The organism is Microcoleus sp. MON2_D5, from assembly GCF_036701905.1.
GTDB lineage: Bacteria > Cyanobacteriota > Cyanobacteriia > Cyanobacteriales > Microcoleaceae > Microcoleus.
Window position 1 is genome coordinate 1 of the sequence record NZ_JAUBRM010000012.1, and the last position, 57,671, is coordinate 57,671.

Genomic DNA, 57,671 nt, shown 5'->3' on the forward strand with positions numbered 1-57,671 from the left:
ACTTTACCTGCCAAAGGAATTCCGTAATTTTAGCACTTGCTTCATATTTGGGCAGATTTGTCAATGCGTAAGTCCTAGATATGTCCACAACCCGAACAAGTCTTGGTGGATGGATACCACTGATCCACAAATACCAATTGCTTGCCTTTCTTCTTGGCAACCCATTCTAGGATTTGCAAAAACTCGCCCAAGGCTAAATCTGATATCTTCCTCCCCCAAAGTCGTTGCATCCCTTTGAGGTTCAAAGTCTCAAAACAGAGAATATTAAACTTGTCTGTTAACTCATGAGCTAACTTCCAAAACCAATCACGCCGACGATTAGAAATATCCTCATACTTGCGTACCAAGTTTTTCCTTGCTCGTTCGCGGTTGGATGAGCCTTTTAACTTCTTAGAATGCTGCCTACTCGCCTTTTTTATCGCGTTAAGTGACTGTTTAAAAAATTGGGGAGATTCGATTTGGTCACCGTCTGAGCAGGTGAGGAATGTCTTCAATCCAAAATCAAAGCCAGCAATTTTACCTGTCTTAACTTCGATTTCTGGATTACTATCGTCATCAACAACCACAACCATAAACAATTCACCCAATGGTGTGCGTTTTATGGTTAGTGTTTTGACCGTCCCCTCTATCTCTCTGGATTTCCAAAATGGATAAACTCGACTCCCTATTTTTACCCTATTTCCACCCAAAAACTTGTACCCTGCACGGGCTTTTAGGGTAAATGATTTGTACTTTTTGACCTTTTTAAATCCTGGTGGTCTAACTTTTTTTTTGTTGTACTTAAAAAACAATTGGTAGGCTTTCTCAATGCGTTGGCAGATATCTTGTACCGCTTGAGAACCTACAGATTGCCACAATGGATTACGCTTTCTTAGTTTGGCAACATGAGACTGAAGTTTTGCACAGTTTAAATGCTTGCCCCACATCCGGTAATACCGCTTGTGGAGAGCAATGCAATGGTTATAGATTGCTCCAGCAGCGTTGATTGTGCGCTTGAGGTATCTATTCCGCTTGTGTTTGTAGAACTTAAACTTCAGGGTTTTCATGGTTCCCATGATAGCAGAAATGGGTAGCCATTGGATAGCAATATGAAAGAGAGATTGAGTGTACGAGTCGATTCTGAAAGACTTGAAAAACTCAGAAGGGTTGCCAAACAAAAGCGCAAGACCATGACTCAATTGATTGAAGACTGGATCGATAGGTTGCAGGAAGAAAATTCGCCCGCTTATGGGCGAGGCTTTAAACCCATTTTTTCGGTAAAAAACGTTTTTACGACCTGCGAGCGTCCCGCACAGCACAATACAGCAAGCGGGAAGCTCGCACTCCCATGTAAATGCTTGCAGGCTTGATGCTCCTGATTCTCACCTGGATTCCCAATCTAAAATCTAATACGAATTTCACTGATGTCCTGCTCAACATAACCATTTTAGATTGGAGGACAAATTTCAAATCTCACATCTCAAATCTCACATCTCAAATCAAATTAGGGGCCGGAGAAAACGGCAGCTTCAATGTCCTGACGCGAGAGGGAGTATTTGAAGGCTCGGTGAATATCTTGGCCGTCGGCTCCAGCATCGATGTAACGGATGGTGAGTTGGTCAATATCGAGGGAGAGTTCTGCTTTCCAGGTAGGTCGATCGATCTGCCAGCAGTGGAGTTCTCGCCGGTCTTGCTGGCAGCCGCGGCTTTTTAGCCACTGCTCGATTTCCGGCAGCGGATGGTTGTACAAAGGAGTGTCAGCGGAAGGAAGAGTCATGCGATTTTAGATTTTAGATTTTAGATTGGGGATGGGGGATTGGGGATTTTAGACTTGGGATTGGGGATTGGGGATTTGGGATTTCGGATTTGGGATTTAAGGCTTTAATTGCCACGAATTAAGCCGATCGCGATCGCGAGTACCAAACATCCGATTAAGCTAGCTCCCATGATAAACAGAGCGAACATTTCTCCGGGGGAAAGAGGTCGATCCGTGGGATCTAGGTAAGCGGAGTTGTAAGTTTTTTTGTCAGATCCCGAAACCGGAGTAGTGAAGCCTGGGGGTTGCCCAATCACGTTCTGGCGAGAATAGCCTATTTTGATGTCGTAGGCGAGGCGACGTTCTGGGTTGCTGAGGGTGGCGTAGGCGTTGTTGAGCTGCTGAAATTTGGCGGTGGCGACTGCGGGCGGCAGCTCGGTGGTATCGGGATGGTAGAGTTTGCTCAGTTCCCGGTACGATCGCCGAATTTCGATCGCTGAGGCTGAAGGATGCAGCCCTAACAAGCCGTAATGAGTGGAACCCAAGGGGGTTTTTCCGGGTATTTTTTGACTTTTGTTTTTTGCAGTTGCCTCGTTTCCTGCCACCGAAGCCCCTCTCTGCCTATTGTTAATAATATTTGGTTATTTTAGCTGAAATCTGAAGGAAGAGGAATTAACCGCAGAGGGCGCAGAGAACGCAGAGGGAAGAGGGAAGAATTCTAAATTCTCCCGTTCTTCGTCTGTTTCTGCTATCACGCGGTTTTTTATTCTTTATTGGGGTTGACTTTTTCCGACGAGTGTGAGTTGACGAGGGCTAACACTGGGGCGTCGGTGGCTTCTGGTCGATCGATACTGTGTTCGCCGTCGATCGGAAGTTGGCAAGAAATCAGTTCTGTGACGATGCGATCGCCCAGAACATCTTCCCAATCCTGCAACTGTTCTCTGGCTTTGATCGGTGTATTGAGAGCCACGTCTACGCCCATTTGCTGAAGGTTGAGGCTGTGGGCTGTCGATCGGCGGTTGACCCACTCCACCAGCCAAACGCTCAATCCGACTGCTGCCATCAAAGGTAAGACAATGCGGTAATCGCGGGTTAATTCAAACATCAACAGGATGGCTGTCAGCGGCGCTCTGGCGCTGCCGGCGAGGACGGCGGCCATTCCCACCATGGCGTAGGCGGGAGGACCGGCGACTCGATCGGTCATTGCCGGCAGCATTTCCAAAAAGAGGCCGTAAGCCGAACCGAGGGAAGCTCCCAAAAACATCGCCGGAGCGAAGATGCCGCCCACTAAACCGCTGCCGAGGCTGATTGCTGTCATCGCCAGTTTGACAAACAGCAGCAGCAGGAGCAAAGGCAAGGAAAATTTAACATCTTGGAGCATTGCTTGGACTGTTTCGTAGCCGACACCCAAAATTTGAGGAAATTGCAGGGCGACTAAGCCGACGCAGGCCCCGCCGACGATCGGGTGAAGCGGCCGGGGCAGTCGTCCGAGCCAAGCAAATCCTCGGATTTTTCCTTGAAAACAGCGATCGGCCAATTGAATTGCTTCTGTGTAGGCTAGAGACACTCCGCTGGCCAAAAGTCCCAATCCCATGTACAGAGGCAGTTCTAGGGGGCTGCGGACATCGTAAACCGGCAAAGAAAAGGCCGGCTGAGCTCCCAAGCAGATTTGAGCGATGAGCGCGGAAACTACGGCGGAGAGCAAGACAACGCTGACTGAGGAAGTGGCGAAGGTGCTGCCGAGCACGACTTCTAAGGCAAAGAACACTCCGGCGATAGGAGAGTTAAACCCGGCAGATAAACCTGCTGCAGCTCCGGCGCCCAGGAGCAAGCGCTGCCGTTCTGGGGAGAGCTGTAAGACTTGAGCCAGCAGCATTCCGAAGTTGGCGCCGATTTCCACGCTGGGGGCTTCCGGGCCGAGGGAGGCGCCGGTGCCGAGGGAAACTGAGGCTGCCACCATTTTGGTGATGGGTTTGAGGGGGGAGAGTTCTTGTAGGCCGCGAGTGGCTGCAATTAAGGAAGACATATTCGGGCCAAAATCCCGAAATCGCCACCGCATCAGCCCGATGATGACTCCGCCGAGGGTGGGAATGCAGGCTAGCGTCCAAGAGCCTTTCGACGCGATCGCACCCATGAAGTCTTCCAGCATCAGGCTGTGGATGAAGTGGATGAGGTAGTGAAATGTGACGACGCCTGCACCCGTAACTCCCCCGATGACTAGGGAGAGGATGAGCAGGAGGGTTTCTGGGCTGGGGTGCAGGCGGTTGAATAGCGGGCTGAGGCTGGAGGCTTGGGGAGTTGCTGCGGTTGGCCCGGGTGGCGGCAGATCCACAGGAGGGGTGGGTCTCATTTAGCGGTTAATTCTTTGGTGAGAAGTTATATAAATATTACAATTTATTTCTTATTTTCATTTTGAGTTATTTTACGGGAATTGACAACTTAATTAAGTCGTATTTTAGGGTAAATTTTTGGGGCTGCGGCTGGGGTGGAATGACCAATTCTGAGGAGCGGCGGATTTGGCCGGATTGTATGCTAAGTTACATTCAAACTTAGATATACTTTGGCGATAATGCTAATTAACTATATTTAGCGTGTTGGCATTTAGGGAGATCGCCTCAGTGAACTACCAATATCATATAACTCAGTAAAAAACAACTTTCAAATTAAAGAATGGGCGATTTGAGATTTTACCTTACAACCACAAATCTCAAATCTCCAATTTTAAATCCCTCGCTGGCGCATACTATCACATCGGTTGTTGAGTGGGCGGAATTTTTGGTCTAGGTTTGGCGAGCGACATTAGGGGATCGCCGATGGTGGCGACTTTCCACGGAGGGGATTCTAGCTGGCGTGCTGCGATTAAAAAGGGTGAGCCTCGCTTAAGGCGATCGACCATTAATTTAGGTGGAATAAATGCAGATAAAAGAGGTTCGTTGACGCTGCCGACATAGGCGTAAGCACCATTTACTAACCAGCGTCCGGCAACGGTGTTTGTGTCATCTGGGACGGCTGCTGACCAACTGTGAATCATGTGGATTGCTGCCGGAAATTGGAGTTTTGGTATGTCCTCAACTGAAGCGTCGCCGTTGCCGACTTGGAATGATTTTGGATAGCCTTTGGAATTCATTAATATTAAGTCAAATGTCCACGGTTTTGAGGCTAAACTCCGCCACTTTTCCAAGCTAGATTCGGGTTTCTGCACTACTTCGACATTCAAACCTATGGTTTTTAGTCCGCTAGCTGCTTCCTCCATTTCATATTTTCCCCAATTTCCTTCCTTGGGGTAACTGTCATAAAGCATGGCGGTTTCGGTATCTAGAAATAAGGCGCACATGACTTGATAGATCGATCGCACCTCGGAACCGTAAATCCAGCCGACCGCCGCCCAGCGTTCGCCGTTGGGGTGTCTTCCCAAACCGTCTGTAACGGCTAGTTGTTCGTCTGGTTTTTCAGGAGATTGATATTTGACTGCTAGTTGGCGTACAATGGTTATTGTGTCGATCGGGTCTGCGAGTTGAGAGTAAAAATATCCGGTTGATTCGACAGCTTTTGTAACTGCTAGTTGCAGACTTTTCCACTGTGTATTATTGAGGGTATCGTTGGGTTTTCCGAAGTTGCCTTCTAGAAAGACTAAAGGTTGACCGTGAGCGGCTGCTAAGGCAACTGCGGCAGAACGTGCCGGGTCGTTTTCTGATGTGATTACTACTCCTGGGGGTTCCCAGCCGAGTTGCTTCCATTGTGCTTTTAAGGTTGGAGTATCGGTGGCTTTCCAAGCTGCTGCTGAGGCGTTCAGCATTAATTGTTGGAGTTTTTGATTTTTGGGCAGTTGCTGTTTGATGCTTGGCAAACGGACTATTTCTTCGGGTTGAAAGCGCTGCAAAAACATGGGCGCATATTTTTTGTCTTCGATGAGAATAGGCCAGTTTCCTTTGAGATTCCATTTTTGGATTGCTGCTAAGAATGTGGCTTCGTCTGGTACTAAAACTACGCGGTTGACTATTGGTATGTTGTCACGGAGGATGGCTGCTCGGAGGCCTGTTTGAATTGGCCAGGGTTCTTGTTTGGCTGAGGCGGGAAGTTGAAATGGTTTTTTGAAAAGGCGATCGCATCCGACACCGATTATTGCTAAGCTTACAATAAGTGCGATCGTCAGGAATTTAAATCTTAACTGTTTTTTCATAAGGCAAAGGGAAGGGGAAGGGCAGGGAAGCAAAACACTGGATTATAAATATGAGCAATTCTGTAAATATTTTTAGGGGCTGCGAGCGGATTTTCCGAGAAATACAACAGAGAAAACTTGTAAGTGCGCTCAAACTGACAACTTTTAGCATTATCGCCTTAACAGGTACAGGTTTGATAACTTTTGCAGCCAACATTTCCTCTGTTAAGCATCAAGTCCGACATTTGCTTATAGCGAGAGAATGCCGGAACTGCTATCTCTCAGGCGCTAATTTGAGTGCGGTTTTTCTCGAAGGCGTTAATTTAGAAAATGCTAACCTCAAAGATGCCAATTTGTGGAGTGCCAATTTGGTCAATGCTAATTTGAACAAAGCAAATTTGCGCGGGGTATACCTGATAAGCAGCAATTTGGCTGGGGCGAATTTGGAGGATAGCAATCTAGAAAATGCTTTTCTAGAGGATGCTTATTTGGCAGCTAATAACTTGAAAAATGCCAATTTAAAAGGTGCTTTCCTGAAAGGGACTTTTCTGGTCAATGCTAACTTGGAGGGCGCGAACTTGGAAGGGGCAAATCTGTGGATGGCAAACCTGGAAGAGGCTAATTTAAAGGGTGCTAATTTGAGGAATGCTTTGCTGCTTAGTACCAATTTGGCAGGAGCGAATTTAAAGGGGGCGATTATGCCTGACGGAACAAAGCATGAATAATTTTCTGGTTGATTCCTGTTAATAGATTCCGGGAATTAGTTTTTTAACTCGCTGGCGGTATTCTGAATAGGCTGGATATTTTTTGGTTAACCAGGCTTCTTCTCGGTTGGCTTTGATCTCGAAAAGTATTATTAATAGTGCGCTGGCTATTAAGTGGGATATGCTCATTTGAAAAAGTGTCCAGCCGAGGGCTGCTAAAATTAAGCCGCTGTATAATGGATGCCGCACTATTCCGTAAATGCCTGTTTGGACTAATTCTCCGTTTTCTATGGGATACGGTAAAGGTGTGAGGTTTTTTCCTAAGTCTATCAATGCTTTGATGATGAAAATTAATCCGGTTAAGCCGAGAATACTGGCTATAAACCAGATAATATAAAGTAAGTGGGTTGATTGAATTTTTAATCCGGGCAGTTGATAAACTGGTAAAATTACAAATCCTGTGAGCAATCCTCCTTGAAGCAAAACTAAATATTCGCCGCGGCTGTTTTTGCGCCAGCCTTCGCGAGTGAAACCCCAGTCAGTTAAGATTTTCATAGTAAGACAAAGGAAGAAGGAAGAAGGAAGAAGGAAGAGGGAAGAGGGAAGAGGGAAATGAACTGTAGGTTGGGTAGAACTTGGGTTTCATTCTACGGGCCCAACCTACAGGATATTTACACTCAACATTCAACAGTGAACTGTGAACAATTAACAAATTTATTCTACCCAGGGACGAGTCATTAGTTCTAGTTGGTTGACTTCATCTTGGCTTAAAGTCCAGCCTAATGCGCCGGCGTTTTCTTGGGCTTGTTTTGCGGTTTTGGCACCGGGAATGGGGATGACTCCGTTTTGGCATATCAACCAGTTTAGGGCTACTTGGGCGGGCGTGCGATCGCGCTTTCTGCCCATTTTTCGCAGGGTGGACATGACTAATTCGATTTTTTCGATGCCGCTTTTACTGAAGCGGGAGTCCATTTTGCGGGCTCCTGTAGGTTGTTCTTGGGCTGTGTATTTGCCGGTAAGCAATCCTTGGGCTAAGGGGCTGTACGCTAAAATTGTGACTCCCAATTCGCGGGCTGCACTCACAATTCCTTGTTTTTCTACTTGCCGCGACAGCAAGGAGTAACGCACTTGATTTGTTGCTAGGGGAACGCCTCTTGCTGCTAGTACTTTGTGGGCTTGCCGCATCTGTTCTACTGAATAGTTGCTGACTCCTACTGCTTGAATTCTGCCTTGTTTTACTTCATCCGCTAAGGCGTTCATCAGGGTTTCTTGACTCAGTAAAAAAGTGAATGGCCAGTGCACTTGGTAGAGGGCTATTTGTTCTACTTGCAAGCGTTTTAAGCTGGAACTCAAAGCGTCGGAAACTGATTTTCCTGTAATCCGCCAAGGTACGGGGCCGAATTTGGTGGCTATTTGCACGGGTTGGGTGGTTTTTTTGAGAAACTGCCCCAGTAATTCTTCTGACAAGCCGTTACCGTAGACTTCGGCTGTGTCGAAAAAGTTGACTCCGCTGTCTAGGGATGTTTTGAATGCTGCTTCGACTTCGGCGGCGCCGTAGTTGCTGCCGTAGTTCCAAAATAGTTTGTCGCCCCAAGCCCAAGTTCCGACGCACAGGGGAATGACGGCTGGGCCATTTTGTCCTAGGGTAATGGTTGTCACGGTTGGTAAATCCACAATTCTTTATTGTCTATTATTTTTCTATAAATAGTCGCGATCGAGCTTCTAGCCGGGGGAGGAAACACGGCTGGTGGCGAGTATGTCAGTTACTATAAATGCTGATGCTGTGTTTATTTGAATAGCTATGTCGATCGACCGTTTGCCAGATTCAAGATTAACAGATTCCGCGACTCCTGCCATCAAAAGAGTTTCCCTCCTGACTATGTTCCGGTTGGGTTTGTTTCAGATGGGATTGGGCATGATGTCGATTTTGACGCTGGGGGTGCTCAATCGCATCATGATTAAGGAGTTGGCGATTCCGGCTACTGTGGTGGCTGGTACGCTGGCCATGCACCAGTTTGTCGCGCCGGCTAGGGTGTGGTTCGGGCAAATGTCTGATGCTAAGCCTTTGTTTGGCCATCACCGCACGGGTTATGTGTGGGTAGGAAGCATTTTGTTTGTGATTTCCGCTTTTTTGGCGGTACAAGTGATGTGGCGTTTGGGCGCCAGTTTGGAGGCTGTGGGGTGGACGACTCCTACTTACGGTTGGGTGGGTTTATTGGGTTTGATTTTTGCGCTTTACGGTATTGCTATTTGTTCGAGTTCGACTCCTTTTGCTGCTTTGTTAGTGGATGTTTCCGATGAGGAAGATCGATCGAAGTTGGTGGGTGTGGTGTGGTCGATGCTGATGGTTGGTATTATTATCGGGGCGATTATTAGCAGCGGTTTGCTGAAGCAAATTGATGGGGATGTGCCACGGGAAGTTTTACAGGCTTCGATTAATGGTTTGTTTGTGAAGGTGCCGGCGCTTGTTTTGCTGTTGGTGGGGATTGCGACTTTTGGCGTTGAGAAAAAGTATTCGCGGTACAAAGTGCGATCGTCCGCCGTGAATCGAGAAGATAAAATTACTCTGGGAAGTGCGCTGCGGATTTTGACTGCTAGTCGCCAAACCGGTTTGTTTTTTACTTTCCTGCTGGTTATGACAATTTGCTTGTTTATGCAGGATGCGGTTTTGGAACCTTACGGCGGGGAAATTTTTAAGATGGCGATTTCGGAAACTACTCGGTTGAATGCTATTTACGGTACTGGTACTCTGATCGGTTTGGCTACAACTGGTTTTTTTATTGTACCGCGCCTCGGCAAGCAAAATACGATTAGGTTGGGCTGTTTGTCGGTGGCGGCTTGTTTTGGTTTAATTATTTTATCGGGATTTACTGGTAATCCAATTGTGTTTAAGTCGGCTTTAATGTTGTTTGGTTTAGCTTCGGGAATTACGACGACGGGTGCGCTGAGTTTGATGTTGGATTTGACTGCTGCAGAAACTGCGGGGACTTTTATTGGTGCTTGGGGTTTGTCGCAGGCGATGGCGCGGGGGGTGGCGACGGTTAGCGGCGGTGCTATTTTGGATTTTGGCAGGAGTTTGTTTGGGGTGCCGATGCTGGCCTATGGGTTGGTGTTTGCGGTGCCGGCGGTGGGTATGATTCTGGCTGTTTGGCTGTTGGGTAGGGTGGATGTTGAGGAGTTTCAGGATAATGCTAAAAGTGCGATCGCCACTATTCTTGAAAATGACTTAGACTGATGTTTTGTCAGTTGCCAGTTGGCAGTTGGCAGTTGTCAGTTAATAGTTCCAATAACTAATAACCAATAACTAATAAGTCATGAAAGATTTTTGGGATTCTATTTTAAGTTTTGCACGGGTTACTGTCGATCGAGTGGGGCAGCAGTTGTTGCAAGATTTCGGTTCTGCACAAGCGGATGAGAAGGATGATGGGAGTTTGGTTACGCAGTCTGACAATTGGGCGGATGCAGAAATTAGAAGTGCGATCGCATCTGCTTTTCCCACTCACGGGATTTTAAGTGAGGAAGGAGAACAGGTTTTCCCCGATACTGAATGGTGCTGGATTGTCGATCCTTTGGATGGTACAACTAATTTTGCTAGGGGAATTCCGATTTGGGGTATTTCTTTGGGTTTGTTGTATCGCGGAACTCCGGTTTTTGGCTGCGTGCATTTGCCGCCAATTAATCAGTCTTTTCACGGTTTTTTTGCACCTGATTTGGCGGGCGGCGTGTTTGACAATATGCCTCAAGGTGCGTTTTTAAACGGGCAGCACATTCGGCCGAGTGCTGATAAAATGAGCGGCAATCATTTTTTTAATTTGTGTTCGCGGAGTGTGGGAATCGCGCCTCATCTTCCGAGTAAAGTTCGGATGTTGGGTATGGCTAGTTACAATTTTTTGACGGTGGCTTCGGGTGCGGTGTTGGGAGGGGTGGAAGCGACGCCGAAAATTTGGGATATTGCCGGGAGTTGGGTAATTGTGAAGGCTGCTGGTGCGGTTTGGTTGCCGCTGGAATCCCAGGGTATTTTTCCGCTGGAAGTGGGGAAGAATTACGGGAGGATTTCTTATCCGACTTTGGTGATGAACCGGCAGGAGTTGGTGTCGGTGTTTTTGCCGTTTGTGGAGGCTTGGAAGAAGAAAAAAATGGGGTGATTTGTGCGAAGGGAAGCTATGCCGTAGGAAATCGAACAATTATTAAATAAAACGGCAGGGCAGGCGTGACGGAGGAGTCTCCCACGCCTGCCGTGCTGTTTGGAAGAAATATACCGACCGATGACCGATGGTTCAAGTATGCCTACTCTCGTCTATTTCTGCCAATCTGCGATCGGGTGGTTTTGTTTTACGTCGATCGGGTGATGCGGTTTCGTACAATTTGTGGTAAGTTTTGAACTCGCTATTATATCTGAGAAATAAAATTCTACCCGTTTTCAAGTAGAGGTACAAGGGTAAATAGATTTACTGCGGTGTTGGAAAAAGTAGATGAGTGGTATGGCTAGGTCGAAGAGTTAGCCTGTGGGAAGATACAAGAATAAACCTTGGAAGAAACTCAGAAAATTATGCGGTTTGCGATCGCACTAATCTCGATAGCACAATTCTCGCATCCGATTTGCTGACAGCGGCAGTCCCAATTCTACCAGCGTTTGTAGATACTCGTCAGGCGTTTTTGGCGGATTCTTGAGCCTGATTCTTTGTTTCTCGGCTGCTTTGCATACACCTTCAAAATTCAAGTTGAGAAAGCGCAGGATTAACTGATCAGGGTGCAGCGGTTGAATGTTATATTGTTTAAGATTCTCAGCAGGAAAATCCCTGAGATTGAAAGTAACGATAAAATCCGCGCGAGAATGAATTGCTGCTGCTAGAACGTGCCGATCGCCCGGATCTGGAAGTTCCAACTCTGGTATAATTCGCTCGTAGCCAGTCACCACACAATTTTTTATGCTTGCATTCATCATATTTTGGGTTCTGGCAAGCTGTTCTAATGTGAGATTTGGATTGTTTTGAAGCACGTTTCTCATCCACTCGCCGTGAATCTCTTCTGTCCACCTCGGCTCAAACACATCACCAACTGCTAATTCCATCAGAAAATCGCGGAGTGCGGCTGAATACAAAACATTAGCATCGCAGACAAATTTTACAATTTCCATGAGTTAGTCGTACAAACCGAGTGCTTCTGATTCTGCGACAAGTTCGTCAAGTATTTTACTTCTTTTTTCATAATCCTGCTTTTTATATTTCATTACATCTTCATAACGTATCCGGCGACAGGTACTTACCATTTTGTATGGAATTTCGCCAGAATCTAGCAACTTCCACACATACTCGCGGGAGACATTGAGTAAGGCCTCAACCTGCCAGATATCGAGTTCCTCAGTAATTGGAATCAGCTTGACAGTATTGCCGCTGCTTGTTTGTTGCAAAATTCCTAACAGCAGGGGTAACGCTGCGGCCGGTATGTCAATTGTTTCTCCCTCTTTTTCGTTTAATATCAATTTGAGGGATTCGCCAGACGGATGATTTTGCAAGTGCGATTCTAAAGCGCGGCTACTGGTTTTGGCAACCGCTGCTTCTGCTGCTGTCGGCAAAGCAGGTGCTGAGTCGGGATCTCCGGTGAATGTCATGTTAATTTGGGGTTGAGTATAACAGGCAATCAACTACGATCGTAGCAATTTTGCGAGGCGATCGCACTTGATGCAGCCAGCGCAATAACAGATGCTGGGATTGGGACACAACATTGCTGTGTCCCTACTGGAAAATGAATTTATTGCTTCAGGCGATTAATTTCGACAGCACATTAGACAACTTAGCACCGAGATTCTCAACAGCGTCCTGCTGTTTGGGATCTTTCATCGTACCGTCAGCATTAAATGCTTCAAAAGCTTGGGGAATTGCTTTCTGATCGGGGAGTACCAATACGTTAATATTCCCCAGGATCGATCGCAAATGCACTAATCCCCGCAAACCGCCCATTCCCCCTGGGGAAGCACTCATAATTACCGCTACTTTGCCAGTAAATGCCACCAATCCCGGTTCACCCGGTGCTGGGCGCGATACCCAATCAATCGCATTTTTCAACACAGGCGTAATTGAACTGTTATATTCAGGGGAAGCTATCAAAAACCCGTCATGCGCTACCATCAATTCCTTCAATTTGCGGGCATTTTCTGGCATTCCCTCTTTTGCTTCTAAATCTTCGTCAAATAGCGGCATCGGCAAATCGCGCAAATCTAAATATGTAACTTCTGCACCCGCCGCCGTAGCCCCAGCCGCCGCAACTTTTACCAGCAGTTTGTTATAGGATGCTTCGCGGGTACTCCCCGCAAATGCAAGTATTTTTGGTCTGTTTGTCATTGATTTTTTCCTGATTATGGCTTGCGCGTATAATTGTACTATTTCGAGTGATTCCAAACAAAGTCAGCAATGGGTCTATCTGCGGACAAAGGAAGATTTTCAATGGAATTGAATAAAACCGATCGCATTTTTACATTCCCGACTCCCAAACGCCTCTCGACGCGACTGGGAATGCCGTAACCGTAAATAATGTGTCCTTTCCCCACCAACACGACAACTTGATAGTCGGGGTTTGCTTTGACAAATTCAGCGATTTTTTCCGCCATAGTTTCGTCCCACAAAACTTGGGCTTGCAAAAATCTTTCAAAAGCCGTACTATTTCCCTGTGCTGCCTTTTGGTGTTGCTGGTAAACTTCTAGCAGCAGTTGCCGATATTCGGCCTTGTCGGTGCGAATTTCGGATATTGGCGGAATGTGCTTTTTTTCCTCTGCAGTGAGGCTTTCTAAACCTTGACTGGCAACTTTTCTCGTTACTTCGGATGGTGTATTTAAGGCGAGGACAGGTAGTTGATTTTCTTTGGCAAACCGCAAAATGGGGGCATAAGATTCCCAGGGAAAGCGCCATCTGCGATCGTACTCTGTTTGCTCGACTAATTGCTGTTCAGTCAGTTTACCTGCTAAGTAGTTGTCGATCGCGCTTTGAAAGGGACGCTGAAACATTTCCATCGCGATCGCAATTTTCCGATTTTGCCGCTGCATTTCTCGGATAATCGCCAGTTGAGCTTGATGGTCTTCCGCGCTATCGTGGGTTTCTCCCAGATACACGACTTTTGCCTTTACCAACTGTTGCAGAATCTCTTGGTTAGTGTAAGTTTGCCCAGGTTGAGGGTTCGCCGTCGTTTGCGCTGTCACTGCACTGCTGCACAGCAGAAAGATACTGAGCGATAAGGCGCACAGTTTGATGAGTTTGGTTGTTTTCATACAAATATTATGCCGTTTCTCGCAGCAGCAAGCACAGCCGAACTCTACTATTTTAGCTGAGCAGCTAGAAAGCTCAATGCTTAATTTAACTTCATAATTATCCGCAGTTACTTCTAAAAATGTAAAGTTTAGTTGCAGGTACTTGCGCTTCTAGAAGGAGGTGATAAATTAATAATATGAAGCAAACAAAAAGCTTCTCTGACAGATACCAAATCTAGATACCGCAGCGAAGTTCACAATAGAATCTAAGGAGTAAAACGCTGTCTAATCTCACATCTGTCTCATCAAAAACCAATAGCAGCACCCACCAACAAAGCTGATACTTCCTCAAATAATTAGAGGGGAGCAATGCAACTGAATCCGAGGATTATTGCAACTCCGCATCGAAGTTTAAAAAAGAGGAAATCACTCGGTACATATGGCTGGGTGCTGTTGTTGTTAAAAGAGATTTTGGGTTTGTGATGTTTTTTTCAGTAGAGGCAGAGCTTCTAGATAGGCGTTACCGGGCAGAGCCGGGTAACGAGCCTAAAAGGAGAAAAACTAGAAAATTACTGGAAAATTGTCTCGTCTTCCTTTCGCCACGCGGGATCGACGATACAAATAAATATTAGCGGCTCTGTGCCACAGTTGTAAATAAACTGCTTGGCGTTTGGGGGAATGTAAACTGCATCTCCGGCTTCTACGAATTGATTTTCGTCGTCGATGTGCATTTCTCCAACGCCGCTGAGGATGTAATAAACTTCAGAAGTTGTCAGGGAGTGCAGCGCAGAAGTTTGTCCCGGTGGCAAAGCGGCGTGGGCTAAACTGTAACGCAAATCCACAGCTTGTTTGTCTGGATGCAGTAATTCTCGCAGTTGAGTACCGTCGCCAGCAATAAACTCGTCGCAGGCATTTAGCTTTTGAATTAGCATTCTTTCCCATCTCCTGAAAATCTCTTTACCACAACATCAGTTTAATTGAAAAGACATCTGGAAAAATCCCCCAATCGTTGGATTGAAACGTTTGTAGCTGTTTGACACCTGCGGTCAAACAGCCACAAACGGAACAGGCGATCGGGGGAGAGAAGATTAATTAATAGAAACAAGCCTATTTAATCAACCATTTTAATTCATTTTTTTATTTAATTGCACTTTAACGAAGCAGAACTATCGCACCTATGGGGAGTTAGACATTTTAAGGTTCCTAAACGGGCCGAGACTTAAACAAATTTCAAGCCCCAACTTGGTATGTGTGTGGCAAATACGTCACCATTATTTTGCACGCAACGGACAAATCTATAAGATATGGCTGTTCTCAAAGGATGGGAGATGGCGTCGGGCTTGGTTTTTTTTCAGGAGTGTGCCTTGACGTAAAAAACACTATCCTCTATAAATTATAAGCTATCTATAGCAATCCTAAATGATTTTCTATATCTAGAGCAATCCTAAATGATTTTCTGTGTGTAAGTATATTGACGTATTTTGGGGAAATCAAATTTATGTTCGTTAGTAAAAAACTCAAACAAAAATTTGACAATCTTAAAAGACCTACATAAATACCAATACTTTCTTAAAAAGTTTTTAGCTTGTAACCAAATATCTTCAACGGGATTCTGTTGGGGAGCATTGGGAGCAAATAAGATACAAGTAATTGACCAGTTATCAGGTTCTTTGTCACCATTTATTTGTAATAAAAAATCTCTAAATTCTCCCTATTTATGATAACTAGCTCCATCCCAAATCAAGATAATCTTGCGATTTTTATATTTATTTTGTAAGTATTTTATGAATTTAACTGTTGATTTTCCATCACCAGATGGATGACTCTGAATATGGAATTCTTTGCTTTGATAATTGAGTGCGCCAAAATAAGTTTGTCTATCTTTTTCATTGGTAATTGGGACTTCAATTCTGCTTTTGGAGTGGCCCCAAACATAACCAGTCAGATCACCATGAAGTAGATGACATTCATCTAAAAACAATACTATTATTTTCCCCGCTTCTATACCAGCCTTGTTTTTAAATAAAATATCGTTAATTTCTTCCGTCTTTTTTTTTACCAGTTCTTTATCAAATTTAGGATGAGTTGTTAGAGTTTTTTTCCAACTAATTTTCGCCCGGTCGAAAAGTTCATAGTAACTCTGTTTTGATTTATATATCACACCAAATTTTTGCTCTAAATAAGTAACCAGCTCATCTAAATTCCAATATCCTTTATTCTTTAACCACTCGATTATTTCAGTATTTTGTCGAGCTGTTAAATACCCTTTTGACCCTTTCTGTCCTAGTTTGATTCCTTCGATGCCTTTGATTTTAAATTGTTTTTTCCAATAACCAATAAAAAACTTACTTACACCTAAAGTCAGGCTGATTTCATGGTAGATATTACCTGAGATAGCCATCCTTACAGCTATTGCTCGTTTTAGTTCTCTGGCATCGATATCGCTTTTAATGAAATATTCTAATTCGGCTATTTCTTTGTCCATATATTTTTGTTGCAGTTGTAAGTTATTCATTTTTTTATTGTCACAATCAAGTATTGCATATAATTGTATCATAGTCTTGATAATGATTTAGGATTGCTATATTCTTATTTCATTGTTTAAGTGCCGTTAGCTGTAGTAGGAGCAGTAGCACTTGGAGCTGCTTGCTGTAGACGTGACCCAGTGGATTTGAGCTACTGAAAACTCCATTCCTAAACCTTATAGATGTCTAGAAAGGGAGTTTATCAGAGGAGTATTATGCCTTGGAGCTGGTTGAGCAATCGTTTGGATGATTTCCTAATGTAGAAATGCTAATACAAAGCACTTACGCTTACTTTTCTAAGATTGCTCAACCAAACACCCCTAAAACACAAAGTTGTTCAGAGCGCTCAAATCGGCAGCCAGAACGTTTTCGACAGTAATGTAATTTTTGAATTTGTTGTCATCACCGAAGCCATCTTGATTGAGCTGGACGGCAACTTTGCCACCTCTTTGAACCAACTGCACATAACCATCCGCGATCGCGTTTGTGCCGTTATAGCCACCAGGAACCAAGCTATCGAGCAACTCGGTGAGAACGATTTTATCAGTGCCAGTGATAAAGTCCTCAATCCGGTCTCCCGAATCTTCAATGTTGGTGTAGACAAAGCGATCGCTACCAGCGCCACCCGTAAGCTTATCCCCACCGGAACCACCAGTAATGACTTCATTCAAAGCGGTGCCCGTAAACGAATCATTTTTTTGTGTCCCTACATACTGAGGAAGGGTGAAGCGAGCCACACTGGGGTCGTGGTCACTATCCTGATCCGCAAACTCAGAGTTGATATGAACAACATCAAACTCATCTAAATTATTAAACAGCGTATTGCTCGCCAAGATGTGATCCAAAACCTGCGCGTTGCCTTGGAAGTTGTAGGTGTACTGCTCGTTTGTCGGTAGGGTTTCGATCAGGTTGTTCAGGACTGGTGTACCCACACCACCCGGTGTCCCTTTGAGGATGTTCAAAGGTTCAGAGAACGGAAACTCATTCAAGTCACCCAAAACAATCACATTTGCCGTAGAGTCGGCGGCGAGGATACTATCTACAAAGTTGTTAACAATCTGCGCTTGCTGGCGGCGTTGGACTTCACTCGTGAGGACTGGGGGCTGGTTTGGCCCAAAGAGGGGCTGATCGCCACCCTTGGAATTGAAGTGATTTCCAATCACGAAGAGCTTGTGACCGTTGAACAGAAACTCCCCGACCAAAGGCTTACGGCTATTTGCGAAGGCGTCACCATCCGAGAGATCAGTGTCAACGATCCGACCCGGACTGAAGGAAAGCTGCGGGTCGCCACCAACATTATTTACAGTGGTTTGGGTTGTGGCTGTCCCACCCGGACGATCTACATACGTGACCCGTTCTGGCTTAAATAGAAAACCGACGCGGATATTTCCCCCCGGTTCACCACCATCCTGGTCATCAGTTGGATTAATCTGACGGAACTCATAAGTCGGGCCGCCTGCCGCCTGAATCGCTGCGATCAAGGTGTTGTAAGTGATGGCAGCATCAACAACGCTATCGTTAGTCGGACCGTTATTGTCTTGAATCTCCTCTAGGGTAATAATGTCCGGTGATTGAAGGTTAGTAACGATGCGTTGAGCCAAGGCATTAAACTGGGTAGCCCCATCACTTGGGTCTAAGTTCTCCACATTAAAGGTAGCGACCGTCAGCTTGTCATCAACTGGGTTTAGGGTAGTGACTTCCTTCTCTAAGGGACTGGGAGTATCAACAGTGATGGGGGAAGTTGCCAGCACTTCGTAGTTGTTGAAGTTGTAGCTTATCACCCCGGTCACTGTGTCGAGTTGCGCTCCGACATCTACCAAGGGTGACGAAGAGCCAGGACGAATCAGATCATCATCAATCTGAATGCGTTCGGGGTTAAAGTCATTAGGACTGATGAGGCTACCCCCACGAGCTGTGCGCCCCGTGGCATCTGCGCCATTGTCATCAAGTACCCAAATCTCCCCAAAATTGTTTGTCGGACTAACTGCTACAGGATTGTTGACCTGTACTAGCATTCCTTCGAGGCTTTCATAGTAATCAATGCCTTCAGTAGCAGGCTCAAAATCACCGCCTGTTTCCACGTTGCCAGGGTTAGCCGTAGAAAAGTCGTTGTTGATGACTAATGTGGGAGGATTGACGCTTATAGGGGTAATCGTGGTTGTCGGCGCAGTTGTCCAGGGGGTAACGCTTAGAGCCTGAGTCGAGGTGTTACTAATCTGGGTAGTCGTGAGGTTATTCGCTCCAGGGCGAAACTCGCTCACAGTACCCGTGACGAGAACAGCACCACCGATGCTGACACTGTTGAGAATGGCTGAGCCTGCGGAGCTTGTGCCTGTGAAGACAAAAATCCCCTCAGATGTTGCAGCATCGGCATCGGGTGTAGGATCTTGGAGGTAGAATCCGTTAGAAGCTTTGGCGGTAACGATTCCGGCAACATTGAAGACACCGACTCGATCCGTTGCAGAGGTAAGAAGGGGGGAGATGTGATCCGTTCCTTGAATGTCACGGATGCGGGTCAGTGGCACATCATTATCTGCAATGGTCACTGTGCCTGTGCTTGAACCACCGAGGTCATAGTCGCTGGTATCGACTAGGTTGAGCGTGACGGTTTCATTGCCTTCCACTGCACTATCGTCTACTGGTGCGATCGCCAAATCGACAAAGGATTGCCCAGCGTCAATGGTGGCAATCCCAGTCAAATTTGGCGTATAGTCCGTGCCATTGGTCGCCTGACCCGTACCCGTGGCGACGGTGTAGTTCACGCTTAGGGGGGCACTCGTGTCACCTGTGCGCGTAATTTTAAACGTCCCTGGCTCTTGCCCTGCCTCTGCTGCGTTTGCGTCTGTTGCCTGGAGTGTGACTGTTGTTGTGGGTTCGCCACCACCAGGAGTACCTGTGATGCTGATGTCATCAACCCCGATCCACTCATCATTCCCAACAGCGTTAGTTGTGATGATCCGGAGTTGAACTTGAGATTGATTCTGTGCTCCTGCTGGCAAGGTGACATTAACTGGTGTGACTTCGGTTGCTAAACTTGGACCAGTGCTGGCGTCTGCAACGTAGCCAGCAGGGATATTAATAAAATTGCCCGATGTCCCGACGCGGTATTGCAAAGCGACTGGTTGAACAGCGTTATCGATAGAACCATCCACATCGCGGAGATTGAAGGAGACGTTGATGTTCGTAACGCCGACAGTGTTGAGGTAAATCAGCAAAAAAGGGGCATCTGCTGTACCGGAACCAGTAAGGGCAACAACGGGGTTCGCGATCTCAAATTCAGCAACACCACCTGTGTTAAAGGTGTTGGGATTGGTCTGATTTGCATTGACATCAATGGGCGATGTGCCGGCCACAACAATGGTTTGTGGATCTGTTCCCGTTGCGCCTGTTAGTTCATCTCCGCGAAAACCATCAATACTTGGGATACCGGACCAGTCATCATTAACCGTGATGAGACTTTTGTTTGACCAATCCTGTGTTAGCGAACCGATAAGAAGGTCGTGATATGTGGGTGCCATTGGTTGGTAAAACCTGTTTTGATTACTGTGGAAAATTGTTGAGTTGGTGGGCGACGATCGCACAGGAAAACGCTATCTTCACTTTAAGGATGCCTGGACGGCGATCGCTTATCCTCAAGATGTTTTAGGTGTCAAACCAAGGGACTGATTTGCCCTGAGAATGTCCGAGTCACAACGAATCTAACCTGACTAAACAGTCAGGCTAAAGACGATGCAGCACGAACGACTTCTTTAGATAAAGACTTTTGGCTAAGGTGATAGCCAGTAGCAGAGTACCCTTAGTGTCTGATTTAAAAATACCTTGTTACCCTCGCTACAAATTTGAGTCGTGAACCCAGCTAGATTGTTTCTAAGTAGCTAGAAACAGTGAACCCTCGAATACTCTACACAATCTTTGTAAAGGAAAGGTTAATTTAAATTTAAGCCTAGGAGTTTGTGGTAAATGGGCATTATCAGGTGTCCCAAATTGGAAGTAAAGACATAAAAATTACATTCATCTATGCTGTCGGGTTCGATCGGCTCAATGAAGGAAAGTGCGCCAGTTTTTAACAAATAAATAATCAGTCTTTAATCCTAGCGTGAGACTATACTCCAAAAGCCAAAAATATTTGACTTCAGCGGTATAGAGGAGTGACTTAACGTGGCAGCAATTAACGGCACATCAGGGAATGACACATTAAGTGGGACGATCGCAGCAGACTTAATTTCAGGGTTGGGGGGCAATGACGCCATCTCCTCTGGGGAAGGAAACGATCGGCTTTTTGGCAATTCAGGCAATGACTTTTTATTGGGCGATTCGGGAAATGACGCACTCTACGGCGGTCGAAACCGCGATACCCTTCAAGGTGGCGAAGGAGACGATTTTCTCTCCGGCGAGCTCGATCGCGACATTTTGACTGGCGGTGGCGGTAAAAATATTTTCGCGATCGGGCGGATAGGAACACGCACTACTGGCGGTTCCCAACTAGAAAATGCTGACCTCATCACCGATTTTGTTAAAGGTCAAGACTTAATCAGTCTCAGCGGCATCTCCCCGGCAAATATCGAGATTTCTCAAGGTACGGGTAATTTCAGCAACAGTATTGCGATCCGAGATACAGGAACTAACGAATTTCTAGCGATTTTGGAGGGAGTCAACTCCTTCGATGCAGCAGATTTCACTGTGGCCCAAAACCCAGTTCCGGGAGTTCGCTTTTCTAGCTTCAACGCTTCTTTGAATCGCAGTAGTGCCGGTCGGTTAATTACAGACCTTTCAAATCCCAACAACCAGCAAGCAAAGAATGTCGCTGAAACAATTCAGCGCGTAAATCCAGATGTTTTGTTAATTAACGAGTTTGACTACGACAGCAGCAGCACAGCCCTAAATTTGTTTCAGCAAAACTATCTGTCTGTTAGTCAAAATGGCGCAAGTCCTGTTAATTATCCCTTTCGCTATACTGCGCCTTCTAACACGGGCATTGCTTCGGGTTTAGATTTAGATAATAACGGTTCCGCTGTCACACAAATTGGCGCAAACGGATACGGCAACGACGCTTTCGGATTTGGCGATTTTCCCGGACAATACGGAATGGCTGTGTACTCGAAGTATCCGATTGATACTGCCAATATTCGCACGTTCCAAAACTTCCTTTGGAAAGATATGCCGGGGGCATTATTGCCGGATGACTCGTCTACCCCCGCAGCAAATGACTATTACTCGCCTGCTGAATTAAACGTGTTTCGCCTTTCGTCAAAGAGTCACTGGGACGTGCCAATTCATATCAACGGCGAGATTGTTCACGCCTTAGTCAGTCATCCGACCCCGCCTGTATTTGACGGCCCTGAAGACAGAAACGGCAGGCGAAATCATGATGAAATTCGCTTTTGGGCAGATTACGTTACTCCCGGCAAAGGTAGTTATATTTACGACGATCGCCGCACAGTTGGCGGACTTGCCCCCAATGCTAGTTTCGTAATTATGGGCGACCAAAATGCCGATCCTGTTGATGGGGATAGTTTTGACAATGCGATTTTGCAGTTGCTAAATAACTCGCGAGTAAATACAGGAGTCACTAGCGCAATTCCTGCAAGTTTAGGCGGAATTCAACAAGTATCAGACGGCGGTAATAATGTCAACCAAAAAGGCAATCCGGCTTTTGATACGGCGGATTTTGGAGATGCGGGAACGGCTTCGGGAAATCTGCGAGTTGATTATGTTTTGCCGTCGGCTGACTTGCCAATTAATGATGCTGCGGTATTTTGGCCTTTGACTACAGATCCCCTGTACAGATTACTGGGCGATCGCCAAACTGCGGAAAATACTCCTACTTCTGACCACAGTTTAGTTTGGGCAGATATTGCTGTTGGCGATCGCTCTCCCCGCACCAGTGTCAGAAATATCAACTTCATCGGACAAGCTACTTATCCAACAGGTTCCGTCACTGTAGAAGGAACTCAAGTCGGCGGACTTTCTGGCATTGATTACGACCAAATTAACAACCGCTATTACAGTATTTCGGACGATCGTTCGGACAAAAATCCGGCCCGATTTTATACTCTCAATATTGAGTTAAGTTCGGGTTCGCTGTCTAGTTCCGGGATTAATTTCTCTGGGGTGACAACTCTGCTCAACCAAAACAATCAACCTTTTGCCACTAATACTATCGACCCGGAAGGCATCGGTTTAACGAGTAACGGCACTGTGTTTGTTTCCTCAGAAGGCGAAGTCAGTAACTTGGCTGGTAGACTTCAGAGTCCATTTGTCAACGAGTTTGCTTTAGGGACAGGTAGCCAGTTGCGACAATTACCCGTGCCCTCAAAGTTTGTACCAGTTATAGGTCCAGCAGATGCACCAACAGCGGGAGTTCGCAACAATTTAGCTTTTGAAAACCTGACAATTACTCCTGATGGGAAATTCTTGTTTACAGCAACGGAGAATGCTTTAGTGCAAGATGGGCCGATCGCAACAACTAATACCGGTTCGCGATCGCGCATTCTCAAATACAATTTAACCACAGGACAGCCGGAACAAGAATTTCTTTATGTAACTGACCCAGTGGCAGTTCCAGCAGTTCCAGAGACAGGCTTTAATACAAACGGTTTAGTGGAATTGTTAGCCTTAGATAATCGCGGCACTTTCTTAGCACTAGAACGCTCTTTTTCAGCAGGCGCACCAGGCACGGCAAATACCATCAAGCTCTACGAAGTACGGCTCAACGGAGCCAGCGATATCAGCGGCATTAATTCGCTGAATGCTATTAACATTAATACTGTCAGACCCGTTGAGAAACGCTTGCTGATCAATTTTGACAGCCTGGGTTTGCCGACAGGTTTGGATAATGTTGAAGGGATGACTTTGGGGCCAGTGTTGCCGAACGGACAGCAATCTTTAGTGCTAGTGAGCGACAATAATTTTAGCGCTACCCAGTTTACTCAAATATTGGCTTTTGGGTTGGCTTTGAATAATGAAACTCCCAGGCGATCGCAGTCGCTAGATGATATTCTGACTGATGGTGGTGCGATCTCTGCGGTGTCGAGAGATAACATGAGTGTCGAAACTCGCGACAGCAGTGCTTTCATTGCAGACTTCGGGACAGTTTCTGAGTTGATGGGGTTCGATACCGAGCAGAATTATGCGATCGGCCCCACAGCAAGAACTCTCCCTGGAGTCGGCGCAGTTAGCCAACCTAGTAGTCAAATAGGGGCTGATTCTTTATCTCTGCCTTCTGCCTTCGGAATGGGGTCTTTTGATTCTCCGTCGAACTCAGGTCTTGTTTAAAAGAGCACATCCTGTTTATGTAGGGGCAATTCATCAGACCTCGCCGAATTTAATTTATGTATAGACGCGATCTCCTTGCCTCCACCAAGGGTTTTAAATGACGCATAATTCTTTTCTGGAGAGGTCTAAAGAGCGAGAGATGTTAAGAAATATGTAAAGCAGCGGTCGGATTTTTCAACCGTAAATTCCCGAATGCGATCGATAATCAGGACAGTCGATCGCATCTTCAGATAAAGCTATAGTAGGCTGAACGGGACACTTGAGGTGGTAGTCGCCGGTGAAAAATACGCAGTTAGCACAAGGGATTTGGTGCATCCGCTGAGCTCGACGCAGGGAGTCGGTGACAGCACGCCCGACACTGAAACACAGCAAAAAAACTAAACCCCAGGCGGACACAAAACACAGCGGGACTAAAATAGGCTGTATTGCCTTCAGCAGAAAGTAAAGCATAGCAAGAAAATTTAGCGTTAGAAGCCACACATACATTACAGTAGTGGAATTGCCGATCGATCGACCAAAAAGTTTAGAATCCTTTACAGCTCGATCGAGAAACCGGGCAATTATGGCATGATAAGGAACAGTCCTTAAATAAAATTAGAGGAAATCAGTTATGACTCTGCGATTAGGCGATACAGTTCCCAACTTTACCCAAGCTTCGTCTGAAGGCGAAATCAATTTCTACGACTGGGCTGGGGATAGCTGGGTCGTGTTGTTTTCTCACCCGAAAGACTATACTCCAGTTTGCACCACAGAACTCGGTGCAGTGGCCCGTCTAAAGTCTGAATTTGAAAAGCGTGGCGTCAAAACCATTGCCCTCAGCGTCGATGATGTGGATTCTCACATGGGCTGGATTAAAGATATTGAGGAAACTCAAAAAGTCACCCTCAATTATCCGATTTTAGCAGATGGCGATCGTAAAGTCTCCGACATTTACGACATGATCCATCCCAACTCGCTGAACAACTTAACAATCCGCACAGTTTTTGTGATTGACCCGGAAAAGAAATTGCGTTTGAGCATTACTTATCCGGCTAGCACTGGTCGGAATTTTAATGAAATTTTGCGAGTAATTGATTCCTTGCAACTTACGGACAAATACAGCGTTGCGACTCCGGTTGATTGGAAAGACGGCGACGATTGCGTAATCGTACCTTCGATTACCGACCCGAAAGAGTTGGAAGAGAAATTTCCTAAAGGTTATACGCCGATTAAGCCTTATTTGCGGATGACTCCTCAGCCGAATAAATAGGTTTAACATTCCTGGACGCATAACCTAATTCTGTAAGGTGTGCACTGCACACCTTACCTCTATAATTCGCGCGTAAAACCAGCTTGTAGTGAGGACTTGAGTCCTTAATCCTGATTTTTGAGGACTTTAGTCCTCACTACCAACAAAGAAATTGTGCAATCTTGTGTAAACACTTTAGATTTGAGGAAAGGCAAAATGCTGTCATCAACAATTGTGTTGCGAATACCGCCAAAATTGCAAATGACAGACGACGAGTTTTTCGAGTTCTGTCAAATCAATAGTGAGTTACGCATTGAACGCAACAAATCGGGAGAATTGCTAATTATGCCTCCTACTGGTGGAACAACCGGAAATCGCAGCGGTAGCGTGTTTGGAGAGTTGTATATTTGGGCCGGGCAAGATGGAAGCGGTATTTGTTTTGACTCCAGTACGGGATTTAAGCTTTCAATGGGTGACAAGTCTCCAGATGCCTCGTGGATTAAACTTGAACGTTGGAATGCTTTGTCACCAGAACAGCAAGATAAATTCGCCCCGATTTGCCCTGATTTTGTAGTAGAACTGAGGTCTGCTTCTGACAATCTCAAGCCCTTGCAAGACAAAATGCAAGAATATATGAGAGAACCTGGAGTGCAGTTAGGCTGGCTTATAGACCGCAAAAATCGCCGAGTTTACATCTATCGTCCTGGTTTGCCAGAGGAATGTTTGGAGAATCCGGCTACAGTCAGCGGCGACCCCGTTTTGCCCGGATTCATACTCAATATGAGCAAAATTTGGTAGAACTGCTAGCAATAAATATCAACTTATTGTAAAAATTAATAATAGGATGCAAACACGCAAAAAATATGGATATTAAAAACGGCTTTGTAGGCACAATCGGCAACACACCACTAATTCGCTTAAACAGCTTCAGCGATGAAACAGGCTGCGAAATTCTCGGCAAAGCAGAGTTTCTAAATCCCGGCGGTTCCGTTAAAGATAGGGCCGCTTTATACATCATCAAAGACGCAGAAGAAAAAGGCTTGCTCAAACCGGGCGGCACCGTTGTTGAAGGCACTGCCGGCAATACTGGCATCGGTTTGGCCCACATTTGCAACGCTAAAGGTTACAAATGTTTGATCGTGATTCCCGATAACCAATCTCAAGAAAAAATCGATGCTTTGAAAACCTTGGGCGCTGAAGTTCGGACTGTTCCCGCTGTTCCTTACAAAGACCCGAATAATTATGTCAAATTGTCGGGAAGATTGGCTTCGGAAATGGAGAATGCAGTCTGGGCAAATCAGTTTGACAATTTAGCCAACCGCCGAGCTCATTACGAGACAACTGGCCCGGAAATTTGGGAACAAACAAACGGCAAAATTGATGCTTGGGTAACAGCTACTGGTACTGGCGGCACTTTTGCTGGCGTAGGAATGTTTTTGAAAGAAAAAAATCCTGCTGTTAGAATTGTCTTGGCAGACCCGATGGGCAGCGGGCTTTACAGTTATTTCAAAACTGGGGAAATTAAGACCGAAGGCAGTTCGATTACTGAGGGAATTGGCACCACTCGCGTCACTGCAAATATGGAGAATGCCCCGGTAGACGACGCCATTCAAATTGACGATACAGAAGCTGTCCGGGTGATTTACCAACTGCTGAGGAAAGAAGGGCTGTTTATGGGCGGTTCTGTGGGGATTAATGTGGCGGCGGCCGTGGCTTTAGCGAAGCAAATGGGGCCTGGACATACGATTGTTACGGTACTCTGCGACGGCGGGGCTCGGTATCAGTCGCGTTTGTTCGATCGACAATGGTTGGCTTCCAAAGGTTTGTCACCAGATTAACCGTAGGTTGCGCTGAAGTCTTAAGCTGTCCCGCATCTAAAAGGTATTTTTCGGGCGGGCGGGACGCCCACCCCACAATAATTTTATCCAACTCTAGTCGTTACCAGGATCTGCCTCGAATTTTCCTGTGCAACCAAGGCTCTTTCTCTGGAAATCTGTTCTCCGGCTCTGCTTGGGAACCCGTTAGAATTCGAGTATATATGCGCGCACCTATTCCCATGATAAAAAAATAGCATATATGTAGTAGAAGGTCAAGTAAAAAAACATGAAAATCACAGAATCTTCTAGGCAAGTTCTTGTTTGCCAAAACCGCACTTGTCGCAAGCAAAATTCAGCAAAGGTACTGGCAGCTTTTCAGAAATTGTCGCCCTCAGAAGTTGAAGTTGTTGCTAGCAGTTGTTTGGGACAGTGCGGCAACGGGCCGATGGTGTTGGTACTGCCAGAAGAGGTTTGGTACAATGCCGTTTGCCCTGAAGAAGTTGCGGCAATAACTGAGCAACATTTGCGGGGAGGAAAGCCGGTGGAGAGGATGCTTTACCGCAAGTTTCACCGACTTTCTAATTAGTCGATCGCCCGCGTTTAAAATTCTTCGGCAAACAATCGGCGGAGAATTTCCGTGACTTCGGCGCAAAATCTGGCGTCGAGTTCGATCGCCAAGCGATCGACATTGCTGGAACTGCCTACAGCTTTTTCTGCCCGCAAAGTCATGGCTAAAGTTCTGAGTTTTGCCGGCTTTCCCGCCGCCTTCGGCCGCTCGTCAACAAACCGCACTAAAGCCACATAAACTGTTTCTAGGGTTCCCCTGATCGCGCTCAGTCCGTAACCCAATTTCGAGATAACTACTGGAGAAGTGATAAGGCTATCCATCCCCAAAGTTTTAATTGCTACGTCCACATATCGAGCGCTGTCGTGTCCCATTGCTCTGACAATGCTTTCTAAGCTGTTCCACTGAGATGCTTTCATGCGCGATCGCTGTTCGATGTGGAAGTGCCATCCTAACATGGAAATCAGCCTGGTCAAGTCATAAGCAGATACGGAATTTTTTTGTTTGGTGCTGTTTACTGCGGCACTTAAAAGCACTTGTTTTTTGGTGAGATCGAATATTTTTGGGTTGGTGAGATAAGGATTTTCGCCGTAATCGCCGCGAAAAATTAGGTCATTATTGCCAGTAGCGCTCTTCAGCCATTGCTCTAGTCCTATGCGAGTATCGAAGCGTTTGAACATCGCAGCTAAGGAGTTTGAACTTCCGATATTGGAGGCATAGTTAATCATGTCTTTGGCTACATCGTAAAAATAATAATCGTGTTTTTGCCCGTTACCATCTCTAACAACGCAGTTGTCAATGTCGCAGTCGGGATATTTGCTATTTAGTTGACTGACGATATTAAGGAGTGCGATAATTTTAGTGGCACTCCACTGCTCAGCATTGGTAAGTGCGTTTTTTCCCAGCCACTGCGCCTGAATTTTGCCGTCTACAAAACTACCAATGCAAACGCAGGCTTCTTTGATGTCTGTGTGGAGAAAATTTAAAGCTTGAGAGTTAATTTGAGGTACTTCTCCCAGGCTGGGAAAGGGGGTAAGTTTGAGGGGATTATTGGGGCCGGGAATATAGCTAATTACTTTTAAGCCGTCGGGTTTCTGTTTGAGATACTCGGGATAGTTTTTAATTTCTTTTTGGTAAGGTGATTTTTCAATTCCCCGGTCTAAAAAAGCTAGTTTGTTTATGTTAGCTTTGGCATCTATTTCCATTTGGAGGTAGTTTTTGTAGATGCGCGCTCGGTCTTTTGCGAGTTCGAGGGAGGTGAGGTTCATGATAATTGTTGGCAGCTTGTTACTAATAAGTAAATCACTATACTAGGATTTACGCAAACAAACCGGGTTTCTCTGCAAAATTTTGGGTTGGGAAACGAAAAATTTATGAATAAACCGGGCCTCAGACAGTAACTGCGTCCAGGACTATATATCTTAGTTCTGACCCTGCGATCAAGCTTTTTTGCCGCGTACTTGGATGCGTTTGTCGGTTTTTTGTTTCTTAATCCAAGAGAGAAATTTCTGGAGTTCAGGGTCATTTTTGAGCTTTTCCACGGTGTTGAGCTCTTGGGCGAGGTGTTTGTTCTCAAATAGAGAGTGAATCTGGCGGTGACAGGCTGAGCAAATGTCGATTGTCGGGCTTGGATCTTCGTTTTTCCGCTTGGTGTTTTGTTTGGGGATGAGGTGATGGGCGGTTAATGCTTCCATTTGTCGATCGCACAATTCGCACTGCATAATTTTCTCAATGCTGCTGGATAGGAGAATTGCTACTTTTAGTTTAGCGCGATCGGCTGTGAGAGGGTGAATGAAAGTCGATCGCACTCTCCAAACAATAAAAAAACCCCCAGTTGGGGGTCATACAAATCTCTTGTGGCAGAGGCCCAAAAGCCTCTGGGATCACAAAATATACAGCAGCAAAAACAAAACAATCCAAATCACATCGACAAAGTGCCAGTAAATCTCAGTCGCTTCGATTCCGAAGTGGTGCTCGCTAGAATAGTGACCTTGCGCGCGCGATCGCCACACCACCGCCACCATCAAAAGCACTCCCAACGTTACGTGCAAGCCGTGAAAAGCAGTCAAAACGTAAAAGCAACTGGCATACAAATTCGTCGTCAAGCCAAACTCTAAATGAGCGTATTCGTAAACCTGACCGAACAAGAAAACTGCGCCCATAGCAATAGTTACGAGCAACCAATTCCGCATTCCGGCGGCATCATTCTTTTTGATTGCAGTATCCGCATTGTGAATAACAAAACTGCTAGCAATCAGAATTACCGTATTGATTCCCGGCAGCAATAACTCGCGCTCGGGCGTACCTTCAGGAGGCCACGCCGGGGCCATCGCCCGATAAATCAAATACGCGGCAAACATACCGAAAAATATCATGCCTTCAGCGCACAGGAACACAATTACCCCTAACATTCGGTGGTCGGGATGCTCGACACCGTGTGCTTCTACTTCGCCCTCGTGGTGGTAATTCAGGGCTGTTTTTGCCGGATCGATCGCTGGAATTTGCATAAGAAATTGGTAATGAAGAAGTCAGTTGTCAGTTGTCACTTGTCAGTTGGCAGTTGGCAGTTGGCATTAGTCATCAGTCATTAGTTAACAGTCAACAGTCAACAGTCAACAATGCCCAATGACTAATGACTGATGACTAATAACTATTCGCCATCTTGACTTTCATCAGCAGGAGAATCAACATTTACCTCTGATTCAGGAGCGACCAAAGTTGCAGTACGGCCCAAGAAAGTTGAAGCTTGAGCCTCCGCAAGAGGAATACCTGTTTTCTGGGCGTTGCGGGTGGCATTTTCCCTCAGCTTGAGCCTGAGACGTTCCCCTGTATTCTGAATTTTTTCCATGCCGTAATCGTAAGGCCCAGTTGCCAATACCGGCACTCCTTCAAAATTTTCGATGGGGGGTGGCGAAGTCGTCATCCATTCCAAACTCAAAGCTTGCCAAGGATTGTCACCTGCTTTCGGGCCGTACCTCCAGCTCCAAATCACATTAATGATAAACGGGATTGTAGACACTGCCAGCATATAAGCACCGACAGTACAAATGACATTAATTGTGGTAAATTTCGGGTCGTACATTGCCACCCGCCGAGGCATTCCTTGCATCCCCAAAGCGTGCATGGGCAAGAAAGTTACAGTAAAGCCAACATAGGTTAAAACAAAGTGAACTCTACCCCAAAATTCATTAATCATCCGCCCCGTCATTTTGGGGAACCAGTGGTAAAAAGCAGCGTAAATTCCAAACACTGAGCCGCCAAACAGCACGTAGTGTAGGTGAGCGACGACAAAATAAGTGTCGTGAACGTGAATGTCGAAAGGTACCGAAGCTACCATGATCCCGGTGATGCCGCCGAGCACAAATGTTGAGATAAAACCCATCCCAAATAGCATCGCGCTGACAAGCCGGAGTTTGCCTCCCCAAATAGTTGCCAACCAGCTAAATATTTTAATCCCAGTTGGTACGGCGATGATCATAGTCGTGATCATAAAAAACATCCGCAGCCAGCCGGGAGTGCCGCTGGTAAACATATGGTGCGCCCACACGATCAAGCCCAAAAAGCTGATAGCGAGACTGGAATATGCGATCGCCAAATAACCAAAAATTGGCTTGCGCGAATGCACCGGCAAAACTTCTGAAATCACCCCGAAAAAGGGCATAATCATAATGTAAACTGCCGGGTGCGAATAAAACCAGAATAAATGCTGGTAGACGATCGGATCGCCGTTGCCGGTCGGGTTAAAAAATGCCGTTCCTGCTAACAAGTCAAACGACAGCAAAATCAAAGCTGCGGCTAACACTGGAGTAGCAATCAAAGTGAGCGCTGAAGTCGCAATCATCGCCCAGCAAAACAAAGGCATATCATTGAGACCCATGCTCGGAACCCGCATGGTAAAGATGGTAACGGCAAAATTAACCGCCCCCAAAATCGAAGAAGTTCCCAGAATCAAAACGCTGAGAATCCAAATTTCTTCCCCCGCTTGAGCAGTAACTAAGCTTAAAGGCGGATAGGAAGTCCAACCCGCCTGTGGAGCTCCCACCAAAAAACTGCTCAACAGCAACACGCCGCCTACGGGAATTAGCCAAAAGGCAAGGGCATTCAGTCTGGGAAATGCCATGTCTTTTGCCCCAATCATTAAGGGGATCAAAAAGTTAGCAAATCCGGCTCCGGCGGGTACGATCCACAGGAAGATCATCACCGTCGCGTGAACAGTAAATAAACTGTTGTAGAGTTCGGGGGGGACAAAATCGGAGTCGGGGGTGGCGAGTTCTGTTCGCACCAAAGTGGCCATCACGCCGCCGATTAGATAGAAAATAAATGTTGTTACCAGGTATTGAATACCGATGACTTTGTGGTCGGTATTAAAAGTGAAGTAGTCGCGCCAATGTCTATCAGCGGGCGCTGTTCCGCGAGCCTCAGTGTTGGCACTTTCTTGGAACTGTGCTTGTGTCATAGTTATTAGTCATTAGTTATTAGTCATTAGTTATTAGCTCAAGATAAAATACCCCGTGCCAGGAACTAATGACTATTTTTAGTGATGAGTTGGGTGAAGTTGTTCTAGGGTTTCGGAATTAATTTTTATTTCCCTGACGTAGGGAGCCAAAAATTCACCGTCTGACAATTCCCCAGGATTGACTGCAACTGCTTGCTCTAAGTTTTGACTGCTAGCAACTTGCTGGCTTTGCAGCCAAGTGTCGAATTCTTCTGGCGTGTGAACGACTGCTACAGCTTTCATCGCTCCGTGATAAGCGCCGCACAATTCAGCACAAACAACCCGGTATTCGCCGGTTTTAGTTGCTGTAAATCTCAGTTCGCTCGGTCGCCCGGGAATTGCATCTTGTTTGAGGCGAAATTCCGGCAGCCAAAATGCGTGCAGCACGTCTTGAGCTGAAATATTTAGCTGTACGTCGCGGTTGGCTGGCATATGCAGTTCGCCAGAACTAACGCCGCTTTCTGGATAGCTAAAAATCCAGGCGTACTGCAAACCCATGACATTTACAACTAAGTCTGCTGGTTTGTCTTCATTTTCAGGGGAAGCACCTACGCCTAAAGCAACGAGTTTTTGAGACGGAATTTGAGGAGTTTTTTGGGGTGTATCTGAGAGTGTGGCTGCGATCGCACTTCCCCGCATTTTAGAGTGCGCTTGCATGGTGCCGTGGTCGTGATTGCCCATCGGATCGAGGCCTCCCATTGAGTTGTAAATCTCAAAACTGTAGACTCCGATTCCTAAAATAATCACCGCCGGCACGGCTGTCCAAAGAATTTCTAAGGGAAAGTTGTCATGCCAAGGCGGCCCATCTGTGTTGTCTCCTGGACGGCGGCGATATTTAATTGCAGCAAAGATTAGCACTCCCTGGACCATGATAAATAATCCAGTGGAAATGGTCATCATTGTATTGAATAGTGCGTCTATCTCGGATGCTTCATTAGAGGCGGCGATCGGCAGTAAACCGTGATTCTGCCCGTACCAGAGACTGATCAGAGTCACTACGATGCCGGCGAGCATGGTGAGGATGGAACTTGGAATGTTCACGCTGGTACTTCTTAATAGCGACACTTCTTCGCTTGAAAAATGAAGGAAGCGCCTCTGGGTTATCAATTTTTAATTGTAAATGGTATTTTTAGTAAAATGTCTATCTTAAGGGTTACTTAAGGCTTAGTATGTGTGACCGAGCGCCCGCACGCCTCAAAAATACGTCTTTTGTATCTTGACAAAAAGGAGTAAAAATGGTATATAATCGCTCTGTTTGGCTGCTAAATTTGAGATGGTTTCTCAAACACCATCAAATGCTGCTGGGGTAACAGATCTTTTGTCTCTTTCCATACTAAACCGACGGCGGCCATTTCTTTTTTCACCTGCTTCTGCGTCATTTTGTGCAAACCTTTAATGGGAATCAGCGGGTTTTCGCCGCGATACTCGATCGATACGGTGCGGCCTCCCGGTTTGAGTGCTTTCACAATTCCTTGCATCATTTCTCTGGGATATGCAAATTCGTGATAAGCATCGACCATCACAACTAAATCTACGCTATTTTCCGGCAAATTCGGATTGTCGATACTCGCCAAAACTGGCTCAACGTTAGCGATATTTTTTTCTTGTTTATTCACTTTAATAAAATTAATCATTTCCGGCTGCACGTCAACTGCTAAAACCTTTCCTTGTGGAACTAAGGGAGCGATGCGAAAGCTAATATATCCCGTTCCCGCTCCAATGTCTGCTACAATATCGGTTGGTTTTAAATCAAGATTGTTGACTAATCGAGCTGATTTTTCTTCCATGCCGCGAGACGGTCTTTCCAGCCAACCAGCGCCTTGATATCCCATGACTTGGGCAATTTCTCGACCCATGTAAAATTTGCCGATGCCGTCGGGATTGTGGACTGTTCGCTGCTGGTAAATGGCGTCGCCATTTGCGGTTTTACTTGCTGCTGCACAGGCATTGAGCGGCAACAGGCAAAGAATTGTCAAAATTATTACTGTTAAGGGTTTAATTAATTGTGCGGTTTTTTTCACGATATTTCTGATTTTGTGTTTAAATTTATTTCTCGTTCCCTGGCTCTGCCTGGGAACGCAGATCCGGAGGCTCTGCCTCGGTAATATCCCGAAGAGTTTAAGATTTAGCTGACAGCGGATTCTAACAATTTAATTGTACCAGAGTCAGCGTCGATTTCGACTTCTTGACCGATCGGCAAAGTGAACTGTTCCCGGATGTGTCCCACCATTGAACCGTACCACGCGGGAATCTTCAAAGGGCGAATGTGGTCGGACAAGACTTGAGGTAAGGTTAGGGACTCTTGGGGTTTTTCAGCTTCGCACTTGGTACACTGTCCGAAAATAAAACCTGATATTTTATCGAGAATGCCCGCTAATTTGAGCTGCGTCAGCATTCTATCGATGCGATAAACTTCTTCGCCAACTTCCTCGACAAACAAAATACTGTTTTCCCACTGCGGTAAATATGCAGAACCCACCATTGCTGCTATTACTGATAAATTGCCGCCGATTAGTTTTCCCCTAGCTGTGCCGCGCCCGATTGTTTGAACTTGCACGCTTTTGGAGTTTTGCATCGTCACAGAACCTCCGTCAAACAAAACTTTTTTTACGTAATCCACTGTAAAGGGACTCCAAGTTGACGCACCTAAAGGGCCGTGAAAAGTAACTCTATTAGTTTTAGCATAAATCCCCAATAACAGCGCAGTAATATCGCTGAATCCCATAATAATTTTGGGGTTGTTGCCGATAATATTGTAATCCAGGAGCGGCAAGATCCGAGCACAGCCCCAGCCGCCCATCCCGGTAAAAATAGCTCGCACTGAGTCATCGGCAAAGGCTGCGTTGACATCGGCCGCGCGATCGGCATCCTTGCCCGCTAAATAGCCGTATCGGTCGTAAAAATGCTCTCCCAATTTAACTTTTAAACCCAGCTTTTCCATAACTTTAAAAAAATCCTCGATTTCTTTTTTGTAGTTGAAAGCGGCAGGATTGATTAAAGCTATAGTATCGCCAACTTGCAGGCGGCGCGGCTTAACGATCGCACTTTTGGGAGATACGTTGGTTTGCGCGATCCTATTCGAGGGCTTCGCTAACGGCAAAAGCTGAGTACCAATAGCAGTCAGCCCAAAAGTTGTCAGCAGAGCACGGCGGCGGAGAGTCATAGCTGTTAGTTAATTTTTGCTATAATTGTATAGGAAAACTTCTGTCATATCAGTTAAAAATTGCGAGTTTCCAATGAAAATAGACACTAAAATCTCAGCTAAAAAATCCTGGGCTCACGCTTTAGCTCGTCCGGCTGCGGAATTTCCCCTGACTCAGTTATCCGTTAAAAGCGGTAAAATTCCCGCAGGATTGCGAGGCACTCTCTACCGTAACGGGCCCGCACGTTTGCAACGCGGTGGCATGGATGCGGGACACTGGTTTGATGGCGATGGTGCAATTTTGGCTGTACATTTTACCGATGCGGGTGCTGCGGCTGTTTATCGCTACGTGGAAACAGCGGGATACCAAGCTGAGGAAAAAGCTGATAAATTTCTCTACCCTAATTACGGCATGACAGCACCGGGGCCTGCATGGTTGCGGTGGACTAAATCTGTGAAAAATGCTGCCAATACTTCTGTTTTAGCTTTGCCCGATCGCCTTTTAGCTTTGTGGGAAGGTGGCTGGCCTCACAGCCTCGATTTGCAAACCTTGGAAACTCGCGGAACGGACGATTTAGGAAGTTTAGAGCGTGGATCTTCTTATTCCGCTCACTGCAAGCGCGACCCGATTACTGGCAATATTTTTAACTTTGGAATGACACATGGTGCCAGTACAAAGTTGAATCTATATAAAAGCGCTCCTACAGGCAAAATTGTGCAACAAGCAACTGTTGCTTTAGATGGCGCTCCTATGCTCCACGATTTTGTTTTGGCTGGAAAGTATCTAATATTTTTTGTGCCGCCAGTACGAGTAAAATTTTTGCCAGTGTTAGCTGGAATTAGCAGTTACAGCGACTCTTTGGAATGGAAACCAGAGTTAGGAACGCAGATATTAGTTGTTGACTCGGAAACTCTCTCTTTAGTTAGTCGCGGCGAAACCGATTCTTGGTTTCAGTGGCATTTTGCTAACGGTTTTGTCAAGGAAGATGGTTCGGTGGCGGTTGATTTTGTGCGCTTCGCTGACTTTCAAACTAATCAGCGGCTGAAAGAAGTAGCGGCGGGTGAAACTCGCACCGATGCGGAGGGTTCCCTGTGGCGGGTGCATCTCAATCCTCAAACTGGCAAAGTGACAGCAGCCGAAGAATTGCTGGATCAACCTTGCGAATTTCCGACGGTACCTGCTTCAGAAATAGGGCAAGACTCGCGATATATTTATCTGGCAATGTATCGGCCTGACGTTGATATTGTACCGGAACGTTATGGCGCGATCGCCCGTTTGGACACGCAAAGCCGCAATCTCACAATTGCGGACTTGGGCGAAAATCGCTATCCCACAGAGCCCATCTACGTTCCAGATATTTCGTCGGAGAAAGGTTGGATAGTAACAGTTATTTATGACGGCAATTCTGACAGCAGCGAAGTCTGGATATTTGACAGCGACGGACTTTCCCGCGAACCTGTTTGCAAGCTAGAATTGCCCGGTGTCATACCTTTGGGCTTTCACGGCACTTGGAAATCGGCAGTATGAGAAAATTGTAAAGAAGTGTTGCGGAAGATTTATTAAAAATTGTTGCCGCTTTAACTTCTAGTTGTTAAGGTGTGTGTAGATAGGAAATTCTCATATCTAGGAGGTGTGGAATTGATAATCTGCATTGCTCAATTATCCTGTGCCAATTCGCACGAATTCCCGGCGATTTTAAGTCGCCGCTGCACAGGATATAGTCTGCCTCTGCGGACTAAAAAAAGAGGGGTAATGAAGCCCTGGCGAATAACCAATCCCGGCGAATATTCCCGGCCAATTTATTCGCGGCTGCACAGGCAAAATCCGCCTCCACGGAGTGAAGAAAGAGGGGTTCTCCAACCCCGCTCAATGACCAATTCGCGGTGAATGTGCCCGGCGAATAAATTCGCGGCTACACAGGCAAAGTCCGCCTCCGCGAACACAAGAAAAAGCGGTAACAAAGCCCGCTTGGCAATGATTTCCGACTCTGTTTTCTCATCTCAGCTTTGTCTGCTTGAATGAGGTTAAAAGACCAGATATTTGACTGATTTCTGGCAAACCACAAGTTTAGTTCAACTCACGCGCACGTTAGCGATTCAAAAGTTTTTAGTTTTGAGTTAACCCCACAAGTAAATCAGGTCTATCGAAACAAGATAGCCTTTTCAACAATTATGAATTATGAGTTGTTACCGCCAAAACATTCAACTCATAACTAATAATTCACAACTCACAACTCATAACTCCGTGCCGCAGTGAGCATCTACCAAAAGGTTTAATCTATTATGCAACTTCAAGGAAAAACAGCTCTTGTTACAGGAGCTTCGCGCGGAATTGGGCGATCGATCGCCCTGGAATTAGCGAGACAAGGAGTCAAACGTTTGTTGATTGTGGCGCGCAACCGCAGGCAATTAATTGAACTGGCAGAGGAAATCGATCTTTTTGGCACAGAAGTAGTGCCGTTAGCTTTGGATTTAACTCAGTCAGTAGCGGTGAATATTGCGATCGCCCAAGCTTGGCGAGATTGCGGCCCGATTCACCTGCTAGTCAACTGTGCAGGCGTCGCCCACCAAGCATCATTCTTGCGTTCTCCGCTGCCGTTAATCGAGGAAGAAATCGCCTTAAATTTGCTCGGAACTTACACAATTACCCGCTTAGTAGCGAGGCGAATGGCGACTCAAAAAGAAGGAACAATCGTCAATGTTTCCAGCTTAATGGGAAAAATTGCCGCGCCCACAATGGCCACTTATTCTGCTACCAAATTTGCGATTTTGGGATTCACCCAAGCTTTACGCAGCGAGTTAACTCAGTACAATGTTCGAGTCACAGCTTTGCTGCCATCTCTAACAGATACCGACATGGTGCGAGACTTGGAACAATTCCGGTGGGTAGTGCCCACAACTCCCGAAAAAGTTGCCCTAGCGCTTGTCGCGGGATTGCAGAAAGATGCGCCGGAAATCTTGGTAGGATGGCAAAGTCATCTAGCAGTTTGGTGTCACCGAATTGCGCCTTGGTTGCTGGATTTTGTGTTGCGGATGGCGACTCCCGAACTTCGGGATAAATCGCGGGGCCGCAAATTGCGGGAGGCTTTAGCTAGCGGGCGATAAACCCTTTTCTGGGCGGGCAAGATGCCCACCCCACAAGAAAACTCATTCTTTTGTGGAACGGGCATCTTGCCCGTTCCTAAGCGCACCTTACATTTGGCAAACACTCTAACTGTTAGTCATATCGTTTCCGGTTGCATCGGAATGATATAGAGGACACGGCAGTGCCGTGTCCCTACCCCCATTAATTGTAGGGACACGGCACTGCCGTGTCCTGGCTGTGGGTAATATCATGGATGCTACCGGATTTGATATCAGTCATCCTCCTCAGAAAATAGCGACGGTAAATCCCGTTCTCCCCTCACCACCCTGATAATTTCAATTCCACTGTCTATCGCCCGATAAAGAATAATGTAACCCATGAGAGGAAGTCCCCGCACAGAAGCAGCTAGTTCCTCGTAACTACGGCCCATATTAGGAAAGTTAATTAAATTGCGACACTTGCGATTGAACTCCTCGACAAACTGTTCTCCGGATTCAATATTTCTAGCTGCAAAGTAATCCGAAATTTCATCTAAATCGCGACTCGCTTCTGGAGAAACAATGTAGCGACTCATCTTTAGTTCTCCCGCATTTTCCGAAATTTTTCCTGCAATCTTGCTATAACTATTTCTCCATCAATCCCTTCACCGCGATCGAGTTGAGCTATTCCTGTTGATACTTTTGGTCGCGTTTCTTCTACCCATTTTTGATAGCTGTTGCTCTCTTTGGGCTCACTGGTGTCGGCTAGGAGTTCTAATGCCGCTGCGATTACCTCCTCCGCCGAAGGATATCTGCCACTTGTAACTTGTGCTTCTATGAATTTTTGCTGCTCAGGCTTGAGAGTAATTTTCATGGGGTTTACCTCTGAGAACCTTGAACTATTATATCATTTCCACTCGCCTTGCAAGGTAAAAGCAGCCCAATAATAGGGAGATTTCCATTTTTCTTCCTGCATCATTTCAATCTGCGCCGCCCTCAAAGCTGCCGCTGGCGCTAGCTTTTGTTGCAACATTTGTTGATAAAACTTTTGCATTAACACAGCAGTTCCTTCATCATCCACACTCCACAAACTCACCGCCACCCGCTGCGCCCCCGCATACATAAATCCCCTTGTTAATCCCACCATTCCTTCGCCTTTAACATTCTGTCCCATTCCCGATTGACAAGCACTTAAAACTACTAAATTTGCCGCTAGTTTCAAGTTAAAAATATCCGTGAGGCGCAAAAAACCATTGACAAGATTGCCTTTGTCATCTACCATCGACATCAGAATTCCTGACAGTTCGGGGTTTTTGCTGTTAGCAAGGCCGTGGGTGGCAAAGTGAATGATTTGATAATTGGCTAAGTTGCCATCGGTAGCAGTAGTGCGGCTGGCATCAAAATCAAATATTTGACGGCTAGAAGCTGAGGGGAATAAAGTTAATATTGTTTGGGCTTCTTGGCGGGTAAATGCGAGGCGTTCGGGCGGCCATTGCCGATTAGAAGCACGAAGCGAGCGATTTAAACCGAGGTTGTTTGCTTCTAATTTTTCTATTGTTGCTTGGGTGATTTTTCCTTTAATTCTTTCATCATCTGGAGTGAAAACAGGATCTGCTAAAATTGCTAAAGTTTGGCTGGGCGGTTTTCTATCTCCGTAATTTTGTCGGAGAATGGCGAGACTTGAGGCAGAAGGCAGGGTAATAATTTCATGTTCGGCAATTAAGGGAACATTGGTATTTTGTCCAGGGGTTTGGGAAATAGTTAACGCCGGAAAAGGGGTATAGTGCAGCACGCCGTCGGGAACAATTAATAAGCGTTTGTTTCCTAATTGACCTGCTGTCGGTTGTAAAATTAATTTGCCCAGATTGGCACTGGCTTCGGCAACTTGCTGGGGAATATCTCTCGATATTGGGCTAGTTACTGCGTCTCGGAAATTACGGGCTGCTGTTTCAATATCAGCCTGTTTTGGTAATTCATAGCTGGTTAATCCGGTGGATGTCACCACCCACAAATAACTTCGGTCTTTGCCGAGGGCATACTGCAATAAAATAGTGTTTTCATCGAGAATCTGTTTCTGAATTTCTGGCAGCGTTAAAGGTTGGGGTTGGGTGAGGGCTCCGTAGCGGGGGCTGGCAGTACGAATCTTTGTTTGGAGTTGCTGATATAGCTCTAAAAGTGCGAGGCGCTGTTGATCAATTTCAGCGATTTTACCTGCGTTGGGATTGGGGGTGCTGACTGCTTCGAGGCGCTGCTTTTCGATGACATCGAGTTGCTGTTGCAAGCTCTTTTCTTGTTGCAGTAAATCGGGAGAAATACCTTCGCGAATGTTGGCGTTACTTTCAAAGAGGAGTTCGAGAAGACTGCGGGCCCTCGAACGTTCGCTGGCTTCTAAGGCTTTGCGATCGTACCCGGACTTAGGATTAATTTTATGCAGCTGCATTAACAAAGCGATGTAGAATTCGTAGTAGTCCTGAACCGTGGCAAAGTAGGAGCTGCGGAGTTCTGGGCTGGCTATTTTGGTGCGGAGGTTTTCAATGATTTTGATAGAGGATTCAATGTCGTTGAGGGCTTCAGTGAGATTGCCTTGAGCGCCTTTGACATAAGCCATACTGTAAAGGGTGCGAGCTTCCTGTGAGCGATTGCCCACTATTCGACTCAGGGGAAGAGACTGGCTGTAATACTCTAACGCTTTCTGTTTTTCTCCCAATTTATCGTAGACTCTACCGATGTTGGTGAGGGTTATAGCTTCTCCACTGCGATTGCCTCCTGCTTGAAATAGTGACAGCGACTGGTTGTAATACTCTAGCGCCTTCTGGTTTTCTCCCAAGTCTAAGTAGACACCGCCGATGTTGCTGAGGGTGAAGGCTTCCTCGTAGCGATCATTTACTACCCGTCTCGTGGGGAGCGATTGATAGACAGTATAAATCTGATAGATTCTAGAGGATTCCGCGGTGCGGTTGCTTATTGCCCGAAACACTGACAGCGACTGGCTGTAATACTCTAACGCCTTCTGTTTTTCTCCCAAGTCTGAGTAGACACCAGCGATGTTGTTGATGATGAGGGCTGCCTCATTGAGGGTTCCCCTATTGGGATTGTCTACTGTCGGAAACACTGACGCCGACTGTTTGTAATACTCTAACGCCTTCTGTTTTTCTCCCAATTCTGAGTAGACTAGACCGATGTGACTGAGAGCGAGGGCTTCCTCGATGCGATTGCCTATTGCGCGACTCAGGGGAAGGGACTGGCTGTAATACTCTAATGCCTTCTGTTTTTCTCCCAATTCTGAGTAGACTAGGCCGATGCTGTTGAGGATCATAGCTTCCCTAGTGCGATCACCTTTTGCCCGATACAGGGTCAGCAATTGGTTGTAATACTCTAACGCTTTCTGTTTTTCTCCCAAATCATCGTAGCCTCGGCTGAGGTCTTCGAGAATAGTAGTTTCCCAGCCACCCTCACCTATTTCCCGAAACAGGGGAAGGGACTGGCTATAATACTCTAGCCCTTTCTGTCTTTCTCCCAAATCATAGTAGGCTAGACCGATGTTTTTAAGAATGTGAGCTTCCCTGTTGCGATCACCTAGTACCCGAATCAGGGGCAGTGACTGGTTGTAATACTCTAACGCTTTCTGTGTTTCTCCCAATTCTGAGTAAGCTTCGCCGATTTTGCTGAGGGCGGTAGCTTCCCCGCTGCGCTCGCCTACTGCCCGATACAGGGGAAGGGACTGGCTGTAATACTCTAGCGCTTTCTGGTATTCTGCTGCTAGTGAGTAAAAAGTACCCAAGGCGTCGAGGATGCCAGCTTCCTCGCTGCGATTACCTACTTCTCGATACAGGGTCAGTGACTGGTTGTAATACTCTAACTCTTCCTGGCGTTTTCCCGTTAGTGAGCAGATATTGGCGAGTGTGGAGAGGATAACAGCTTCTTTCTCGCGATCGCCTACTGCTCGATACAGTTTTAATGCTTCTTCATATTTGATGATCGCACCTTTTAAAGCTTCCGGTATTCCTTCTGGGGACATTCTTCCTTCAGCGATGTCGCCGATTTCTTGGTCGGAGAGTTCGGAGAATCCTTGTTTGGCGAGTTTCTGTGCTTCTTCATATACTTTTTGGGCAGCGTTGCTACTGTTGGTTTGTGCTGTTTGTACGGTTTTGCCAACTGGCACGGTCGCTACCACTGGCTGGCTTAATTGAACCGAAAGCGCAATTGACATACCAGCCAAAAACCATTGAGTGCGATCGAACATAGCCACCCCTTTTGTATTTTTGTCAATTTTAGTCACTAGCCCGCCTAGTGTAAACACAGGAAGAAGTAAGGGCGATCGGCATTTTTGCTAGAGTTAACGAGTAGTGCGATTCCCTGCAGGATCGCTACGCCGCGCGTACTTTTTCCCAGCATGAACAACATCCTAACTACCCCCGATCCCGTAACCAGCCACTGGGATTGCCCCGAATGCGGCGGCACCGGTACCCTCAGCCCAGAAATTTGCCCTGTTTGTCTCGGAGCAAAATACATCGATCTCGCTACAATAACGAACTGGATGCTCGATTTTATGGAATCTCGCGGCTGCGATCGAGCTGAGATCGATCGATTGCGAACCGAAAGCCCAGACCCCCTAACCTTAACTTTTTGCCTCGAAGTTTGTATCGCCCTTAAATAAACAACGATATCAAGTCTGCTTAATTGCTTATAAATCATTTACCGGCATCGGGCATCGGGCATGGTCGGAAAAAAAACGCACTCTACAAGTTGATTTAACTGAAACGAAATAATGCCCAATGCCCTATTCCCAATGCCCTATTCCCAATATTCAGTGTCCCTTAACCGGATGTTGCCCGTAAAAAGGCAAAGCATCCGACCAATCAGGACGACTTCCCATTTCCCACTCCAAATAAGCCAATTCCAATACACTAGAAACCGACCAACCCAACTCGCTACCAACTTCAATTAACTGATAAGAATTCCCCCAATTATCCAACTTTTCCTGCCAAGATTCAGGAGTCATCACCGTATCAGGAAACAACTCAGTTAAACCAGAATCTTTGTTAACTGAATAAACCGCCCCAAACAATTGTCCCCGCTGTGCAGGCATTTGCAGCGCCATATCCTCTCTCAAAAGCCCCCCCTTAGCAAAGGGGAGTTGGGGGGGTTCCGTATCCAAAAGCCCCCCCTTACCAAGGGAAGGTTCTGCACTCAAAAGCCCCCCCTTAGCAAGGGGGGGTTGGGGGGGTTCCGTATCCAAAAGCCCCCCCTTACCAAGGGAATGTTCTGCACTCAAAAGCCCCCCCTTACTAAGGGGGGGTTGGGGGGGTTCTAATTCCAAAAGCCCCTTAGCAAGGGGGGGTTCCGCCCAAGCGACAGCCGCCAAAGTTGAAATCGCAAAAACCGGAATATCCAACTGTTGAGCCAAAGTCCGCGCCGTCACCATACCCATCCGAGTCCCCGTGAAACCTCCGGGCCCCTTCGCCACCGCAAGAAAAGCCAAATCCGCCCAAGTTTGCGGCTGAATAAACTCGACTAAATACTGATGCAAATGAGTTGCTAAATCGCGATCCAAATTCCAAGTTTGGCAGCGAGAATCCCCGGCAAAATTGCTGATGGCTAAACCGAGTTCGCGACTAGCTGTGTGCAGGGCTAAGCCGTATTTTTTAACAGATGTTACGTCTTGGGGATTGCTATTCACGATTACTGATAATTTTCCTTAACAAAAAACAGCGGTAAAGCCACAACTAAGCAACCCAAAAGAATGCCAAATATTCCCGTATTTAAAATCCTGGAATTACCCAGGCCGCCACTCATCAAAAACAGCACTACTAAACTTGCAAATAAATTTTTATTGGCAAACTCTTTGTGTTGGGAAACTTGATGCTTGACCGTCATAAAACCAGACGTAACTATTAGCGCAAACCAAGAATTAAAAATGACTATTTGAGAGCCAAAGATAAACCAAACTAAGGCAAACATTAGCGCATCTATCCAAAAATCCTGAGTTTTCAACTTCGGCAGCCAAAATTCTTGGGTAGTAACAGGGGCGATTTTCTTGACTAATTGATTGTGTTGCAGCCGCACGAGTTTGTTTCTCAATTTAATCTTGGGATCGATTTGCAATATTTGCTTCCACTCCGGGCGGCGAGAATTGTTGACTCTTCCCAACAGCTTCACGGCTGCGACTTTATTTAACTGCAAATCGGTGAGTCTGGTGGCAATTATTTGAGATAAGTGCGGATAGTAAACGGGGTTGTCTTCGGTTCTGTTGATGACGATATTGAGCTGTTGCTTGGCTTGACTGACTTGGATTGTAACATTGTACGGGGCGAGATCCTCTTGCAAAGCTTGCTGAATTTCGGCTTGCTCTTGGCGAGTGAAAAGCGACACACCGGGCGCAGGTGTAACCACCCGTTCTGCGGGCGTTTCCGGCGCGTCTAGCACAGGCTCTGCGTCTAAATAGACTGGTTTGGGGTTCAAGTGCCGGATGACTGCTGATGCTGAACTGTAGCGCCGATTGGTGGCACTTTGAAGCATAGTGTCGAGGATGCGGCCGAAATCGTCGCTAACAGCCGTCTTCAAATAATTTCGCCAAGCCCAAGAATCCTCTGTACTGTCGAACAAATCGAAGGGAGGAATTTCAGTCAGCAAGTGAATGCAGGTAACGCCCAAACTGTAGATATCGCTGGCAAAAACTGCTTTACCCATCAATTGTTCTGGGGCTGTATAAGCAGCACTGCCGATGATTGTACCAGTTGGCTGCAAGCCGTTTGCTGTTACTTTCTTAGCTGCACCAAAGTCTACTAAAACAATATCTTTTTGGAAAGGAGAGGGTTGATAGGAACTTTCTAAAGTGGGTAAAGGAGTTGGAGATAGGCGGCGGCGAATGATATTTTCTGGTTTGATATCGCGGTGAATGACTTTGGATTTGTGGACGAAGTGGAGCACAGGCAATAAATCGTTGAGGATTTGCCGAATTTGAGTTTCGGTGAATGCTCCTTTTTGTTCTAATTCTCTGGCTAGGTTTTTGCCGTCTATAAATTCTTGTACTAAATACTGTCTCCCGTCTTGTTCAAAATGCGCGATTAATTCTGGAATCTGGGGATGTTTGCCCAAGGTTTCTAGCTGGGCTGCTTCTTGGTGAAATAGTTGAGCGGCTTTTTCGGCTGCCGTATTTTGCGGGAAAAATTGCTTGATTACGCACTGCGAAAAAATCAGGGGTTTGGTTTCATCAACTGCTAGAAAGGTTCGGCCAAAGCCTCCTTGCCCGATCGGCTTTATGGTTCGATAGCGAGATGCTGATGGCGTTTCTGCGTCAATAGTCAACAACAATTTTGAGCCGCAACTTTGGCACAATTCTGCATCCCCTGGGTTGTGCGGATTCTGACAAGTTGGGTTTAAGCAATAGCACATTGGATTTTAGATTTTAGATTTTAGATTTTAGATTTTTAATTGGGAATGGGGAATGGGGAATTGGGCATCGGGCATCGGGCATCGGGAATTGAAAATCGGGGATTGAAAATTGAAAATTGGAAATGGAAAATTGAAAATTGGGTAAAAAGAAGAAACAAGAAAATGAGAGAGTTTTATTTTTTTCCTTCTTCCTTCTTCCTTCTTCCCTCTTCCCTCTTCCTTCTTCCTTCTTCCCTCTTCCTTCTTCCTTAAGTCGGGACGAGTTCGCCTGGCCGCAATTTTGCCCATTTGCCGGTCTCTTGCTTGAAACTCTGACAGCCGACTACATCCCATTCCATTTCAATTTCGTCTTGGCGGGGACGGATGTTGACGTTGATGGTGGGTTCTACGGGGTCGAAATCGGGTGTTTCGGTGAGGTGAAGCTGTTCGTGCTGTTCTTCTACGGCGTGGTAGGTGAAGCAGCGGTCTACATAGTGGCAGTTAATACAAATACACATTCTTGATATCCTCTGTGCATTTCAAAAAGATTGGTGAAATTTGAGCTTTCTGTTAATCTAGCGTAGCAAGAGTTTTATTGTTTGTAAGGAAAGTAGATTTTTGTTGCAATGCCGATTAATTTGCCCTCTTCATTATCTCCTAATACTTGGCCGTTTGATTTGAAACTGCTGACACCGCCTGCTTATCTGGTGGGCGGTGCGGTACGGGATGCGTTGCTGGGCCGCCGATCGCACTATTTTGATTTGGATTTCGTTATGCTAACACGGGCCGTGAAGACTGCTCGAAAAATTGCCGATCGCACGAAAGGTGGATTTGTCTTGTTGGATGCGGAACGCCAAATTGCGCGGGTGGTGTTTGCGGGCGGTACGGTGGATTTGGCGCAAGCGGAAGGGGGGAGTCTGGAGGGGGATTTGCTGCGCCGGGATTTTCGGATAAATGCGATCGCCTACAATCCTTTTACAGGAGAAATCATCGATCCTTTGGACGGTCAAACTGATTTGCGGTTGGGTGTGCTGCGGATGATTTCGCGGTCAAATTTGGAGGACGATCCGCTGAGGTTATTAAGAGCTTACCGCCAAGCGGCACAGTTGGGTTTTGCGATCGAACCGGAAACTCAATCTGCGATTCGGGAATTAGCGCCGCTGTTGAGTCGGGTAGCGGTGGAACGGGTGCGGACGGAATTGGGTTATTTGTTGAGCAATCCTAACGGTGTTCCTTGGATTTGTCGCGGTTGCGAAGACGGTTTGTTTTCGATTTGGTTTGAAAGTGCGATCGACCGTTTCGATATTTTGACAAAAATTGACGCATCTGCTGACAAATTAGCGGCAAATTACCCGGAATTAGGGAAAGAATTCGGGCGTCAGATTAGAGATACAATTAAAACGCCTTTGTTGGCTGTCGCGAAGTTGGCTATTTTGGCAGATTCCGACCCGACAATTGCTGAAACCCAGTTGCTGCGGTTGAAGTACAGCAATGCGGAGATTAAAAGTGCGATCGGGCTTTTGAAATACTTGCCCAAATTGCCAGCACAACCTATCGCGGAAATGTCTTTGCGAGAACAGTATTTTTTGTTTCGGGATGTGGGAATAGTATTTCCAGTTTTAGCGGTTTTAGCCGTGGCGGCGGGAGTTGCGGTTGAGGAGATTTCACTGTTAATTAATCGCTATCTGGATGCTGATGATATTATTGCTCATGCCACACAATTAGTTAGCGGCAATGATTTAATGCAATATTTGAATTTGCCCAGAAGTCCGCGCATCGGTGAATTGTTAATGGAGATTCAATTAGCGCGGGTGGAGGGTAGAATTGCGACTCGCGAAGATGCGCTGAAATTGGCGGCAGAGTTGGTTAATCAGTCAGTTTAAATTGATATGTTTCAGAAATTAGAACGGGCAAGATGCCCGTTCCACAAAATTAAACTTTCCCGTGGGGTGGGCTTCTAGCCCGCCCTAAAAAGTTAGTTTACAATGCTAAAAAATCAGAATATTAAACAACATTTTTTAATTCTTCTGGTAATTCAAACTTGCCATCTGCACCCGGTTCAAACTCAACAACTTTCAACACAGCATCAACATTCAGCGGCCCGTAAATGTGCGGGTAATTCTCACCCGCAGCCAATTCATACTTAATTTCAGATTCTACTTTGTCCGAGTCAATCCAAAGCAGCAGCAATCCTGTTTGTCCCACAAAAAATTTATTAGCAGATTTAAGAACTTGCGGCAGAGTCGAACAGTGGATAAATCCTTCAGTATCTAGCGTATCTCCGCGATAGGATTGAACTTGTTTTGCTTCTTCCCACTGTTGGCTGCGGGTGATGTGAAAAATAATGCTCATAATTGAATAAGTTCTAGGTTTAATCGACAATTGGCAGCCAAATTTGAGACGGACAGTTCCCGCCACAACTTACTGTCAGCGTAATAATTTTAGCATCGATCGCCCGCGCTTCACCGGGAGGCGCACCCGTTCCCGGATTCACGTCGTAAGCGGGAAAACAAGCCGCACTCAAACTCAGACGCAGCGCATTACCTTTGGCAATTTGCATACAAGTTGCTTGCAGCACAATTATTACAGGTGTTTCACCTGAATTCACCCGCACGTAACCTTGAGTAAAATTGTAGACGCTGCCACTATCTTTTACCTCAGAAAGTATGGCACACAAATCAAAAGTCGGCGCATCGGCACTACAAAATACTTCGACAAATACCTCTCCTGCAACGTGCAAATCTGCTGTTAGCGGTGGCGAAGTGTATGTTAACACATCGGTGCGGCAGTCAATAGTCGATCGCTCCATCGCACCGGCAAGAAATGCAGCGTGACCTCCCGACGATGGCACCGGCCGCCAAGGGTCATGGACGAATATATCCTCAGTGCAAACATCCGGGCAACAATCTGTTAAAATACCCGCATCTTCTCTCATCGCGGCAAGTCCATTACTTGCTAAAAAATAAGATTTATGATTATTATTAGGCCATTTATCAAATTTCCGCCAATCATTCCTCCCCATCTCAAATAGCGAAATCGGTCGCTCGTCTAATATTCCTGTATCAACTCCTTTGAGGAAGCGATCGAACCAGCGAATTTGCAACTCATCCACAGGATTTGAAGCTGCCAAACCATAATCCAACGCTCCCACTTTTCGCCCCCAAGGTAAATGCGCCCAAGGGCCAATTATCAAATGCTGCGGACAGGAACTCCGGCTCGCCATTTCCTTGTAAAGATGGATTGTTCCCCGCAAATAAGTATCAAACCAACCGCCAATGTGTAGCATTGGCAAGTCTAAATTTTTAATGTTTGGCGATAAGTTTTCCCAATACTCGTTCGGTCGATAATTATCCAACCAATCGTGATAATATGAGTGGGGTTCCAAATTTTTAATAATCTCAGGACGCGCCGGCACGGTATCGTATAGCGGGAGATTTCTCGAAGCTGCATAAAAGGCTTGATAGGCAGAAATATCGCCTTTTAAGCGAGCGGTTTCTGCGGCTAGCTGAATTGCCCAGCCGAGATTTGATTGCAGACAAAACGCGCCGCCTTCATAAACCCAATCGGCGTATAAATTGCCCCCTACCATTGCCGGACAAATTGTTATTAATGCGCTCGGTTTAGCAGCCGCCGCGTAGAGTTGAGTCATGCCTTGGTAGGAAAAACCGTACATTCCGACTTTGCCGTTACTTCCCGGCAAATTAGCTGCCCAATTGACGCTATCAAAACCGTCTTGTGTTTCGCTAACAAAAGGGTTAAATTTGCCTTCGGAAGTGCCGCGTCCCCGCACGTCTTGGATCACCACTATGTAGCCGTGTTTGGCGTACCATGCGGGATGGGAATATACGACTGTAGAGGCGATCGCCCTTCCGTAAGGTTGCCGCATTAATAATACTGGAAATTCGCCCTCCGCATCGGGGCGGTAGATGTCAGCATCTAAACGAACCGCATCTTTAGTTAGCATTGACGCTGTTTCTTTCGGACAAAGTTTCAGCATAAATCCTAAAAAACATCAAATAAAAAAGTTTGTACTAAGGGCTTTAGTGCTTCTTCTAAGGACGGAAACCCTGACTACAAACCTGATGATATAGTTTTTCATCTAAGCACTCAACTCCTTACTACAAACCTAGCAGGATACGAGTACATCCGATCGCCTGAGAACTCTCATATCTTCCTCATCGAGTTCGACTGGTGTGCCGCTGCGAATTAGTTCTACAAAATCCTCATTCGGCACCATGATGCACAAAGTGTACAAACGTCCACTGCCCGTATTCTCAATTAGGTGAGTGGCTGTTGGAGGCACTAACAAACTATCTCCCGGTTGAATACTAACTGTTTTGCCGTCGCAGGTTGCTTGCCCTGTTCCTTTGAGTACAAAAAACATTTCTACTGCGAATAGATGGCGGTTGGGAGGAGTTTTGCCCCCCACATCGAAAATCTCCACGCAAACTGTTAATGAAACATTAGCTATTACCGGATCGAAGACGATAGCTAATCTATTAGTATCGCCCGGACTGATGCGAAATGCTTGGTAGTCTTTCGGAGACTTTATAACAGGAATCACGCACTGGTTTGTCATTTTTTTATTGTTAGTTGTCAGTGGTTATGTTTCTGCTGTCATTAGTGAGAATCCAGAGTCATTAGTCCGCCGCTCAACCTCCAAAATTTATTGATTTCACAGGAGAGTTCGCTATCAGAGCAGGAAGCGAGATATATAGGCTTTGCTGTGCGGGACTCTCGCACTCCTAAAAAACGCTTTTTATACTCCAGAGGGAAACTCCCCTGATGACGGCTATTTAATTGCTTCTAACATAGCCTGAGAATCTGACAAAAAACCAAAACATTGTTTAACGTTATAAAGAGTAGCTTGCCAGCAATACTCAGGAGATGTCGTAGCTGTACAATCTTTGACTAAAATACAGTCGTAACCGAGGAAATTAGCATCTTGCAGGGTAGCCATGACGCACTGATCGGCGTTTACTCCTCCAAAGAAAAGGGTAGTTCTGCCGAGGTTCCGCAAGATACTATCTAAAGGAGTATCCCAAAAGCCGCTCATCCGATATTTATCAACACAAATATCCTCCGGTTTGGGTTTTAATTCATCGACAACCTGCGCCGCCCAACTCCCTGCCATCAGTACAGGTGCGTTGTTTTTTGGCAGCGGATCTCCCAAACCTACGCCGTCGCCTGTGGGATTGTAAACGTGACGGGAAGCTGCACTAATATTGAGCAAATCGGGGCGGTTTCCCCAGTTGATCCAAATAATTGGTACTGCGTGCGATCGCAATTTGGGCAGCAAATTTATTAAAGGATTAATTGGACTTCGGGCGGGCGTTACATCTACGCCGATATGTGCTAGCCAACCGTCGGGATGACAGAAATCGTTTTGCATATCTATCACCAACATTGCTGCTTTTGCTAAGTCCAAACGCAGGGTTTTAGTTTCTGTTTCCAGGGTAACAGGTTGAGGCGCGATCGGCGATCGGGTGATATCGGCAATTTTGGCATCAACTTTCCAAGCATTCGGCGGTACGCCCAAGGTGCGGAGAGAATCAGGATTCATAAGGATTTTGACTCAAAAACGGTTTTAATGTTATAACAATTTGATCGTTATTAACTTGTCATATCTTAAATCTTTACTAGAATTAAGTATCAGGGGTAACTTTTTGATAAATTTTAGGATTTATTAAGTTTATTACAGTTTGGTGAGCGCAAATGTTAGGGCCATGCAATCATAAAATAAAAATAAATGTAAATTTACAAAAAGGGTAAATCTATGAGCTTTACAATTCAAACTGCTTTAATTCCGGTTGAGAGCGGTTATGAAACCGCAGATGTGCAAGTGGTGGATAATTGCATAAGTGCGCTCGCGCCCAATTTAGAGCCTGCGGGAAGAGTTATTGACGGCCAAAATAAGCTGCTGCTGCCCGGTTTTGTCAACGCGCACACTCACTCTTCAGAAATGTGGCAGCGGGGCATAATTCCCCCTTTGCCGCTGGAGTTGTGGATTGCCGAATTATACGATTTTACACCTCTAGAACCCGAACAAGTTTATTTGAGCGCCTTGGGAACTGCGGTAGAAACATTGCTGTCGGGCGGTACAAGCGTAGTCGATCATTTAGTTTTGATTCCGGGGCAAGAATTAGAGACAATCGCCGCCGCAGTTCGCGCTTATCAAGAAATCGGTATCCGCGCTTTTATCGGGCCGTTAATTCAAGATGAATCCCTGACGGCGGGAATGCCTGCGGGCGATAGCGGTATCGAACACGCGGCTTACATTCGCTCGACTAAGGCCACTTTGGAATTAATGGAAACAGCCATAAAACAGTTTCACAATCCCGAAAAAGGTGTTAATATGTTGTTGGCGCCGACGGGAATTCAACTGTGTTCCGATGCTTTGTTTGAAGGCTGCATCGAATTGAGCGATCGCTACAATCTTTGTCGGCACGCCCACCTCTTGGAAACCCCCGCTCAAAAACAGTTAGCTCACGAAAAATACGGCTGTAGCGCTGTCGAGCACCTGCAAAAAATTGGTTATTTGAGTCCGCGAACTTCCTTAGCGCACTGCGTGTGGCTGGACGATTCCGACATTGCGATTATGGCAGAAACTGGAGCGACAGTCGTACACAATCCCCTCAGCAACTTGCGCTTGGGAAGCGGAATTGCACCAATTTTGAAATACCGTCAAGCGGGAGTAAACGTATCTTTCGGCTGCGACGGCGCTGCTAGCAATGACTCTCAAGATTTGCTGGAAGCAATTAAAATTGGTTCAATTTTGCACAATATCACGGATTTGGATTACCGCCAATGGATTACACCGCGCCAGTCTGTAGAAATGGCATCCCTGGGAGGAGCAAAAGGCTTGAATGCGGCTGATGAAATGGGTTCGCTGACAGTCGGTAAAAAAGCTGATTTTGTGCTGTATGATTTAACCAGTTTATCATTGCTGCCGCGCACCGATCCGATCGGCTTGCTGATTTTGGGACGCCCGACTAATGCGGTAGACAGCGTTTGGGTAAATGGCCAACAAATTGTCGCCGAAGGTAAGGTAAAAACGATCGATCTTGATGCTTTGAGGCGGGAATTATTCGATCGCAGCGAGTGGACGGGGAAGCGTCAATCGCAAACAGTAAGTGAAATAGAAGCCCACTACCGCCAAGTGATGAAACTCCAAGGTTATTCTTAAAAAATTAACCAATAGAATATGATATCATCTCCGGTTGAATCACATAATTAGCGCCGCCACTAAAAATTAACGCAATCAACCTCGCAAATCCCAATCACTCAGAAGCTCTAGCCATGACACCCCCTAACAACCAGATAAATGTAGACGCCCGACTTGTTGCAGCTAATACCAAATTTGGTTTTAACTTGTTCAACACCCTAAGCAAACAACAGCCGAATAAAAATATCTTTATTTCCCCTACTTCTGTCGCCCTCGCACTGTCAATGACATACAACGGAGTCAGCGGAGAAACTAAACAAGAAATGACAAAAGCTCTCGAATTAACGAAAATGAGTCCAAAAGCAATCAACGCAGCCAATCACAATTTGCAAAAGAGTTTGCAAAAAGATGACCCCAAGGTTCAAGTATCAATTGCCAACGCGCTTTTGGTCAGACAAGGCTTCTCATTAAAACCCGAATTTTTGCAAGTAAATCAACAATACTACCAAGCCAATCTTACCGAAATAGACTTTGAGAGTCCGCAAGAAGCTCTCAGCATCATTAACAACTGGGTGAGCGAAAAAACTCACGGAAAAATTGATAGAATAGTCACTACAATCCACCCTAATACACTTTTATTTTTGATTAACGCCATCTATTTCAAAGGAAACTGGGAAACGCCCTTTGATCAATCTAAAACTGCCAACAAAACTTTTTATTTAACAGACAGCAGTTCCAAACAGCATCCAATGATGTCCCAGATGGGCTCTTATCGGTGCTACGAAACAGAAACTTTTCAAGCAGTCAGTTTACCTTACGGCAAAAAAGGCGCTCTGAGTATGTATATTTTCTTGCCAAACTCCAATACCAATTTGGCAACTTTCTCGCAGCAATTAACAGCCGAAAACTGGAATAAATGGATGCAAGAATTTAGAGTTAAAAGTGGAATGATTGAAATACCGCGCTTCAAAATGGAGTATGAGGTTCAACTGAAAGACACACTTATAGCTTTGGGAATGGCAGAATTTTTCGGTGGATTGAAAACAGACTTTTCCCCGATGACTGATAGCCAAGTAGCAGTAGAATCGGTAAAACACAAAACATTTGTCGAAGTTAACGAAGAAGGTACAGAAGCAGCAGCCGTGACTGTAATTGAGATGACGAGATCTATGTCGGCTTTTAAAATGAATGTAAACCGTCCATTCTTTTGTGCTATTCGAGACAATACTACAGGAACAATATTATTTATGGGTATCATCGTTGACCCCTAATAATATCAACAATAGTAGGTGCGTCAGGAAATGTTCGATCAACTTTTAATAAAATAACCCTAGCTGGCGCACCCTACCAAGCTAATTATACGGTAAAATATCAGTCTAAAAATAATCATATTTGCGACAAATTGATGATTAAATTGCACAAATGGCAGCGGATACTGGCTTTAATAGTTGTTTTTGCGATCGCCCTTACCTCCTCCGCCATATTATCCCCGCGTCTGTTAGCGCAAACCCGCCCCCAAACCCCAACAACCGAATTGCGCGGCGTCTGGCTGACGAACATTGACAGCGAGGTTATGTTCTCCCGCAACAACATCATTGACGCTGTAAATCGACTCGATCGACTCAATTTTAATACCATCTATCCCACGGTGTGGCAAGGAGGCTATACGCTTTATCCGAGCGCTGCTGCCGAACGAGTATTCGGACAGTCGATCGACCCCTCGCCCGGATTGAAAGACCGAGACATCCTGAAAGAAATTATAGCACAATCCCGCCAAAAAGGTATAGCAGTAATCCCCTGGTTTGAGTTTGGTTTCATGGCTCCCGCAGAATCGGAATTAGCCACACTTCACCCCGACTGGCTGGCGCAGCGGCGCGACGGTTCAACTATTTGGAAAGAAGGGAAACACGAGCGAGTTTGGCTGAATCCTTTTCATCCCGAAGTCCAGCAATTTATCTTAGATTTAATCCTAGAAATTGTCGATAATTATGATATAGATGGCATTCAATTTGACGACCATTTCGGCTTGCCAGTAGAATTTGGCTACGAGCCGCTAACAATGTCAATGTATCAGGAACAAATCAAAAGCCCTCCCTCCGACGACCCCCGCGAAACCTTCTGGGTGCGCTGGCGCGCTGACAAAATCAACGACTTCGTGGGGCGAGTTTCCCGCGCCATCAAATCCCGCAAAGAAAAATGTATTGTCAGCTTATCTCCGAACCCTTTTCACTTTTCTTTACCCGCCCACTTGCAGGACTGGTTTACCTGGGAAAGACGCGGCTACATCCAAGAAATTGTGTTGCAGGTTTATCGCAGCGATATCAAGCGTTTTAGCGCCGAACTGGAACGGGAAGAAGTTAAACTGGCTAAACTTAACATTCCAACTGCGATCGGCATTTTAACTGGTCTTAAAAATAATTCTGTGCCGCTCAAGCAAATTCAAGAACAAGTGCAAGAAGTGCGAAAAAGAAATTTCGCTGGCGTGTCGTTTTTTTTCTACGAAAGTTTGTCGAATTGGGCGAGGGAAACCCCCGAACAGCGCAATTCGGCATTGCAAGAATTCTTTCCCACAAAGATGCAGCGCCCGCCATCCGAAGCCCGAACTTGAAACCTACGGTTAAAATGAGAAAAAGCATACAGCGCTTAGGAATTGTCATCTTATTTTTGAGCGCTTTCCTAACAATTGGCTATCTCACTCCTAGAAAGTGGGGAAATTACTCGCAACCAGATTGCACAATCTCTCTATACATTTCCAATCAAGGCATTCACACGGAAATCATTGTTCCAGTTAAAAATGAATATTTTGACTGGAATCAATTTTTACCGCTAACAGAAATAGGGCGGGATGCCACTTCTGATTATAAATATCTATCTTTTGGCTGGGGAGATAGAGCTTTTATGCTGGAAACTTCTACCTCAGCAATCATCAACCCCGTTACAGCTTTCAAGGCGCTATTTCTCCCTACTCCGTCTACCGTACACGTTCAACGTTATCGGCTTCCTCCCCAAAATATTGAAATTAAATGTGTGAAAATTAGTGGAGCGAATTATCTTAAAATAATAAATTATTTTAAAGATACATTCCAATTAGACGCAGCAGGTAATAAAATTAAAATTAGCTACGGGTACGACAACAGCGATAGTTTTTATGAAGCAAAAGGCAGTTACTCTATTTTGAGAACTTGCAACGACTGGACGGCCGAAGCTTTGCAACAAGCCGATGTCAATACTCCTTTATGGTCAACGCTGTCTTCGGCGATTATGTTTCATTTAAATAGCGGTTGCAAATGTCAAAAATAAATGTAATGGGTAATACCATTTTAGATTTTAGATTAAACGATTGGGAATGACTGATTATGTATGGGTTGGGAGCTTGCCTAAAGTTGCATTCTTTTTTTTAACTGGTATAATTAGCAATTTCAGGAAAAATCATGAATGTAATTCCAGCGATCGACTTATTGGATGGAAAATGCGTCAGATTGTATCAGGGAGACTACGCGAAGTCTCAAACTTTTAACGACAACCCCGTCGAAGTCGCCAGACAGTGGGTAAATGAAGGCGCGACAATGCTGCATTTAGTAGACCTCGACGGCGCTAAAGCAGGTCATCCAGTCAACCAAGCAGCCATTGAAGCGATCGTCCGATCGGTAGACGTTCCCTGTCAAGTAGGTGGGGGAATGCGCGATCGCGCTTCTGTTGCTGGTATCCTCAATTTAGGCGTCCGGCGCGTCATTCTCGGCACTGTCGCCGTCGAACAACCGCAATTAGTCGGCGAATTGTGCGCCGAATTTCCCGGTCGAATTCTGGTTGGCATTGATGCCAGAAATGGTAAAGTTGCGACTAGAGGCTGGCTAGAAACTTCGGAAGTTTTAGCAACAGAATTGGCGCAAAAAATGGCCGCGTTAGGCGCGGCTGAAATTATTTACACGGACATTCACCGCGACGGTACTATGGAAGGGCCGAATTTGGAATCTTTGCGCGAAATTGCTAACGCTATTTCGATTCCGGTGATTGCTTCCGGTGGCGTTAGTTCGATCGCCGATTTGTTAAGTTTGCTGGCTTTGGAACCAATTGGTGTCAAAAGTGCGATCGTCGGTAGGGCAATTTATACCGGCGATATCTTGCTAAAAGAAGCAATTCAAGCAGTCGGACAAGGGCGGTGGCAGGATGTACCGCCAGATTTGGGTTCTTCAAGTTTTGCTTGATAGTCATGTCGAGTTAACTGGCTACCCAATATGTAACAGTTATCAATTTTCCGACTCACAGTCAACAGTCAACAGTCAACAGTCAGCAGTCAGCGTAGAATCGTCTTTCTTACCATCATCGTACCCATGTTTTTGAACCATACAATTACAGCTTTAAGTTCTGGGATGGCTTCTCTAATTGCTCCCATACCTTTGTTAGCAACAGTCGAGGCAGAAAATTCGCCGATCGTCCTCAGCGGAGTTTTGCTCAGTTTGGTAGTGATTTATATCGCCAGTAAAATCGGCGCAGAAGTAGCGAGAAACTTCGATTTTCCACCGGTTTTGGGTGAACTTGTAGCAGGGGTGATTATTGGGATATCTGCTTTACACTTGATCGTTTTTCCCGGAAGCGGGCTGTCAGCATCCAACTCAGGGATTATGACAGTTCTGCAATCGATTAATCATCTCTCTCCTGCCGCCCTCACCAGTGTCTTTGAATCGCAGAGTGAAGTCATTTCAGTGCTGGCTGAATTAGGCGTGATTATTCTGCTGTTTGAAATTGGCTTAGAGTCGGATCTCAAACAACTCAAGCAAGTCGGAATTCAAGCTACCGTTGTCGCCTGCGTAGGTGTGGCAGTTCCCTTTGCCGCCGGTACTGCTGGCTTAATAATAATTTTCCACACGGCAGCAATTCCAGCAATTTTTGCGGGGGCAGCTTTGACCGCAACCAGCATTGGAATTACCTCTAAAGTGTTGTCTGAATTAGGACAACTGAACTCTAAAGAAGGTCAAATTATTGTCGGTGCGGCGGTGATTGATGATGTGCTAGGAATTATTGTCCTGGCTGTTGTCGCCAGTTTAGCCAAAACAGGTGAGATTGATGTTGTTAATGTCATCTATTTGATCGTAAGTGCAACTGCCTTTCTGCTAGGTTCGATTCTCTTGGGTGGTGTCTTCGACAAAACTTTCTCGGCGGTGGCGGGTCAACTCAAAACTCGCG

General features: G+C 45.9%; 51 protein-coding genes (1 of these 51 running past the window's edge). 18 read left to right on the forward strand and 33 right to left on the reverse strand.

From position 1 onward, the window contains the following. Positions 1 to 74 precede the first annotated feature (74 nt). From QUA47_RS06475 to QUA47_RS06495, 5 genes are all read right to left on the reverse strand, one after another. Positions 75 to 1,046 (reverse strand): transposase, encoded by a 972-nt coding sequence (locus tag QUA47_RS06475; RefSeq protein ID WP_333430126.1) that lies wholly within the window; start codon positions 1,044 to 1,046, stop codon positions 75 to 77. A gap of 437 nt (positions 1,047 to 1,483) precedes the next feature. Further along, a complete protein-coding gene (locus QUA47_RS06480; protein ID WP_006632601.1) occupies positions 1,484 to 1,756 on the reverse strand; it encodes a DUF3143 domain-containing protein in 273 nt (90 codons plus the stop codon). A gap of 104 nt (positions 1,757 to 1,860) precedes the next feature. Continuing rightward, positions 1,861 to 2,340, reverse strand: a complete 480-nt coding sequence (locus tag QUA47_RS06485; RefSeq protein WP_333430127.1) for a J domain-containing protein — start codon at positions 2,338 to 2,340, stop codon at positions 1,861 to 1,863. A gap of 158 nt (positions 2,341 to 2,498) precedes the next feature. After that, positions 2,499 to 4,085: a chloride channel protein gene (locus QUA47_RS06490; protein WP_333430128.1), complete on the reverse strand. Its 1,587-nt coding sequence runs from the start codon at positions 4,083 to 4,085 to the stop codon at positions 2,499 to 2,501. A gap of 396 nt (positions 4,086 to 4,481) precedes the next feature. Beyond that, positions 4,482 to 5,915, reverse strand: coding sequence for a hypothetical protein (locus QUA47_RS06495; RefSeq protein ID WP_333430129.1), 1,434 nt, complete (start codon positions 5,913 to 5,915; stop codon positions 4,482 to 4,484). Positions 5,916 to 5,965: 50 nt separating this feature from the next. Between QUA47_RS06495 and QUA47_RS06500 the strand changes: the two genes are divergently transcribed. Continuing rightward, positions 5,966 to 6,619: a pentapeptide repeat-containing protein gene (locus QUA47_RS06500; protein ID WP_333430130.1), complete on the forward strand. Its 654-nt coding sequence runs from the start codon at positions 5,966 to 5,968 to the stop codon at positions 6,617 to 6,619. 18 nt (positions 6,620 to 6,637) lie between these two features. Here the strand turns inward: QUA47_RS06500 and QUA47_RS06505 are convergent, their stop codons facing one another. Then, entirely contained in the window at positions 6,638 to 7,153 is a 516-nt protein-coding gene (locus QUA47_RS06505; RefSeq protein ID WP_333430131.1) for an isoprenylcysteine carboxylmethyltransferase family protein, read from the reverse strand. Positions 7,154 to 7,312: 159 nt separating this feature from the next. Continuing rightward, entirely contained in the window at positions 7,313 to 8,257 is a 945-nt protein-coding gene (locus QUA47_RS06510; protein ID WP_333430186.1) for an aldo/keto reductase, read from the reverse strand. 142 nt (positions 8,258 to 8,399) lie between these two features. On the opposite strand from QUA47_RS06510, the gene QUA47_RS06515 reads away from it, so the two are divergent. Then, positions 8,400 to 9,833 (forward strand): BCD family MFS transporter, encoded by a 1,434-nt coding sequence (locus tag QUA47_RS06515; RefSeq protein ID WP_333430132.1) that lies wholly within the window; start codon positions 8,400 to 8,402, stop codon positions 9,831 to 9,833. Between the two features lie 79 nt (positions 9,834 to 9,912). Beyond that, on the forward strand, positions 9,913 to 10,743 hold the full coding sequence (locus tag QUA47_RS06520; protein WP_333430133.1) for an inositol monophosphatase family protein: 831 nt from the start codon (positions 9,913 to 9,915) through the stop codon (positions 10,741 to 10,743). Positions 10,744 to 11,165: 422 nt separating this feature from the next. On the opposite strand, the gene QUA47_RS06525 is transcribed toward QUA47_RS06520, so the two are convergent. From QUA47_RS06525 to QUA47_RS06555, 7 genes are all read right to left on the reverse strand, one after another. Next, the gene (locus tag QUA47_RS06525) at positions 11,166 to 11,735 is read right to left on the reverse strand and encodes a PIN domain-containing protein (protein WP_333430134.1); all 570 of its coding nucleotides are present in this window, start codon (positions 11,733 to 11,735) and stop codon (positions 11,166 to 11,168) included. Positions 11,736 to 11,738: 3 nt separating this feature from the next. Continuing rightward, a complete protein-coding gene (locus tag QUA47_RS06530) occupies positions 11,739 to 12,209 on the reverse strand; it encodes an excisionase family DNA-binding protein (RefSeq protein WP_333333853.1) in 471 nt (156 codons plus the stop codon). Positions 12,210 to 12,357: 148 nt separating this feature from the next. Further along, positions 12,358 to 12,939, reverse strand: a complete 582-nt coding sequence (locus QUA47_RS06535) for an NAD(P)H-dependent oxidoreductase (protein ID WP_333289787.1) — start codon at positions 12,937 to 12,939, stop codon at positions 12,358 to 12,360. A 38-nt stretch (positions 12,940 to 12,977) separates the two neighbouring features. Then, positions 12,978 to 13,859, reverse strand: coding sequence for a ChaN family lipoprotein (locus QUA47_RS06540; protein ID WP_333430135.1), 882 nt, complete (start codon positions 13,857 to 13,859; stop codon positions 12,978 to 12,980). 548 nt (positions 13,860 to 14,407) lie between these two features. Further along, the gene (locus QUA47_RS06545) at positions 14,408 to 14,770 is read right to left on the reverse strand and encodes a cupin domain-containing protein (RefSeq protein ID WP_333163759.1); all 363 of its coding nucleotides are present in this window, start codon (positions 14,768 to 14,770) and stop codon (positions 14,408 to 14,410) included. Positions 14,771 to 15,549: 779 nt separating this feature from the next. Beyond that, positions 15,550 to 16,353, reverse strand: a complete 804-nt coding sequence (locus QUA47_RS06550) for an IS630 family transposase (protein ID WP_333430136.1) — start codon at positions 16,351 to 16,353, stop codon at positions 15,550 to 15,552. 330 nt (positions 16,354 to 16,683) lie between these two features. Beyond that, positions 16,684 to 19,881, reverse strand: a complete 3,198-nt coding sequence (locus tag QUA47_RS06555) for an endonuclease/exonuclease/phosphatase family protein (protein ID WP_333430137.1) — start codon at positions 19,879 to 19,881, stop codon at positions 16,684 to 16,686. A 640-nt stretch (positions 19,882 to 20,521) separates the two neighbouring features. Here QUA47_RS06555 and QUA47_RS06560 point away from each other — a divergent pair. Beyond that, positions 20,522 to 23,638, forward strand: a complete 3,117-nt coding sequence (locus QUA47_RS06560; protein WP_333430138.1) for an esterase-like activity of phytase family protein — start codon at positions 20,522 to 20,524, stop codon at positions 23,636 to 23,638. A 174-nt stretch (positions 23,639 to 23,812) separates the two neighbouring features. On the opposite strand, the gene QUA47_RS06565 is transcribed toward QUA47_RS06560, so the two are convergent. After that, complete coding sequence (locus QUA47_RS06565; protein ID WP_333430139.1) at positions 23,813 to 24,088, reverse strand: hypothetical protein; 276 nt, start codon at positions 24,086 to 24,088, stop codon at positions 23,813 to 23,815. A 160-nt stretch (positions 24,089 to 24,248) separates the two neighbouring features. Between QUA47_RS06565 and QUA47_RS06570 the strand changes: the two genes are divergently transcribed. The 4 genes from QUA47_RS06570 to QUA47_RS06585 all read left to right on the forward strand — a co-directional run bounded on the left by QUA47_RS06570 (position 24,249) and on the right by QUA47_RS06585 (position 27,269). After that, positions 24,249 to 24,887: a peroxiredoxin gene (locus tag QUA47_RS06570; RefSeq protein WP_333430140.1), complete on the forward strand. Its 639-nt coding sequence runs from the start codon at positions 24,249 to 24,251 to the stop codon at positions 24,885 to 24,887. A 195-nt stretch (positions 24,888 to 25,082) separates the two neighbouring features. After that, complete coding sequence (locus QUA47_RS06575) at positions 25,083 to 25,664, forward strand: Uma2 family endonuclease (protein WP_333430141.1); 582 nt, start codon at positions 25,083 to 25,085, stop codon at positions 25,662 to 25,664. 65 nt (positions 25,665 to 25,729) lie between these two features. Then, on the forward strand, positions 25,730 to 26,704 hold the full coding sequence (locus QUA47_RS06580) for a cysteine synthase A (RefSeq protein ID WP_333430142.1): 975 nt from the start codon (positions 25,730 to 25,732) through the stop codon (positions 26,702 to 26,704). A 265-nt stretch (positions 26,705 to 26,969) separates the two neighbouring features. After that, complete coding sequence (locus tag QUA47_RS06585) at positions 26,970 to 27,269, forward strand: (2Fe-2S) ferredoxin domain-containing protein (protein ID WP_333288744.1); 300 nt, start codon at positions 26,970 to 26,972, stop codon at positions 27,267 to 27,269. Between the two features lie 14 nt (positions 27,270 to 27,283). Here QUA47_RS06585 and QUA47_RS06590 read toward each other — a convergent pair whose 3' ends face one another. The 7 genes from QUA47_RS06590 to QUA47_RS06620 form a co-directional block, all read right to left on the reverse strand. Then, a complete protein-coding gene (locus tag QUA47_RS06590) occupies positions 27,284 to 28,516 on the reverse strand; it encodes a hypothetical protein (RefSeq protein ID WP_333430143.1) in 1,233 nt (410 codons plus the stop codon). A 171-nt stretch (positions 28,517 to 28,687) separates the two neighbouring features. Further along, positions 28,688 to 29,056 (reverse strand): HNH endonuclease, encoded by a 369-nt coding sequence (locus tag QUA47_RS06595; RefSeq protein WP_333402595.1) that lies wholly within the window; start codon positions 29,054 to 29,056, stop codon positions 28,688 to 28,690. A 75-nt stretch (positions 29,057 to 29,131) separates the two neighbouring features. Next, a complete protein-coding gene (locus tag QUA47_RS06600) occupies positions 29,132 to 29,755 on the reverse strand; it encodes a heme-copper oxidase subunit III (protein ID WP_333402593.1) in 624 nt (207 codons plus the stop codon). A 143-nt stretch (positions 29,756 to 29,898) separates the two neighbouring features. Continuing rightward, positions 29,899 to 31,704, reverse strand: a complete 1,806-nt coding sequence (gene ctaD / locus QUA47_RS06605) for a cytochrome c oxidase subunit I (RefSeq protein WP_333288739.1) — start codon at positions 31,702 to 31,704, stop codon at positions 29,899 to 29,901. A gap of 78 nt (positions 31,705 to 31,782) precedes the next feature. Next, entirely contained in the window at positions 31,783 to 32,784 is a 1,002-nt protein-coding gene (locus QUA47_RS06610; protein ID WP_333288737.1) for a cytochrome c oxidase subunit II, read from the reverse strand. 221 nt (positions 32,785 to 33,005) lie between these two features. Further along, on the reverse strand, positions 33,006 to 33,764 hold the full coding sequence (locus QUA47_RS06615) for a class I SAM-dependent methyltransferase (protein WP_333430144.1): 759 nt from the start codon (positions 33,762 to 33,764) through the stop codon (positions 33,006 to 33,008). 104 nt (positions 33,765 to 33,868) lie between these two features. After that, on the reverse strand, positions 33,869 to 34,906 hold the full coding sequence (locus QUA47_RS06620; protein WP_333430145.1) for an LD-carboxypeptidase: 1,038 nt from the start codon (positions 34,904 to 34,906) through the stop codon (positions 33,869 to 33,871). Between the two features lie 73 nt (positions 34,907 to 34,979). On the opposite strand from QUA47_RS06620, the gene QUA47_RS06625 reads away from it, so the two are divergent. After that, the gene (locus QUA47_RS06625; RefSeq protein ID WP_333430146.1) at positions 34,980 to 36,413 is read left to right on the forward strand and encodes a carotenoid oxygenase family protein; all 1,434 of its coding nucleotides are present in this window, start codon (positions 34,980 to 34,982) and stop codon (positions 36,411 to 36,413) included. 755 nt (positions 36,414 to 37,168) lie between these two features. Beyond that, positions 37,169 to 37,990 carry an SDR family NAD(P)-dependent oxidoreductase gene (locus tag QUA47_RS06630; RefSeq protein WP_333184681.1) on the forward strand — a complete coding sequence of 274 codons (822 nt, stop codon included), beginning with the start codon at positions 37,169 to 37,171 and terminating at the stop codon, positions 37,988 to 37,990. Positions 37,991 to 38,241: 251 nt separating this feature from the next. On the opposite strand, the gene QUA47_RS06635 is transcribed toward QUA47_RS06630, so the two are convergent. From QUA47_RS06635 to QUA47_RS06645, 3 genes are read right to left on the reverse strand one after another with little or no spacing between them, the layout of a single operon-like run. Then, complete coding sequence (locus tag QUA47_RS06635) at positions 38,242 to 38,544, reverse strand: type II toxin-antitoxin system RelE/ParE family toxin (protein WP_333430147.1); 303 nt, start codon at positions 38,542 to 38,544, stop codon at positions 38,242 to 38,244. A 2-nt stretch (positions 38,545 to 38,546) separates the two neighbouring features. Beyond that, entirely contained in the window at positions 38,547 to 38,822 is a 276-nt protein-coding gene (locus QUA47_RS06640) for a type II toxin-antitoxin system ParD family antitoxin (RefSeq protein WP_333430148.1), read from the reverse strand. A 33-nt stretch (positions 38,823 to 38,855) separates the two neighbouring features. Then, a complete protein-coding gene (locus QUA47_RS06645) occupies positions 38,856 to 42,191 on the reverse strand; it encodes a CHAT domain-containing protein (RefSeq protein WP_445302489.1) in 3,336 nt (1,111 codons plus the stop codon). A gap of 150 nt (positions 42,192 to 42,341) precedes the next feature. On the opposite strand from QUA47_RS06645, the gene QUA47_RS06650 reads away from it, so the two are divergent. Continuing rightward, complete coding sequence (locus tag QUA47_RS06650; RefSeq protein WP_333098599.1) at positions 42,342 to 42,605, forward strand: hypothetical protein; 264 nt, start codon at positions 42,342 to 42,344, stop codon at positions 42,603 to 42,605. A gap of 150 nt (positions 42,606 to 42,755) precedes the next feature. Here QUA47_RS06650 and tsaB read toward each other — a convergent pair whose 3' ends face one another. The 4 genes from tsaB to QUA47_RS06670 are packed head-to-tail and all read right to left on the reverse strand — an operon-like array spanning position 42,756 to position 45,840. Continuing rightward, positions 42,756 to 43,628 carry a tRNA (adenosine(37)-N6)-threonylcarbamoyltransferase complex dimerization subunit type 1 TsaB gene (tsaB, locus tag QUA47_RS06655; RefSeq protein WP_333430150.1) on the reverse strand — a complete coding sequence of 291 codons (873 nt, stop codon included), beginning with the start codon at positions 43,626 to 43,628 and terminating at the stop codon, positions 42,756 to 42,758. 2 nt (positions 43,629 to 43,630) lie between these two features. Further along, complete coding sequence (locus QUA47_RS06660; protein ID WP_333430151.1) at positions 43,631 to 45,343, reverse strand: serine/threonine-protein kinase; 1,713 nt, start codon at positions 45,341 to 45,343, stop codon at positions 43,631 to 43,633. A gap of 27 nt (positions 45,344 to 45,370) precedes the next feature. Beyond that, positions 45,371 to 45,631, reverse strand: a complete 261-nt coding sequence (locus QUA47_RS06665; protein WP_333430152.1) for a hypothetical protein — start codon at positions 45,629 to 45,631, stop codon at positions 45,371 to 45,373. After that, positions 45,592 to 45,840, reverse strand: a complete 249-nt coding sequence (locus tag QUA47_RS06670; RefSeq protein WP_006632635.1) for a Ycf34 family protein — start codon at positions 45,838 to 45,840, stop codon at positions 45,592 to 45,594. Before QUA47_RS06670 ends, QUA47_RS06665 begins: the two co-directional genes overlap by 40 nt. A 108-nt stretch (positions 45,841 to 45,948) precedes the next feature. Between QUA47_RS06670 and QUA47_RS06675 the strand changes: the two genes are divergently transcribed. After that, positions 45,949 to 47,205 carry a CCA tRNA nucleotidyltransferase gene (locus QUA47_RS06675; RefSeq protein ID WP_333430153.1) on the forward strand — a complete coding sequence of 419 codons (1,257 nt, stop codon included), beginning with the start codon at positions 45,949 to 45,951 and terminating at the stop codon, positions 47,203 to 47,205. 121 nt (positions 47,206 to 47,326) lie between these two features. Here QUA47_RS06675 and QUA47_RS06680 read toward each other — a convergent pair whose 3' ends face one another. The 4 genes from QUA47_RS06680 to QUA47_RS06695 all read right to left on the reverse strand — a co-directional run bounded on the left by QUA47_RS06680 (position 47,327) and on the right by QUA47_RS06695 (position 50,885). Next, positions 47,327 to 47,674 carry a DUF952 domain-containing protein gene (locus tag QUA47_RS06680; RefSeq protein WP_333430154.1) on the reverse strand — a complete coding sequence of 116 codons (348 nt, stop codon included), beginning with the start codon at positions 47,672 to 47,674 and terminating at the stop codon, positions 47,327 to 47,329. 19 nt (positions 47,675 to 47,693) lie between these two features. Beyond that, positions 47,694 to 49,286 carry a CocE/NonD family hydrolase gene (locus QUA47_RS06685; RefSeq protein ID WP_333430155.1) on the reverse strand — a complete coding sequence of 531 codons (1,593 nt, stop codon included), beginning with the start codon at positions 49,284 to 49,286 and terminating at the stop codon, positions 47,694 to 47,696. Between the two features lie 162 nt (positions 49,287 to 49,448). Next, positions 49,449 to 49,901 carry a cupin domain-containing protein gene (locus tag QUA47_RS06690; RefSeq protein ID WP_333430156.1) on the reverse strand — a complete coding sequence of 151 codons (453 nt, stop codon included), beginning with the start codon at positions 49,899 to 49,901 and terminating at the stop codon, positions 49,449 to 49,451. A gap of 213 nt (positions 49,902 to 50,114) precedes the next feature. Then, a complete protein-coding gene (locus QUA47_RS06695; protein WP_333288710.1) occupies positions 50,115 to 50,885 on the reverse strand; it encodes a cysteine hydrolase family protein in 771 nt (256 codons plus the stop codon). A 213-nt stretch (positions 50,886 to 51,098) separates the two neighbouring features. On the opposite strand from QUA47_RS06695, the gene QUA47_RS06700 reads away from it, so the two are divergent. The 6 genes from QUA47_RS06700 to QUA47_RS06725 form a co-directional block, all read left to right on the forward strand. Then, positions 51,099 to 52,508 carry an amidohydrolase gene (locus QUA47_RS06700; protein ID WP_333430157.1) on the forward strand — a complete coding sequence of 470 codons (1,410 nt, stop codon included), beginning with the start codon at positions 51,099 to 51,101 and terminating at the stop codon, positions 52,506 to 52,508. Between the two features lie 113 nt (positions 52,509 to 52,621). Continuing rightward, a complete protein-coding gene (locus tag QUA47_RS06705) occupies positions 52,622 to 53,758 on the forward strand; it encodes a serpin family protein (RefSeq protein WP_333430158.1) in 1,137 nt (378 codons plus the stop codon). A 134-nt stretch (positions 53,759 to 53,892) separates the two neighbouring features. After that, on the forward strand, positions 53,893 to 55,095 hold the full coding sequence (locus QUA47_RS06710; protein WP_333430159.1) for a glycoside hydrolase family 10 protein: 1,203 nt from the start codon (positions 53,893 to 53,895) through the stop codon (positions 55,093 to 55,095). Positions 55,096 to 55,109: 14 nt separating this feature from the next. Beyond that, complete coding sequence (locus QUA47_RS06715) at positions 55,110 to 55,787, forward strand: TIGR02117 family protein (protein ID WP_333430160.1); 678 nt, start codon at positions 55,110 to 55,112, stop codon at positions 55,785 to 55,787. Positions 55,788 to 55,918: 131 nt separating this feature from the next. Continuing rightward, positions 55,919 to 56,692, forward strand: a complete 774-nt coding sequence (gene hisA, locus QUA47_RS06720) for a 1-(5-phosphoribosyl)-5-[(5-phosphoribosylamino)methylideneamino]imidazole-4-carboxamide isomerase (protein ID WP_333430161.1) — start codon at positions 55,919 to 55,921, stop codon at positions 56,690 to 56,692. Between the two features lie 165 nt (positions 56,693 to 56,857). Next, positions 56,858 to 57,671, forward strand: the 5' portion of a protein-coding gene (locus QUA47_RS06725) for a cation:proton antiporter (protein ID WP_333288703.1). 557 nt of this gene lie beyond the right edge of the window; only the first 814 of its 1,371 coding nucleotides appear in the window; it begins with the start codon at positions 56,858 to 56,860; its stop codon lies beyond the right edge, outside the window.

Excerpts from the sequence above, each read along its gene's own strand:
- QUA47_RS06475 (WP_333430126.1), bottom strand. The coding sequence starts at position 1,046 with ATGAAAACCCTGAAGTTTAAGTTCTACAAACACAAGCGGAATAGATAC.
- QUA47_RS06480 (WP_006632601.1), bottom strand. The coding sequence starts at position 1,756 with ATGACTCTTCCTTCCGCTGACACTCCTTTGTACAACCATCCGCTGCCG.
- QUA47_RS06490 (WP_333430128.1), bottom strand. The coding sequence starts at position 4,085 with ATGAGACCCACCCCTCCTGTGGATCTGCCGCCACCCGGGCCAACCGCA.
- QUA47_RS06495 (WP_333430129.1), bottom strand. The coding sequence starts at position 5,915 with ATGAAAAAACAGTTAAGATTTAAATTCCTGACGATCGCACTTATTGTA.
- QUA47_RS06500 (WP_333430130.1), top strand. The coding sequence starts at position 5,966 with ATGAGCAATTCTGTAAATATTTTTAGGGGCTGCGAGCGGATTTTCCGA.
- QUA47_RS06505 (WP_333430131.1), bottom strand. The coding sequence starts at position 7,153 with ATGAAAATCTTAACTGACTGGGGTTTCACTCGCGAAGGCTGGCGCAAA.
- QUA47_RS06515 (WP_333430132.1), top strand. The coding sequence starts at position 8,400 with ATGTCGATCGACCGTTTGCCAGATTCAAGATTAACAGATTCCGCGACT.
- QUA47_RS06520 (WP_333430133.1), top strand. The coding sequence starts at position 9,913 with ATGAAAGATTTTTGGGATTCTATTTTAAGTTTTGCACGGGTTACTGTC.
- QUA47_RS06525 (WP_333430134.1), bottom strand. The coding sequence starts at position 11,735 with ATGGAAATTGTAAAATTTGTCTGCGATGCTAATGTTTTGTATTCAGCC.
- QUA47_RS06530 (WP_333333853.1), bottom strand. The coding sequence starts at position 12,209 with ATGACATTCACCGGAGATCCCGACTCAGCACCTGCTTTGCCGACAGCA.
- QUA47_RS06535 (WP_333289787.1), bottom strand. The coding sequence starts at position 12,939 with ATGACAAACAGACCAAAAATACTTGCATTTGCGGGGAGTACCCGCGAA.
- QUA47_RS06540 (WP_333430135.1), bottom strand. The coding sequence starts at position 13,859 with ATGAAAACAACCAAACTCATCAAACTGTGCGCCTTATCGCTCAGTATC.
- QUA47_RS06545 (WP_333163759.1), bottom strand. The coding sequence starts at position 14,770 with ATGCTAATTCAAAAGCTAAATGCCTGCGACGAGTTTATTGCTGGCGAC.
- QUA47_RS06550 (WP_333430136.1), bottom strand. The coding sequence starts at position 16,353 with ATGAATAACTTACAACTGCAACAAAAATATATGGACAAAGAAATAGCC.
- QUA47_RS06555 (WP_333430137.1), bottom strand. The coding sequence starts at position 19,881 with ATGGCACCCACATATCACGACCTTCTTATCGGTTCGCTAACACAGGAT.
- QUA47_RS06565 (WP_333430139.1), bottom strand. The coding sequence starts at position 24,088 with ATGCTTTACTTTCTGCTGAAGGCAATACAGCCTATTTTAGTCCCGCTG.
- QUA47_RS06570 (WP_333430140.1), top strand. The coding sequence starts at position 24,249 with ATGACTCTGCGATTAGGCGATACAGTTCCCAACTTTACCCAAGCTTCG.
- QUA47_RS06575 (WP_333430141.1), top strand. The coding sequence starts at position 25,083 with ATGCTGTCATCAACAATTGTGTTGCGAATACCGCCAAAATTGCAAATG.
- QUA47_RS06580 (WP_333430142.1), top strand. The coding sequence starts at position 25,730 with ATGGATATTAAAAACGGCTTTGTAGGCACAATCGGCAACACACCACTA.
- QUA47_RS06585 (WP_333288744.1), top strand. The coding sequence starts at position 26,970 with ATGAAAATCACAGAATCTTCTAGGCAAGTTCTTGTTTGCCAAAACCGC.
- QUA47_RS06590 (WP_333430143.1), bottom strand. The coding sequence starts at position 28,516 with ATGAACCTCACCTCCCTCGAACTCGCAAAAGACCGAGCGCGCATCTAC.
- QUA47_RS06600 (WP_333402593.1), bottom strand. The coding sequence starts at position 29,755 with ATGCAAATTCCAGCGATCGATCCGGCAAAAACAGCCCTGAATTACCAC.
- ctaD (WP_333288739.1), bottom strand. The coding sequence starts at position 31,704 with ATGACACAAGCACAGTTCCAAGAAAGTGCCAACACTGAGGCTCGCGGA.
- QUA47_RS06620 (WP_333430145.1), bottom strand. The coding sequence starts at position 34,906 with ATGACTCTCCGCCGCCGTGCTCTGCTGACAACTTTTGGGCTGACTGCT.
- QUA47_RS06625 (WP_333430146.1), top strand. The coding sequence starts at position 34,980 with ATGAAAATAGACACTAAAATCTCAGCTAAAAAATCCTGGGCTCACGCT.
- QUA47_RS06630 (WP_333184681.1), top strand. The coding sequence starts at position 37,169 with ATGCAACTTCAAGGAAAAACAGCTCTTGTTACAGGAGCTTCGCGCGGA.
- QUA47_RS06635 (WP_333430147.1), bottom strand. The coding sequence starts at position 38,544 with ATGAGTCGCTACATTGTTTCTCCAGAAGCGAGTCGCGATTTAGATGAA.
- QUA47_RS06640 (WP_333430148.1), bottom strand. The coding sequence starts at position 38,822 with ATGAAAATTACTCTCAAGCCTGAGCAGCAAAAATTCATAGAAGCACAA.
- QUA47_RS06645 (WP_445302489.1), bottom strand. The coding sequence starts at position 42,191 with ATGTTCGATCGCACTCAATGGTTTTTGGCTGGTATGTCAATTGCGCTT.
- QUA47_RS06650 (WP_333098599.1), top strand. The coding sequence starts at position 42,342 with ATGAACAACATCCTAACTACCCCCGATCCCGTAACCAGCCACTGGGAT.
- QUA47_RS06660 (WP_333430151.1), bottom strand. The coding sequence starts at position 45,343 with ATGTGCTATTGCTTAAACCCAACTTGTCAGAATCCGCACAACCCAGGG.
- QUA47_RS06665 (WP_333430152.1), bottom strand. The coding sequence starts at position 45,631 with ATGGGCAAAATTGCGGCCAGGCGAACTCGTCCCGACTTAAGGAAGAAG.
- QUA47_RS06670 (WP_006632635.1), bottom strand. The coding sequence starts at position 45,840 with ATGTGTATTTGTATTAACTGCCACTATGTAGACCGCTGCTTCACCTAC.
- QUA47_RS06675 (WP_333430153.1), top strand. The coding sequence starts at position 45,949 with ATGCCGATTAATTTGCCCTCTTCATTATCTCCTAATACTTGGCCGTTT.
- QUA47_RS06680 (WP_333430154.1), bottom strand. The coding sequence starts at position 47,674 with ATGAGCATTATTTTTCACATCACCCGCAGCCAACAGTGGGAAGAAGCA.
- QUA47_RS06685 (WP_333430155.1), bottom strand. The coding sequence starts at position 49,286 with ATGCTAACTAAAGATGCGGTTCGTTTAGATGCTGACATCTACCGCCCC.
- QUA47_RS06690 (WP_333430156.1), bottom strand. The coding sequence starts at position 49,901 with ATGACAAACCAGTGCGTGATTCCTGTTATAAAGTCTCCGAAAGACTAC.
- QUA47_RS06695 (WP_333288710.1), bottom strand. The coding sequence starts at position 50,885 with ATGAATCCTGATTCTCTCCGCACCTTGGGCGTACCGCCGAATGCTTGG.
- QUA47_RS06700 (WP_333430157.1), top strand. The coding sequence starts at position 51,099 with ATGAGCTTTACAATTCAAACTGCTTTAATTCCGGTTGAGAGCGGTTAT.
- QUA47_RS06705 (WP_333430158.1), top strand. The coding sequence starts at position 52,622 with ATGACACCCCCTAACAACCAGATAAATGTAGACGCCCGACTTGTTGCA.
- QUA47_RS06710 (WP_333430159.1), top strand. The coding sequence starts at position 53,893 with ATGATTAAATTGCACAAATGGCAGCGGATACTGGCTTTAATAGTTGTT.
- QUA47_RS06715 (WP_333430160.1), top strand. The coding sequence starts at position 55,110 with ATGAGAAAAAGCATACAGCGCTTAGGAATTGTCATCTTATTTTTGAGC.
- hisA (WP_333430161.1), top strand. The coding sequence starts at position 55,919 with ATGAATGTAATTCCAGCGATCGACTTATTGGATGGAAAATGCGTCAGA.